This is a genomic window from Rhodanobacter sp. B05 (genome assembly GCF_002001085.1).
Classification (GTDB): domain Bacteria; phylum Pseudomonadota; class Gammaproteobacteria; order Xanthomonadales; family Rhodanobacteraceae; genus Rhodanobacter.
Genome location: NZ_MUNU01000006.1, coordinates 56,232 through 113,902, shown reverse-complemented (window position 1 = coordinate 113,902; position 57,671 = coordinate 56,232). Strand labels below are relative to the sequence as shown.

The following is a 57,671-nucleotide window of genomic DNA, read 5'->3' as shown; positions in this document are numbered from 1 at the left end:
GCGCGCCACTGGCGATGCGCTGGTACAGATCCTGGATCGCGCCCTCGGCCAGCGTTTCGCCCGCGACCACGATCTTGAAGCCGTTGTAGTCCGGGGGATTGTGGCTGCCGGTCACCGCCACGCCGCAACCGGTGTTGAAACGGTACGCGGCGAAGTACACCACCGGGGTGGGCACCGCACCCAGGTCGATCACGTCGACGCCGGCCTCGCGCAGGCCGTCGGCGAGTGCGCCGGCCAGTTCGGGACCGGACACACGACCGTCGCGGCCGACCACGATCTCGCGCAAGCCCTTCTCGCCCATCACGGTGCCGATCGCGCGCCCCAGCATCCGTGCGACGTTCTTATCCAGGGTCTTGCCTACGATTCCGCGCACGTCGTATGCCCGGAAAATGCTCGGGTCCACCTTCACGCCGACAGGTGCCGGTGCAGGAGCCGCTACCGGCGCGGTCACGGGAGCACGTGCAGGCGGCGGCGCAAGCGGAGCGGTGTCGACCGGGGAGTCCGGTTCATCGAGATCCGCCCGCGCAGGGTTCCGCCCGCGTTGGCGCAGCCACAACAGGTAGCCGGCACCGGCCAACCCGAACAGGCTCAGCAAGCCGCTCAACAGCCACGAATCCGGCAACACGATGAAGGCATCCGGCAGTCCCGCACCCACGCTGAATGCCGTGCCGGGTACCGGCGTGCCGGTGGCCGCGGTCTGTGCCGAGGCACTGCCGTTGGAGAACAACTGCACGCTGCCCGGATCGTCGCCCTGGCGCAGATCCAGACGGCCACTGCCCGGCGAAATGGCGTCGAAGCGCTGCTTGATGGGTGCGAACGGCAACTCGACCCACACCCAGGCCCTGGCCTGCTCGGGTGGTCCCATGGGAATCACCAGGCTCAGCCGGCGATCCCCGTTGCCGTAATAGACGCTTTGCGCCGGCGGCATCCCTTCGGCCGTCTGCGCGGCCATCAGCTGGGCCGCCTTGGCATAGCCGAACTCGCGGTAGTTGGCGCGCAGCACTTCCTTCAGGTCGCCGCTGTAGAGCTCCAGCTGCCGGGCGCCGGGCAATCGCAGGCGCAGCGCCGCGGCCGATTGCGCGGGATCGTTCATCACGGTCGCCGGATCGACCATGACCAGGGCCTTCTCGACCACGCTGCGCTGCCGCGCCACTTCGTCCGCCACGGCCTTCACCGCCTGCACCTGCGCCGCCTGCACGCGCTCGATGGCATGACCCTTGTCGGCAATCAACCAGGTTTGCCAGGCGCAGAACAGGCCCAGCAGCAGGAGCAGCGTGCAGCCGGCCAGCGGCAAGGTCGCCGACCAGTCGATCCGCAACTGCAGTCGTGGCTGCTTCTCTTTTTTGGATGCCATGTCCCGCCCCCGCGGCTGAACCTGCGAATCGACCCGATCCGCGCGGGCCCGAACCTGTTGCGTTGGAATACCCAATCCTATCGGATACCGGTGGAGCCGAAACCGCCGCTGCCGCGTTCACTTGGCGCAAACTCGCTGACGATGTCCAGTCGCGTCTGCGCCACCGGCACCAGCAGCAACTGGGCGATGCGGTCGCCGACCTCGATGGTGTACGACTGGCTGCCACGATTCCAGCACGAAATCATCAACGGGCCCTGGTAATCGGCATCGATCACGCCGACCAGGTTGCCCATCACCAGCCCGTGCTTGTGACCCAGGCCCGAGCGCGGCACGATCAGTGCGCACCAGCCGGGATCGCCGATATGGATCGCGATGCCGCTGGGAACCAGCGCGCTTTCGCCGGGCGCCAGGGTCAGCGGCTGCTCCAGCGCCGCGCGCAAATCCATGCCGGCGCTGCCGGCGGTGGCCGCCTGCGGCAGCGGGATGCTGGCGCCCAGGCGCGGGTCGAGGATCTTGAGCTGGATGCCGAGCCGAGGCTGATCGCTCATCGGCGCGTCGCCCGGTAGCGCGCGGCGACCTGGGCGACCAGCTGGCGTGCCAACTCGCTCTTGCCGGCGCGGGGCAGCGCCAGTTCGCCACCCGCCCAGTAAAGCGTCAATGCATTGTCGGCGGCCTCGAAACCGAGCCCTTCGCCCACCTGGTTCGCCGCGATCATGTCCAGTCCCTTGTTGCGCAGCTTGCCCTGCGCATAGCTGGCCACATCATGCGTCTCCGCGGCGAATCCGACCAGGAACGGATGCGCGGTTTGCGCCGACAGACTGGCAAGGATGTCCGGATTCTCGTCCAGTTGCAGCGACAGCGGGGTGCCGGCGCGCTTCTTCAGTTTCAGGGCGGACACTTCCGCCGGACGGTAGTCACCCACTGCCGCGGCGCCGATATAGATGTCCGCCTGTCCGGCAGCGGCAAGCACCGCCGCATGCATCTGCGCCGCGCTGCGCACATCGACGCGTTGGGCCACCCCAGGCGGCGTGGCCAGGCTCACCGGGCCGGCGACCAGGCTCACCGAGGCACCGGCGCGAGCGGCAGCCTCGGCCACCGCGAATCCCATCCGGCCGGAACTGCGGTTGCCGATGAAGCGCACCGGATCGATGTCTTCGTAGGTGGGACCGGCGCTGACCACCACCTTCAGCCCTGCCAGTGCGCCGCTATCGTCGGTAAACGAATCGCGCAGCGCGTCGCGCAACTGCAACGCTTCCAGCATGCGGCCGCTGCCGACGTCGCCGCAGGCCTGTTCGCCCGCCGCCGGGCCGAGCAGGTGCGCGCCGTGCCGCCGCAGCAGGTCGACATTCGCCTGCACCGCCGGATGCGCCCACATCTGTTGGTTCATTGCCGGCGCCAGGTACAGCGGTGCGGCGCTGGCCAGGCACAGCGTGGTCAGCAGGTCGTCGGCAAGGCCGTGTGCCAGCCGCGCCAGCAGGTCGGCGCTGGCTGGCGCGACGAGGATGCGTTCGGCCCAGCGCGCCAGTTCGATATGGCCCATCGCCGCTTCAGCCTGCGCATCCCACAGGCTCACCCGCACGGGCTGGCCGGAGAGCGCCTGGAAAGTGGTGGGACTGACGAAATGGGTGGCGCCTTCCGTCATCACCACGCGCACCTCGGCGCCCTGCTCGCGCAGGCGGCGAACCAGTTCGCAGCTCTTGTAGGCGGCGATGCCGCCGGACACTCCCAGCAGGATGCGGCGTTGGGCAAGACTCATGTAAGGCGGGCCTGACAGTCGGGCAGAGGCTTAGCTTACCGGATTCATTCCGCGCCACCGCTGCCCGCAGCTGGCCCGCTTCGCCACGCTGGAAGGCATGAGCATCCGCGACTGGCCCGAAGGCGAACGTCCCCGCGAAAAACTGCTGGCCCGGGGCAGCGGTGCGCTGTCGGACGCCGAGCTGCTGGCCGTGCTGTTGGGCAGCGGCAGCCGTGGCAAGGATGCGATTGCGTTGGGCCGCGAACTGCTTGCCAACGCCGGCGGGCTGGGCGCGCTGCTGGGCCGGCCCGAGCAGCAGATCCGTGCCGGCGGGCTGGGCCCGGCCAAGCGCGCGCGCATCGCTGCTGCGCTGGAGCTGGCGCGGCGCAGCCTGGCCGAGCAGCTCAAGGAGAAGCCCAGCCTGGGCAATCCCCGCGACAGCGGCGACTACCTGCGGGCGCGCCTGCGCCACCTGCCGTACGAGGTGTTCGGCTGCCTGTATCTGGACAACCGCCATCGCGTGCTGGCGTTCGAGGAGCTGTTCCGCGGCACCGTCGACGGCGCCAGCGTGCATCCGCGCGAGGTGGTGCGAGCCTGCCTGCAGCACAATGCCTGCGCGGTGATCTTCGCGCACAACCACCCTTCTGGCGTGGCCGAACCCAGCGCCGCCGACCGGGCGATCACCCACGAACTGCGCGACGCCCTGCAACTGGTCGGCGTGCGCGTGCTCGATCACCTGGTGATCGGCAGCGGCGAACCGGTATCCATGGCTTCACGCGGCCTGCTCTGAGTATCGACACGCCAGCCGGCAGGGACAAACGGCGTCCGTCTTCCCGAGGTCGGGAACCGAGCCATGCCGGCAGGCGGCCAGTGCCGCGACGCAACATGGTATGAAGAGCTGGCGGCCCCTCATGCCGCATGTAAAAGCCGCGGCCAAGTGGCCGGAACTTATGCACAAAGCAGCACTATCGACACTTGCCGGGTCGATCGCCTGTTTAACGCTAAGTTCGCGCATCAAATGATTGATATATAATGATAATTTCTTGCGAACTGCCTTGAGCTTCGCGCCGACGAGCACGATCCGACGGCCGCTGGTGATTTTCCCCACAGAGTTATCCACAAGACGGCTCGCCGCGGTGCACCAAGATCAGCGCCACCGCCACGGTCCTCCGGCCCCACCTCGGCCCACGTCGCCAACACAGCGTTGGCGCACGGCGGTCTGTTAGGATTGTGGGTTCCATCACGAAATCGACTCCACCCGTGAAAGTACAGCTGCGCGAACTGGTGCTGCAGGCCATCCATGCCCTGCAAAACGACGCCACCCTGCCGCCCGACGTGGCCATGCCCGGTTTCGTGATCGAGCGGGCGCGCAGCCGCGAGCATGGCGATTTCGCTTGCAACGTGGCGATGTTGCTGGCCAAACCGGCCCGTGCCAAGCCGCGCGAGCTGGCCGAAAAGCTGGTGGCGGCGCTGCCGGCCAATACACTCGTGGAGCGGGTCGAGATCGCCGGCCCCGGCTTCATCAACTTCTTCCTCGCCGCCGACGCTGGTCGCGCCGAAGTGCGCCGCATCCTGGAGCAGGGCGATACCTACGGCCGCAACACCCGCGGCGCCGGCAAGACCGTGGGCGTGGAGTTTGTCTCGGCCAACCCGACCGGACCGCTGCATGTCGGCCACGGGCGCAACGCCGTGATCGGCGATTGCCTGAGCCGGCTGTTCGACGCCAGCGGCTGGAACGTGAAGCGCGAGTTCTACTACAACGACGCAGGCGTGCAGATCGCCAACCTGGCGATCTCGGTGCAGGCGCGCGCGCGCGGGATCACCCCGGAGGACAGCAACTGGCCGGAGGCCGGCTACCGCGGCGACTACATCGCCGACGTGGCACGCGCCTACCTCGACCGCGCGTCGGTGGTCGCCGACGGCGAAACCGTGGTCGGCACCGGCGATGTCGACGATCTCGACGCGATCCGCCATTTCGCCGTGGCCAGCCTGCGCCACGAGCAGGACCTCGACCTGCAGGCGTTCGGCGTCGGCTTCGACACCTATTTCCTGGAGTCCTCGCTGTACACCGACGGCAAGGTCGAGGAAACCGTGCGCGAGCTGGTCGCCCACGGCCACACCTACGAGGAAGGCGGCGCGCTGTGGCTGCGTACCACCGATTTCGGTGACGACAAGGACCGCGTGATGCGCAAGTCCGACGGCACCTATACCTATTTCGTGCCCGACGTCGCCTATCACCTCAGCAAGTGGCAGCGCGGCTACCAGAGCGCGGTGACCGTGCTGGGCTCGGATCACCACGGCTCGCTGGCGCGGGTGAAGGCCGGCCTGCAGGCGCTCGACTGCGGCATTCCCCAGGGCTGGCCGGACTACATGCTGTACCAGATGGTGACCGTGATGCGTGGCGGCGAGGAAGTGAAGATCTCCAAGCGCGCCGGCAGCTACGTCACCCTGCGCGACCTGATCGACGAAGTCGGCCGTGACGCCACGCGCTACTTCCTGATCGCGCGCAAGAGCGACTCGCAGCTGGTGTTCGATGTCGACCTGGCCCGTTCGCAGTCGAACGACAACCCGGTCTACTACATCCAGTACGCGCACGCCCGCGTGTGCAGCGTGCTGCGCCAGGCGCCGGAGAAGGGCTTCACGTTCGATCTCGCCGATGGCCTGGCCCATCTCGACCGGCTGGACAACGAGCACGAACAGAACCTGCTCACCGAACTGTCGAAGTATCCCGAACAAGTCGAGGCGGCGACGGCCAGCCTGGAGCCGCATCTGATCGCCAACTGGCTGCGCGAACTGGCCAACGCGTTTCATACCTACTACAACTCGCACCAGTTCCTGGTCGAGGATGCCGCGCTGCGCAACGCGCGGCTGGCGCTGGTGGTGGCAACGCGGCAAGTGTTGAAGAATGGGCTGGATTTGCTGGGCCTGAGCGCCCCGGAGAAGATGTGATGGCAGCACGCAAGGGCAAGGGCCGGCAGGCGGTACGCAACGGCGGCAACGGCTTCCCGGGCTGGGGCTATGCGGTGATCGGCTTGCTGATCGGCGCCATCCTGATGGCGCTGGTGCTGCGTGGCAGCCTGTTCACCAGCCTGCGCAAGCCGGCCGGACCGCAAGCCAACCCGCAGGCCACCGCCCAGCGCGGCAGCGAGCCGGGCGTGCTTGAACCGGCGGCCAGCGACAGCGCTCCGAAGAAGCCGCAATACGATTTCTATTCGGTGCTGTCGGAAAAGGAAGTGCGCATCCCGGATGCCGAAATAAGCGCACAGGCCAAGGCCGAGCAGCAGCAGACCGCCGCCCCGGCACAAGCACAGCCAGCACCAGCACCCGCAAGTGCGCCCGGCGTGGCCGTGCAGAACGTCACCGCGGCACCGGCCGAGTCGATGGCGCCAGCCTCCGGCGGCAGCGGCTACCTGCTGCAGGTCGGCGCGTTCCCCAATGCCTCGGCGGCCGAAACGCAGAAGGCGAAACTGGCCATGCAGGGCTTCGTTGCGAATGTGCAAACGGTGGATGTCGGCGGCCAGACCTATCATCGCGTTCGGCTCGGCCCGTTCCGCTCGGCGACCGAGTTGGAAGCGACCAAGCAGAAGCTGGCCGCCGCCGGTATCCCGGCCATCGCCCTCAAGGAAGGGAAGTAACGGCATGAGCGGCAAGACCGTCTGGATCACCGGCGCCACCGCCGGGTTCGGCGCCGCCAGCGTGGAGCGCTTCGTGGCCGGCGGTTGGCGGGTGATCGCCAGCGGCCGGCGTGCCCAGCGGTTGCAGCAGCTCGTGGACAGGCATGGTGGCGGACGCGTGCATGCGACTGCCTTCGACATGCGCGATGAGGCGGCCATGCGCGCGGCACACGCCTCGCTGCCGGCGGACTTCGCCGGTATCGACCTGCTGGTCAACAACGCCGGCCTGGCGCTGGGCACCGCGCCGGCGCAGCAGGCGGATCTGGCACAGTGGAAGCAGATGATCGACGTCAACGTGACCGCGTTGGTATCGCTGACCCATCTGCTGCTGCCACAACTGATCGAGCGCCGCGGCGCGATCGTCAACATCAGCTCGATCTCGGGCAGCTACGCCTACCGTGGCGGCAACGTGTACGGCGGCACCAAGGCGTTCGTCACCCAGTTCTCGCAGAACCTGCGCACCGACCTGCACGGCAGCGGCGTACGGGTGAGCTCGATTGAGCCGGGCATGGCCGAGACCGAGTTCACCGTGGTGCGCACCGGCGGCGACCAGGCCGCCTCGGACAAGCTCTACGCCGGCGCCCATCCGATCACCGCCGGCGACATCGCCGACACGATCTGGTGGATCGCCAACCTGCCGCCGCACCTGAACATCAACCGCGTGGAAGTGATGCCGGTCAGCCAGTCGGCGGCCGGGCTGCAGGTGGCGCGGGACGGCTGAGCCGCTCAGCCGGCATCGGCGCGATGCACGTCGTGCGTCACGAAGGGATGTTCGGGGTCGGGGGCGGCCAACCAGTGCGGATGCGCCAGCGTGTGGCGCATGTCGTCGAGTCCGCTGCGCCAGTGGCCGTGCATGCTGGCGGCACTGAACTCGTAGTCCTTGAAATGGTCCTCGTGCGGCCGGTCCCGATAGATCAGGTGGATCACGTTGGTCAGTGCCTCGGCCGCGCGCGCCTCGGCATGGCGGTAGACCGGATCGTTGCGCCGGTCCGCCGGCACCAGTGCCATCACGTCGTGCAGCAGGCGGCGTTGCTCCTGCGTGCGGCGCATGAATTCGGTGACCAGCCGGGTGCGGCTGGAATACTGGATCGCCTTGCTGCGCTCGGCCACCCCGGCGAGGTCATGCGGCAATGGGCCGTGGGCACTCCACAGATCGACCTGGAACACCAGCGCGTCGCAACCGGGACGTTCGCTCAGCACTTCGTACAGCGGTGTATTGGAAACCATGCCGCCGTCCCAGTAGAACTCGCCATCGATCTCCACCGCGGGAAACCCCGGCGGCAGCGCGCCGGAGGCCATGAAGTGCTCGGGCCGCAGGCGCTGCCGGCGATTGTCGAAATACGCGAAGTTGCCGCTGCGCACGTTCACCGCGCCCACCGCCACCCGCATCGCACGCGGATCGTTGAGGCGGTCGAAATCAACCAGCCGCTCCAGCGTGGTGCGCAACGGCGCAGTGTCGTACCAGCTCACGCTGCCGGGCGTGGCATGCGCGCCCATGAACGGCGGCGGCTGGCGCGGACGGAAGAAGCCGGCCTGGCCCTCGATCATCGCGCGCCAGGCGGCCAGGCCGCTGAGCCCGTTGAGCCAGGCCGTGGGCCACGCCACGGCGTCGAACCATGGCAGTGTCGGCGTGCCCGGCCACAGCGGCGAGCGGCAGATCGTCTCCCAGAATTCGCGCAATCGTTCCACCCGCCGCTCGGGTGCATTGCCGGCGATGATCGCCGCGTTCAGCGCACCGATCGAGATGCCGGCCAGCCGGGTCGGCTGCAGGCCGGCTTCGTCCAGCGCCTCGAACACGCCGGCCTGATACGCACCGAGCGCGCCGCCGCCCTGCAATACCAGGGCGACGGTGCGGTAATCGCGGGCCACCGCCGTGGCCAGTGCCGTCGCCGGAGCAGGCTCCGCCGCCATCACTGCATGTACCAGCCGTGGCTGACCACGATCGACTGACCGGTCAGCGCAGCGGACGGGAAGGTGGCCAGATACAACGCGGTCTGCGCGATGTCCTCGACCGTGGTGAAGGTGGCGTCGACGGTGTCCTTCAGCATCACGTTCCTGATCACGTCCGCTTCGCTGATGCCCAGCTCCTTCGCCTGCTCGGGAATTTGCCGTTCGACCAGTGGCGTGCGCACGAAGCCTGGACAGATCACGTGCGAGCGCACGTTGTGCGGCGCACCCTCCTTGGCCAGCGTGCGGGCGAGGCCGAGCAGGCCGTGCTTGGCAGTAACGTAGGCCGACTTCAGCTTCGAAGCCTCGTGCGAATGCACCGAGCCCATGTAGATCACGATGCCGCCGCGGTCGCCCTGGTACATGTGCTGCAATGCGGCCTTGGTGGTGAGGAAGCCGCCGTCGAGATGGATCGCCAGCATCTTCTTCCAGTCGGCGAACGCGAACTGCTCGATCGGGTTGATGATCTGCACGCCGGCATTGGAGATCAGGATGTCCAGCGCACCGAACGCAGCGACCACCTTGTCGGTGCCGGCGTTGACGGCGTCCTCGCTGGTGACGTCCATCGCGATGCCGATCGCCTTGCCACCGACCGCGTTGATCGCCGCCGCCGTCGCATCGGCCGCCTGCTGGTTGATATCGGCGATCGCCACGCTAGCGCCGTGCTTCGCATACAGCTCGGCAATCGCCTTGCCGAGGCCGCTGGCCGCACCGGTGATCAGGGCGACCTTGCCGTTGAGACTTGTCATGAGCTGCTCCTTCACGAATTCAGAGGATCGGGGTTTCCTTCTCCCTGCGGGAGAAGGTGGCGCGAAGCGACGGATGAGGGTGCGTGGCCGAGGCAAAGCTTGCGCTCCGGCCGTACCCTCACCCCCACCCCTCTCCCAAAGGGAGAGGGGCTTTCCATCAATGCGACTCTTCGGCGAGGTAGGTGTACGCGGTGAGGCCGCCGTCGAGCGCGTCGTACAACTGCCCGGCCTCGTCGCCGCTCACGCCGGCACTGGCGATGCGTTCGCGATAGCTCGTCCGCAACACCTCCAGGTCGTAGCCCACGTAATCGAGCATCAGGTCGGTGGTGTCGCCGTAGCGCTTGTGGGCGAACACGTAGCCGTCGCCATCCACGCGCACGTTCACCGCATCGGTATCGCCGAACAGGTTGTGGATGTCGCCCAGCGTCTCCTGATACGCGCCGACCATGAAGATGCCGAGCCGGTAGCTCTCGCCTTCCTTCAGCGCGTGCAGCGGCAGGCTCACGTCGACACCCTCGGCATCGACGTAGTGATCGATGCGGCCGTCCGAATCGCAGGTGAGGTCGACGATCACGCCGCGCCGGGTCGGCTCCTCGTCGAGCCGGGCGATCGGCGTGATCGGGAAGATCTGCTTGATCGCCCAGATGTCCGGCACCGACTCGAACACCGAGAAATTGACGAAATACTTGTCGACCAGCTTCTCGTCCAGCTCGTCCAACGCCGGCCGGTGCGAGCGCTCGGCTGGCAACAGGCGCGCACGCACCGCGTTGGCGATCGCGTAGTACATCTCGTCCAGCCGCGCGCGATCGGCCAGCGCGAGCTGGCCCAGCGCGTACAGCGTCTGGCCTTCCTGCAGGTGGTGCTGGGCTTCGTGGAACAGTTCGAGGGCAGGGCGACGATCCAGTTCTTCCCAGGTTTCGCGCAGTCGGCGCAGCACGGCGGGCTCGTCCGCGCGCGACGGCGGTATCGCACCGGCCGGCACCGGCTCCACCTCGGTCACATTGACCACCATCACCGCGTGATGCGCGGTCATCGCGCGACCGGCCTCGGTGAGGATATGCGGTGCGGGCAGGCCTTCGGCCTCCACCGCCTCGGCCAGCGACTGCACGATCGTGGCGGCGTACTGCTCGATCGAGTAGTTGATCGAGTTGTGGCTGCGCGAACGGGTGCCTTCGTAGTCCACGCCGAGACCGCCGCCGACGTCGACGATCTCCAGCGGCACGCCCATCCGCTTCAGCTCGACGAAATAACGCGTCGCCTCGCGCATGCCGTTGGCGATGTCGCGCACGTTGGAGATCTGCGAGCCCATGTGGAAGTGCTGCAGCTTCAGCGTGTGCTTGAGCCCGGCCTTATCGAGCCGCTCGATCAGGGTCAGCACCTGGTTCGGCGACAGCCCGAACTTGCCCTTGTCGCCACCGGTGTTCTGCCATTTGCCGGCACCGATCGAGGCGAGCCGCACGCGCACGCCGAGCAGCGGTTCGATACCAAGCGCCTTCGCTTCGGTGAAAACATGGTCAAGCTCGGACAGCTTCTCGATCACGATGTGCACGCGCAGGCCGAGCTTCAGCCCGATCAATGCCAGGCGGATGTACTCGCGATCCTTGTAACCATTGCAGATCACGATGGAGCCGGGCCGCGCCATCGCCAGCACCGCCATCAGTTCGGGTTTCGAGCCCGCTTCCAGGCCGAAGCCATGCGTGCCTGCGGCGACCAGTTCGCCGGCCACGCCACGCTGCTGGTTCACCTTGATCGGATAGATGGCCGTATAGCCGCCTGCGTAGTTCCATTCGCCGATCGCCCTGGCGAACGCGCCCTGCAACCGCGCGAGGCGATCGGCCAGGATGTCCGGGAAGCGCACCAGCAGCGGCAGCCGCAGTCCTTCGCCGCGAGCGCGTTCGACAATGCCCGGCAGCGACAGGGCCGGACCGCTGGCGCCGCGCGGGCGCATCACGATCTCGCCGGCCGCGTTCACGTCCACGTAGCCGTCGCCCCAGTGCGGCACGGCGTAGGTGTGGCGGGCGGAGTCGGTGTTCCAGAGATTCGACATCAACGTAACTCCATTGTGTAAACGGATGATGTCGTCGCAGCGGCGAGCCTTGACGGTGTTGCTTGACGAAGGAGCACGAGTCCGCGCGACCGGAAGCCTCGCACGCCGCGGGGTCGATCGGACTTGTCGGCGGTTCGACGCGCTGCGCCGGCCCTGCCAGAACGCCATTGTAATGGGCGCCTGTGACGATATGCGCATGGGCCGCCGACGCGCGCTCTCGGGACGTTCACCCCGGTTATCGCTACAATTGGCAGTCTTTGTCCTTCCATCCGGTTCGTCAGGAACACCCGCCATGTCGCAGCAACCCACGTCGAACGAAGCCAGCTGGTTCACCGAAGCCCACCAGGCCTCCGGCTCCTCCATCGGTTTCCGCACCGAGCAGTTGCTGCACTCGGAGAAGACCCCGTTCCAGACCATCGAGATCCACAAGACCACCGACTGGGGCAACCTGATGGTGATCGATGGCTGCGTGATGCTGACCACGCGTGACAATTTCTTCTACCACGAGATGATGACCCACCCGGCACTGTTCACCCATGCGCGCGCCAAGCGCGTGGTGATCATCGGTGGCGGCGACTGCGGCACGCTGCGCGAGGTGCTCCGGCATGAGGAAGTCGAGCACGCCGTGCAGGTGGAGATCGACGAGCGCGTGACGCGCCTGGCCGAGGAATATTTCCCCGAGCTGTGCGAGTCCAACAACGACCCGCGCGCCGAACTGCTGTTCATCGACGGCATCAAGTACATGGCCGAGGCCGAGCCCGACTCGCTGGACCTGGTGATCGTCGACTCGACCGATCCGGTCGGCCCCGCCGAAGGCCTGTTCAACGCCGCGTTCTACGCCAGCTGCTACAAGGCACTGCGCCACGGCGGCCTGCTGGTGCAGCAGAGCGAGTCGCCGCTGGCCCATCTGGACCTGATCAAGTCGATGCGTTCGGCGATGCGCACCACCGGCTTCGCGGCAGTGAAGACGCTGCCGTTCCCGCAGCCGTGCTACCCCACCGGCTGGTGGAGCTGCACGATGGCACGCAAGGGCGGCGACCTGTCCGGCTTCCGCGAGCGCGGCGCTTCAGCCAAGAACTTTCCGACCCGCTATTACAACGCCGACATCCACAAGGCCGCGCTGGCGCAGCCGGAATTCATGCGCGAAGCGCTGGGCGAATAAGCCGGGATTTGATATACGGGATTCGTCAAAGGCGCGGCTCGTGGCTCTTTCGAATCCCGGCCCTCAAAACATCTTCGAGCGCACCTTCGGCAACAGCACCAGCAGCAAGGTGGCCAGCGGTCCGAGCACCAGCGACAGCAGGAACCACAGCAGGCCGCTGCGGTTCTTGCCCTGTGCCAGCGCCGCATTGATCAGCGCCAGCGTGCCCCAGCCGGCAAACCAGGGGGCACCATTGGCCCACATCGAGAAATGATTCACCAGCCTCTCCCGTGTGATGAGGGGCATCGTCCTGCGCCCAAACCATCATCCTAGCAAGGCTCGCCACGAATGCCATATAGCGCGACCCGCCAATCAGGCGCGCTTAATCCTGGAAGGATATGCTGGCGCTTTGCTCGCCAAGGATGTTCCCGATGCGTGGAGTGCGTTGTCTCGCCCTGAGTTTTGCCTGGTTCGTGCTCGCCACGCCCGCGTGGGCGGGCAAGGTCCCGACCGGTCAGCCGGTTCACACCACACCGAGCAAGGCCGCCAAGGCACGCGATGCGGCGCAACTGGCCTTCCAGCGCGACCTCGTCAGCGTGCTGGCACCGCGCGCCGATGCCATGCCGCTGCTTGGCGCGGCCCTGCTGGCACGGCCGCTGTTCAACCAGCCGCCGAGCAACAGCTTCCACGCCTTGATCGAACGTGCGGCGCAAGCCGAGGGCAACGGTCCGGCGGTCAGCTGGGTGCGCCTGGCCGATTGCGACGCCAAGGCGGATGCCTGCCCGAACCCCGACGCGCTGGCTGCGCTGTTGAAGCAGGCCCCGGACAACGCAGCGGTGTGGCTGGTCAAACTCGGCGTGGATGCGCGCGACCGGAAGGAAGATGCCGCGCGCGAGGATCTCCACAACGCCGCCACCGCCAAGATCTATGACGACTACGCCGGTACCAGCCTGAAGGCGCTGGCCGATTCGGTGGGCGTGCTGCCGCCGCCGGCCGACACCTTCGACCCCACCCATGCCGCCGGCGCCGTCGGCATGCAGACGGTGCTGATCTTCGGTCTCGCCAGCACGCAACCGCAGCCGAGCATGCAACTGGTGGCCAAACTGTGCGAAAACGCTGGCAAGGACGACTCGATCAAGGCCGACTGCCTGAGCCTGGGCAAGCTGCTCGAATGGGGCTCCAGCCCGCTGGCCCGCTCGTTGGGCCTGCACCTGCGCGAAGTGCTGAGCGACGATCCGGCCGGGCAACAGGAGGCGAAAGACGCCCGCCGCACCCTGATCTGGCAGGTGCAGAACTTCAACCAGTTGCTGGCCCGCATCCAGAACGACTCCGCCCTGGCCCGGCACCTGCTGTCGCTGGCCCGCAACGGCGGCACCGAAATGAGCCTGCAACTGGCGGCGCTGCGCGACGACAACATCGCCGTCGATCCACCCGTCGACTGGCAGCCACGCAAGGCCGAGTAGCCTGACAGCCGGAAATGGGGAATAGGGAATGGTCAAGAGCGGGCATTCCAGGACGGCGCGGGGAATCAGCTTTTCCGATTTCCCATTTCCCATTCCCGGCTCTTCGCCCATTCCCCTTTCGCGCCGCCCCCGCTAGGCTTGGGTCACCTTCCGTGGCAGGGACGATCCGATGCTTACGACGCTGGTGGCAAGCAGCAAGGGTGGTTGTGGCAAGAGCACGCTGGTGACGCAACTGGCGTCGCACTGGGCCCAGGCGGGCCAGCACACGGCAATCGTCGATGCCGACCGGCAGGGTTCCAGCTTCCGCTGGGCCGCACTGCGGCCGGACAACGTGCCCGGCGTGCTGGCCTTCGAAGGGGGTCGTCGATCGCTGCAGAAACTGCCGCCGGACACCGGCCAGGTGCTGATCGACACCGCCGCCGGCTCGCGCGAGCGCGACCTGGAACCCTACCTCGACCAGGCCAACGTGCTGCTGGTACCGGTGCTGCCTTCCTCGTTCGACCTGCATGCCACGCTGGCCTTCGCCGACGAGCTGCGCTCGATCAACCGCATCCATCGCGGCAAGCTGCCGGTGGCGCTGGTGGCCAACCGGCTCAAGCCATGGACCCACGCCAGCCAGGACGCACTCACCCAGCTCGCCGAGCAGTCACCGTTCCCGATCGTGGCCGAGCTGCGTGACAGCCAGGCGTATGTCCTGCTCGCCTCGCTCGGCAAAGGCATCTTCGATTACCACTCCGAACAGGTGCGCAGCCATCAGCAGGACTGGAAACCCTTGCTGCGCTGGATCAAGCGCCACGCGTGACCCGCACGGCCTGCTGCCGCCAACGCATGCGCCGCACCATCCACCAGCCGGAGTCCACCATGCACGAACTGATCCTGTTGCGGCACGCCGAAGCGGTGCCCATAGAACCCCACGACGGCGACCGGCAACGCGCCTTGAGCCCGCGTGGCGAGCAGGAGGCGCAGGCAGCCGGGTTGTGGCTGGCCACGCACGGCCTCCGGCCCGAGCGCGTACTCAGTTCGCCGACGCGCCGCACCGACGAAACCACGCGGCTGGCGCTGGCCGCGATCGACAATGCCCCGGTGCCGCAACTGGTCGAGGAAATCTACGACGCCACGCCCGGTGAACTGCTGGTCCTGCTCGACCAGCATGCCGATGCCGGCACGGTGATGCTGGTCGGTCACAATCCCGGCATCGAGCGCCTGGTCGCGCTGCTGGTCGAGGGCCGCTCGGACGAATTCCGCGGCATGCCGCCCGGCGGCATGGCCGTGCTGCATCTGGATGGCGCGCTGGAGCCCGGCAATGCCCGACTGGATGCGTTCTGGTCGCCGTGAGGCGATAGTTACCGCCTGCCTGCTGGCCGGTCTGGCGCTCACCACACCGGCCGCACGATCCGCCGACTACCGTATCGCTGCTGACCATTCCCACGCGGATTTCACCGTGCGCCTGCTCTGGCTGCACACGATCAACGGGCGCTTCACGCAGATCGCCGGCCAGTTGCGAACTGACCCGCGCGGCTTGGCGACCGTCGATGCGCGCATCGCCGTGAACAGTGTCGTGACCGATTCCGCGCGTTTCCGCCGCTGGATGCTGGCGCCGGAATTCTTCGATGCCACGCACTATCGGACCATCCATTTTGTGTCCGCCCCGGTCGCGCTGAGCGTGCTGAGCAGCGGCGGCACGCTGGATGGCCAGCTCAGCATGCGGGGGGTAACCCGTCCGATCCGCTTCGAATTGATGCCCTCCGCCTGCGGTGCAATCGCGGCAGGTGGCTGCGTGATCGAGGCACATGGCACGCTGGCGCGTGGCGAGTTCGGCATGAACAGCCACCGCACCGTGCTTTCCGACCAGGTACAGCTGGGTCTGCGGATCACGTTCAACCCTGCGGCGGGATGAGCCTGTCCCCGTATCATGGGCACATGACTCAGCCGTACCGGACCGCCCTGTTCAGCCTGCTCGCCGCAGTCCTGCTGCTGCAAGGCTGCACGCTGTCACGCGCGCAGATCCGCCGTGCCGATGCGGTGGTGGCAGCCACCACCGATCGCCAGCTTTCGTGCCACCAGGCCGACCACTGCGCGGTGCCGTCGCCCTTGCTCGAAGCGGCCGACCAGGCGCTGGCCGAATCCACGCCGGAACATCCGGTGCACGTGGTCACCCTGCTCGGCGACAGCGAACCGGCGCTGGCCGCGCGCGTCAACCTGATCCGCGCCGCACGCGAGACGATCGACGTGCAGACCTACATCTGGGACCAGGACGACGTCGGGCAACTGGTGTTGAACGAACTGGTGCAGGCGGCGCGACGCGGCGTGCAGGTGCGCATCCTGGCCGACCAGCTGTTTTCCTTCGACAGCCCGGACGTGCTCGACGAACTGGCGCACGCCAGCCCCAACCTCAAGGTGCGGCTGTACAACCCCACCTTCCACAAGGCACACACGCCGCCGCTGGATTTCGCCGCCGGCATCCTGTGCTGCTTCATGCAATTCAACCAGCGCATGCACAACAAGTTGCTGCTGGTGGACGACAGCATCGGCATCACCGGCGGGCGCAACTACCAGGACCGCTATTTCAACTGGGACGACACGTTCGACTACGTCGACCGCGACGTGATGATCGGCGGCCCCGCCGCGAAACAGATGGCGGCCAGTTTCGCGCTGTTCTGGCAGCACAAGCGCGCGGTGCCGCTGACCCACCTGCGCGACGTCAACCAGCGCATCCTGTCCGACCGCGCCGTTCCCGCGTGGCCGACGCCGCACTATCGCCGGCCCCTGCGCGTGGCGCAACTGCTGCAGTCCGCCGAGGATCCGGCCTGGCTGCATGCATGGCTGGTGGCGCCGACCCTGCATGTGGGCAAGGTCGAATACTTCAGCGACCTGCCGGCCAAGACCGACAAGCCGGACAAGAAGCTGGCGCTGGATTTCACCCGCCACATCATGCGCCTGGTGCAGGGCGCGAAGCGCGAGGTGTTGTTGCAGACGCCCTACCTGGTGATGAGCCGACGCGCCCAGCACATCTTCCGCGTGCTGCACCGGGGTGACGATCCGCCGCGGATCATCGTCTCCACCAACTCGCTGGCCTCGACCGATGCGTTCGCGGTGTATGCGATGTCCTACAAGCACCGCAAACGCTACCTGACCAAGTTCGGCTTCGAGATCCACGAGCTCAAGCCGCACGCCCCCGGGCCAGCCGTGGATTACGAACTGGCCAATCTCGATGCGGACCAGGCGACCCCGCCGCTGGCGACCTCCAGCCCGGCCAATGCCTCGCGCGCGCGCCTGCACCTGCTCGGGCACAGTCGTGCCAGCAACCGGCCCGCACCGTTGTTGACCGAGGGTCGCCGCTTCGGCCTGCATGCCAAGTCGATCGTCGTCGACGACGATTTAGGCATGGTCGGTTCGCACAATTTCGACCCGCGTTCGGACCACTACAACACCGAGTCCGGGGTGATCGTCTACGACCACGCCTTCGCCGACCAGTTGCGCACCACCATCCTGCGCGACATCGAACCGCAGAACGCGTGGGTGATCGGGCCGCGCCAGGCGGTGGTGCCGGTGCTCACCGACATCAACCAGGCGATCGGCACCGTCTCGGAGAATTTGCCGCTGTTCGACCTGTGGCCTTTCCGCTACGCCACCAGCTATGACCTGAAGCCGGGCTGCCAGCCGATGCGCATCACCAACCCCCACTTCCACGACTGCTATACCCCGGTCGGCGACTTCCCCGACGTCGACCTGTCGCCGAAGCTGATCATCACGCGACTGGTCACCGCTTTCGGGGTCGGGGCGAAGGGCATCCTCTGAGATGCGTATCCCGGGAATCAGGTGAACATCTCCTGCCGTGCTCACTGCATCCGCAGCGACCACCATGCCGCCGTTCCAGCGAAAACGGGAACGACGACATCGGAGCGCTTTCGCAGTGCTTCTACGGCGTGGCTTGCCGCACCGGCTTCACATACGTATCGAACAGCTCGTCGATGCGGCGGTACTCGTCGTACCAGGAATCGGCATGTTCGAAGCCGTGGCGTTCCAGCGGGTACAGCGAGATCCAGAAGTTCTTCTTGTGCAGCTCGATGAAGCGCTGGTACAGGCGGATCGAGTCGCTGGCCATCACGTTGTTGTCGATCAGGCCGTGCTGGATCAGCAGCGGATCGCGCAGGTTGGCGGCGTACTCGATCGGCGAGCTGGTCTTGTAGGCCTCCGGATCGAGCTGCGGGTCGTTGAGGATGTTGGAGGTGTATTCGTGGTTGTAGCTGGTCCAGTCGCTGACCGGGCGCAGGGCAGCCCCGGCGGCGAATTCACCCGGTGCGCGCAGCAAGGCCATCTCGGTCATGAAACCGCCGTAGCTGCCGCCGTAGATGCCCACGCGCTTCGGGTCGACGCCGTGGTGCTTGACCAGCCAGGCCTTGCCGTCGAGCAGGTCCTCCAGTTCCGGGTGGCCCATCTGCCGGTAGATCGCGTCGCGCCAGTCGCGGCCGTAGCCGGCCGAGCCGCGGTAGTCCATGTCCAGCACCACGTAACCCTGCTGCACCAGCAAGTTGTGGAACATCTGTTCGCGGAAGTAATAGGTCTCCTGCAGCGACACATCCTGCAGGTAGCCCGCGCCGTGCACGAAGATCACCGCCGGACGCGAGGCGGGCGCGTCGGCCTCGTCGGCCGGGCCGTAGTATTTCGCGTAGATCGCGCCGGCACCGTGCGAGGACGGCACCTCGACGATCTTCGGCGCGATCCAGTCGCGCGAGGTGTAGGCGCTCTTCATGGTGCTGGTGAGTTCTTTCGGCGTGCCGCCGGCCGAGCCCTGCACCGCCAGCTGGTCGAACATATACGGCGCCGAATGCAACACCGCCAGTTGCGCGCCATCCGGCGACAGGACAAACGCATCGGTACCCTGGTACTGCGTCAGTCGGCTGAGTTCGCCGCCACTCGAAGGCACCCGGTAGACGTCGTAGCTGTACGGCGCCACCTTGTTCGCCAGCAGGTAGAACCATTTGCCGTCGGCGCTGAGCCGCGGTGCGCTGACCTCGAACTTGCCGGCGCCGGTAAGCTGCCGTGCAGCGCCATCCAGCGGCTTGGCGTACAAGCGCGAGTAACCGCTCTGCTCGCTGAGATACCACAGCGTATGCCCGTCCTTGAGCCACCCGAAATCATTGAAGCTCCAGTTGATCCAGGCCGGGTCGGTCAGGCGCTGCTGGTTGACCAGGGCGTGCGTGCCGAAATCGACGCTGGCGATCCAGCGATCCTTGTTGTCGATCGCGCGCAACTGGATCGCCAGCTGGCTGCCATCGTCGCTCCATGCGATGCCGCCGCCACCGCCGTCCTCGCCACCGGCGACGATGCGCACCGGGCGCACCTCGGGTGCCTTCAGTGCCTTCGCCTCGTCGCTCTTGCCGGCCTTCTCCAGCGCAGCCACGGCCTGCTTGCGCAGCGTCGCCAGCGGATCGGTCTTGATGCCGGGCAGGCCATCCGTCTTCAGCGGCCACGTCTTGTGCTGGGCCAGGTCGAGCAAGAGCAGCGATTGCGGCGCCGGGTCGTTGTGGCCGACGTAGGTGCGCGCGTCCTCCGGCTCGGTATAACCGCTGTCGGTGACGTAATGGTTGACCTGCGGCGCGCGGCCCTTGCCGTAGCCCTTCGGCGCCGTCACCAGCAGCAGCCAGCGGCCATCCGGCGACAGCTCGGTATCGACCAGGCGGATCTTGTCGCCCAGCCAGAACGGCCGCGGCGCACGACCGGGATCGGCCGCTTCCAGCGCCTCGCTGTGGTCGCGCACGGCCTGCTTGTCGGCCTTGATCTCGCGCAGCGTCTTGAACAGGCTCAATTGCAGCTCGCCCAGCTCGTCGGGCTGTTTCGCCTGCGGGTCGTCGGCAAGCTTCAGCTCGGCCACCGGCGCGGTCACCGCGCTGGCCAGGTCGTAACGGAACCAGTCGTTGCCGGCACGGAACTGCAACGCACGGCCGTCGGCGGAGAACTGCGGCGATGATTCATGCTGCGGCGTCAGCGTCACCTGGCGGCGCTGCCCGCTGGCCAGGTCCACCACGAACACGTCGCCATGCAGGATGTAGGCGGCATGCCGGTGTGCCCGGTCGAACACCGCCGGGCCGTCGGCCCTGGCCATCGCCGCCGGGTCCAGCTTCACGCTGTTGCCGCTGGCCGGATCGACCCGGTACAGATCGCGCACCGGGCTGCCATCGCGCTGCACCGAGTAATACAGGTTGCGCCCGTCCGCACTCCAGTAGGGGTTTTCCACCGCATGCCCGATCCAGTCCGGATTGGCCATGATGGTTTCCATGTCAAGCGGCGCCGAAGCCGCCGCGGTGGACGCCGCCATGCTGGCAGCGGGCATCAGACAGAACGCAACCAGACCGGCAAGCAACAGTCGACGCATGATCACATCCCCGGACCCAAATTGGCGAGGATAACCGGCGTGGCCTCGATCGCAAGCGCCACCAGTCCCGTTCCGTTCGCGGCGCTGGCGCGTTACGATCGGGGAGGTTGCGTCGCGCACCTTTGCTGCCCGATGCACAAATCGCCGACGCGCTGCGTCGCACGGGGGAAGCTCATGAGAACAGCGACCGGCGTGATCGCCGCGCTAACCTGGTTTCTGGTGGCTGTGCCGGGGTTGTGCGCAGCTGGCGCAAAGCCGCTGATGCATTTGTACACCGTAGCGATCGATGTCGACGCGCAAGGCCACGTGGTGGAAACCAAGCCCGCTGCCGACACTCCCGCACCCATTGCCGTGGTGCTGGACCAGGCGCTGAAGCAATGGCGTTTCGCACCCGTGATGCAAGACGGCCATGCCGCGTCCGTGCACAGCTACCTGGTGGCTGACGTGCAGGCGTTGCCGGCGGGAGCCGGCAAGTACAGCGTCCGCGTCGGCTATGTCGGTGCGGGCCCCAGTTACCAGAAGCCAGCGGGCGGGAAGGGACCGGATTATCCGCAGCAGGTAGTACAGGCACTCTTCGATAGTGGCCAATCGCAGGGCGGCGCCACGATTGCCGTCGATCTCACACTGCCGCCCGGGGGCAAACTGGCAACCACGGATGCCCACGTCACGACCCGCGCCGAATTGAACATGCGCGAGAAACTGACCTTGATCGCTGCGGTAAAACGCTACCTTCTGCAAGGCTCGGTGCAACCGGAACTGGTCGATGGCAGAGCCGTCACGGCGCACCTGCAAACGTCCATCGTCGTCTCGCTGTTTCCAGTCGAGTCGGCCACGACCGGGCTGAGCCAAGACCAGGCGACGTCCGATCAGGCGGCAAACTCGGCGGCGGCCCGTCAGGATGCTGCGCAAAGCCAGAGCGTGCTCAAACCCAGCATGGTCGACACGGTGTCACTACAGCCCTGACCTGGGCAGCAGCATCCTGATCGTGGTCCGAATCCCCGGCTGCTACGATGCGGCGTTCACCACATCGCGATGAAGCCATGACCCTGCCCGCCGTCGAATTCGAAACCGCCGCCAACCCGCAGCACAGCATCATCTGGCTGCACGGTCTGGGCGCCGACGGCAACGACTTCGCGCCGATCGTGCCCGAGCTGGTGGACCGGGCGTGGCCGGCGCTGCGCTTCGTGTTTCCGCATGCGCCGGTGCGGCCGGTGACGATCAACAACGGCATGTCGATGCGCGCCTGGTACGACATCGCCGGCTTCGACCTGCAGGCACGACAGGATGAAGCCGGCGTGCGCGCCTCGGTGCGCGAGGTGGAAGCCCTGATCGCGCGCGAGCACGAGCGCGGCGTGCCAAGCGAGCGGATCGTGCTCGCCGGTTTCTCGCAGGGCGGCGCGATCGCGCTGGCCGCCGGGTTGTGCCACGTGCAGGCGCTGGCCGGCATCGTCGCCCTGTCCACCTACCTGCCGATCGCCGAGGTGGTGGCGCGCGAGCGCCATGCGGCCAACGCCGCCACGCCGATCTTCTGGGGCCACGGCAGTGCCGATCCGGTGGTGGTGATGCAACGTGGTGTCGACTCGCGCGACCTGCTGCAGTCGCTTGGCTACACGGTGGAGTGGCACACTTACCCGATGGCCCACGCGGTCTGCGCCGAGGAAATCGCCGACCTGCGGCGCTGGCTGGGTGAGCGGCTGGCTTTCTGAGCGGCGCGCATGCGGCATACTTGCCGCATGCGCGCACCCTCGCCTTCCAGCGGCCCGCGCGGCCGCACCGAACACAGCCCGCTGCCGGACTTCTGCCAGTTGCCGGCGCTGTTCGCGCTGTTCGTGGTCGGCGCACTGACCGTCACCGTGATGTGGCTGGCGCGCGACAACCGTTACGACTGGCCTGCCTACAGTGTCAGCATGTTCTTCGTGACGTGGCTGGCGCTGGTGGTGGCGGTGACGCTGTGCAAGCTGCGCCACCTGTTGCAACGCCTGCCCGGGCATGCGCCGTATGTCGGCGTATGGCTGCTGATCGTGCTGATCGTGCTGGTCGCCAGCGTGGTCGCACGCTGGCTCGACGGCGCGTTGCAGACGCGCCTGATCGACAGCGGCATGGGCGTGTTCGTGCGCGACAACGCGGTGATCGCGGCCCTGCTCGGCGCAGCGATGCTGCGCTATTTCTACGTGCTGGCGCAGTGGCAGGCGCGGCTGGCGGCGGTCACCCGCGCCCAGGTCGAGGCCTTGCAGGCGCGCATCCGTCCGCACTTCCTGTTCAACAGCATGAACACCGTGGCCGCGCTGATCCGGGTCGACCCGGCCGCGGCCGAGCGCACGGTGGAGGACCTGTCCGAACTGTTCCGCGCCGCGCTGGGCCAGCATGACATCGGCGACGGCACGCTGGGCGAGGAACTGGCGCTGGTCGAGCGCTACCTGGCGATCGAACAGCTGCGGCTTGGATCACGCCTGCGCATCCGGCGCGAGTTGCACGATCTGCCGGCCGAGTTCCCGCTGCCGCGCCTGCTGCTGCAGCCGCTGGTGGAAAACGCGGTGCGTCACGGCATCCAGCCGCTGCGCGAGGGTGGCGAGGTGATCCTGCGCGGCGAGCGCCAGGGGCAGGGCATCCGCATCGAGATCATCAACCCGCTGCCGGCCACCCCACCCACCGCGGGCAACGGCCATGGTCTGGACAGCGTGCGCCAGCGTGTCGCCTGGCGCTATGGACCGCAGGCGCGCGTCGAGGCCGGTCCGCATGGCGACTGCTTCGTGGTGCTGTTGCAACTGCCGGGGGCAGCCACCTGATGCGCGCGCTGATCGTCGACGACGAACCGCTGGCGCGCGCACGCATGACCGCCCTGCTCGGCGAGTGCGCCGCCGTCGAGATCGTGGGCAGCGTCGACGACGGCGAAGCGGCGCTGGCCGCCTTGCACGAACTGCAACCGGACGTGCTGCTGCTCGACATCAACATGCCCGGCCTCGACGGCGTGACGCTGGCCCAGCGCCTGGCCGGGCGCGCGCGACCCCAGGTGATCTTCTGCACCGCCTACGAAGCCCACGCGCTGAAGGCTTTCGAGCTCGGCGCCGCCGACTACCTGCTCAAGCCGGTACGACTGGAGCGACTGCGCGACGCCCTGCAACGCGCGCAGCGCCGCCTCGACGATGGCCCGCGCGAACCCGCCGCCTGGCTGCATGGCCGCCTGCGTGGCGAACAGGTGCGCATCGCGCTGGACGAAGTGCTGTGCCTGCTCGCCGAAGAGAAGTATGTGGTGGTGCAACACCGCGGCGGCGAATTGCTGATCGAGGACTCGCTGCGCCAGTTGGAAGACGCCTATCCCGACCAGCTGATCCGCCTGCATCGCAACTGCCTGGTGCCACCAGCGCGCCTGCTCGGCATCAAGACCCTGGCCGACGGCCGCGTGCTCGCCCGCCTCGACGGCACCGACAGCAGCCCCGAAATCAGCCGCCGGAATCTTCCCGCCATACGCAAGCTGCTGCGGCTGAGCTAAGGCGCGCAGCGCCCACTGATGCGCAGAAATCCGGATCGATCACGGCCAAGGAGTTGAACCATGAGCGATTTCGCATCCTTGACGACCCGTCGGTTGAAAGCTGACCATCCAGTGCATATGCCCCGATTTGGGGTTTACTAAGCGTTAGACCGCCCAACATTTTTGCAATTGTGTGGTTCAAGAAGCCAGAGGCCCCCATGCTCAAGACGCTGTGTTTTGCCTGCTCGTTGGCCATATCGACCCTAGCGTTCGCTGGTCAAGCCCAGCCTGCGGTGGCAAAACAAATGCGCATGGGTGTGGCCGAAACAGCCATTCGGTCGGCCCGATCTGCACTTAATGCTGCGCTCACCAATAGAGATTTGGAGGTAACCACCAGATATTGGCTTCCGGATGTCAGTACCACCGGGGGAGACGGAAGTCTGTGGGTTGGCCGAGATCAGAACGTCAAGGGCTTCACCAAAATTTTCAACGGCAACAGTTTCGTATCTGGCCGTCGCACGCCGGACAAAATTGAGGTTGCCACGGGCGGCCCAAGGGAAGCGGCGGAAACAGGAATTTGGAAGTGGCGCGAGCGCGTCAAGGGCCAAGTTCTCACATATGGCGGGCGATACCTCGTGATGTGGCAGCTTGTGAATGGGAAGTGGCGCATTCGCTCCGAGCTTTATGTAACGACGAGCTGTAGCGGCGGCACCGCCTGTCTATGAGTCTGCAACGCCCAGCAGTCTAACTAGTCGTCCAAGCGGACGGGCTTCGCCGTCGCTCAATTCCAGCGTTAGGCTCGCAAGGAGTCTCAGCGTGAATCACACATTATCGACATGCAATGTCCTGCCGCGCAGACTGATGCTGTGCCTGATTTTCTTGTGCGCATGCATTATCGGCCAAACGTCTTACGCCACACAGCCGGTTGCTGCTAACGACAGTCCACACTTTATCGGAACCTGGGAGCTCGTCTCGGTTGAGGCACACTGGCCGGATGGTCATGTAACAAGTCCTTGGGGTGCGCACCCGCCTGGCCGCCTCATCTACACCAAAGAAGGCCGTATGCTCGTGCTGTGCATGCACGAACTGCGCAATGAGGCAACGCGCAAAGTTATCCCTCCCGCGCTGCAAAATGAAGCCGCAGGATATTTCGGCACATACAAGATCGACGCCACGCGACATATCGTGAGTCACACAGTAACTGCAACTCTTCGTTCGGCAGAATCCAGCACCATCGACCGCTCATACGAGTTCAAGGATGGGCGGCTTTACCTCATTGCAAAAGCTACACGCAACGGACTTCCAGTAACGTATGTTCTCGTATGGCAGCGAGCCTAACATCTCAATCCAGCGGACGCGCTGCGCGCGCCGCTGATTTCGGGCGTCAGGTGGAAACTAGCGAGTGAGGCGCAAGAGTGAATCGAAGAGCAACCGGGCAGATGCAGGCGTTCGTATTGAAGGCCTATGGCGGCCCCGAATCCACGGGCCTGACGCAAGTACTGCTGCCTGAGCCTGCCCCGCGGCAGTTGCTCGTCAGGGTGCGTGCTGCGGGCCTGAACCCGGTGGACTTCAAGACTCGCCGGGGTGACTTGCGGCTTGTGCAGCGCTATCGACTGCCCGTAGTTCTTGGCAACGAACTGGCGGGCGAGGTGGTCGCGTGTGGCGGCCAGGTGCAGCGCTTTCGCGTCGGCGACCGGGTGTTCGCACGCGTTGCCAAAAGCACCATGGGCGCCTTCGCCCGGTTCGCGGTCGTCGAGGACGATCATGCGGCCGTGATGCCCGCGAGTCTCGACTTCGCGACGGCCGCCGCCATGCCCCTCGCCGGGCTCACCGCGCTGCAGGCCCTGCGCGACGAGCTGCGCGTCACGAACGGACAACGCATCTTCATTTCCGGCGGTGCCGGCGGTGTGGGCACCTTCGCCATACAGATCGCCAAGCACCTTGGTGCCCAGGTTGCGACGACCGCGTCGCCTCAAGGGGAAGCACTGGTGCGACAGCTTGGCGCCGACACGGTCGTGGATTACACGAAAGAATCGCCCGACAAGGTTCTCTCGGGATTCGACGGCGCGTTTGATCTTGTCGGCGGCCACGCGCTTGAGCAGGCGTTTGCCATGGTGCGCCCGGGCGCCACCGTCCTCAGCATCGCCGGCATGCCCGAGCCACAGACGGCATCGAAGGACCTGGGACGCGGGATGGGGCTGCAGGCGTTGTTCTGGGTGGCGAGCTTCCCGCTAAGGCGCCGCGCCCGCCAGCACGGGGTGCACTACCGCTACCTTTTCATGCACCCGAGCGGCAAGGACTTGTCCGAGCTTGGCCGCCTTGTCGATGCTGGTGCACTCAAGGTGATTGTCGACAGCGTGTACCCCTTCGAGCGCATCGCCGAAGCGATGTCCAGGCTTGAAGCGGGGCATGCCAAGGGCAAGATTGTCGTCACCATGCCCGATGGCTCCGAATGAGCGTGAAGAGCTGGTGGCACGCAGCACGCTGGCTATCGGGGTCAGGTTGCTCAACCCGATTGGCGAGCGTTGTTTTCTCGAAGCCGGGCTGTCTCGGCTGGCGGCATGGGCTACGATCGTCCAGGCGGATTCATGCGGTCGTTGTGCACGCCACGACGTTTTCACCTGATCGGACGCCAGGGTGGACGCTTTCGTGTGGCGCCAGGTTTCATCAGTGAGGGAATCGCCATGACCCATCCAAGCGCCATTGCACTGACCGGGTTCATTGCCTGGGCTCTTCTGCTTCTTGTACTCATGGAAATCATCCGGACGCAGCTTGTCCTGCGCGGAAAGATTCCCGCCAACGGGTTCGTTCCGGACAATGCGAACCTCTCGTCTTTCATGCAGCGGCTGGCCAGGGCTCATGCCAATTGCGTCGAAGGCCTTCCTGTGTTTGGCGGGCTGTTGCTGGTCGCCATCATCACCGGACACACCTCCATTACCGATTCGGCGGCCTATCTGTTTCTTGCCTGCCGCGTGTTCCAGTCGCTGGTGCATCTGGCGTCGGTGAGCGCGGCCGCGGTTACTGTTCGTTTCTCCGCCTTTGCCGTGCAGATGGCGATCGGCGTGTACTGGGCCGCTGGCCTTCTTGCATCGGTGTGGCCATCGGGGCCAGGTTGAGTTCCAGAACCGCCGTTACTCGACTTTGCCCGGCATGAAGCCTCTTCGGCCCAACCGGCTCCACCTGAACTGAACGGACGACCTGCTTCAATCGCCTCTGGATCTGCGATCACTGGAGCCATCATGAGCCATCCCTTCAAAGTCGGCGATCACGTGCGCTGGAATTCCGAAGCCGGGTACGTGAGTGGAACGATCACCAAGGTGCACACGCGCGACACCGACTACAAGGGCCACACCCGCCGTTGCAGCGAGGCCGATCCGCAGTACGAGATCCAGAGCGACAAGACCGACCACATCGCGATGCACAAGGGCGCGGCGCTGCACCGGATCGACTGAGCGATGCCCGGCGATCCGGCCACGATCTGGACGATCGGCCACTCCACCCGCACGCTGGAGGAGTTCCTCGGCCTGCTCGGCGAATGCCGGATCGAGGCGATCGCCGACGTGCGCCGCTTCCCCGGCTCGCGTCGTTATCCGTATTTCGCCAGCGAGGCGCTGGCCGCCACGCTGCCTGCGCATGGCATCGCCTATCAATGGATGCCGAAGCTGGGCGGGCGACGCCAGGTGCAGTCGGATTCGCCGAACGCCGCATGGCGCAACGCCTCGTTCCAGGGCTACGCCGATTACACCGCCAGCGCCGAGTTTGCCGCAGGGCTCGCCGAACTGCTGAAGCTTGCCGCCAGCAAGCGCACCGCGATGATGTGCGCGGAAGCGGTGTGGTGGCGCTGCCACCGCTCGATCATTTCGGATGTGCTGAAGCTGCGCGGGATCGAGGTGATCCACATCATCGACGCCAGGCACACGACGCTGCATCCGTATACGTCGCCGGCGCGGATCGTCGGCGGACAATTGAGTTACGCACCGGTGCAGAAGACGCTGCTGTAGACCCGAATACCCGTCTTCCACTCACCTGACTTCAGCACGTACGCATGGCCTGAGCAGCTCACCATCCTCGTCAGCCGGATTGGAAGCGGCGCCTACCTCATAGATTGACGTCTCGCGTAGGAGCCCGCTGGCGGGCGATGCTTCACCCCTATACCTCGCGCCAGCACGCATCGTGGACGGGCGGCTGAGTCATGCGGGCGCGCAGGGGGATTTGTTGTAGCGTCTTTCGCCGCGACACTCGCGCGGTCGAACCGGGAGATTCAGGGAACCCTCGAACGGTGCCCCTCCGTCATTGATACAGATGCGCCTGGATCGCGATAAAGGCCTCGCGGATCGCGGGAACCGGGCCCAGCAGACGCTTGGCATCATTGGTACCGCCATAACGGATGCGCAGGAAATCGGTGATCTTGCGTGAAGCCAGCTCGTCGACCCCGTGCCTTTCGTAGGCACCCAGCACGTACTCAAGGAAGTTGCGCATCTCACGCTGGTAACCGCCCAGTCCCTTGGCGCGCGCGGCGCCGGCACGTTCCGCGCGCGACAACGGCGCCAGGGTGAATCGCACATAGGCCAGCACGTCGAAGATGTCGCTGTTCGGTGCATCGATCAGGCGACGCATGTCGTCCAGCCGGTCAGCGTCGTAACCCAGTTCGGCCAGCCGCTGCTGGAATGCCTCACGCCGGTCCGGATCGCTCCATACCGCACGCAGCTCATCCTCCGACGCGACGAGGTTGCCGAGGTCGCCGAACAGTTGTTCCATGAACTCCTGCGCGGTGATCGGCCGGCCATCGTGCGACCAGTAGCTGGTCGCCGCGAGGTAGCGGATGCGGCGCTCTTTGCCATCAGCCAGCTTCACGACGATCTTCGCGACCGGCTCAGGTATGTCCTTCACACCGCCGGACGTGCCGGGCGGCTCATCCGGATTGTCCGGCCCGCGCGGTGGCCGAGGCTCGCCAGGTTCTTCCGGCGGCAGTGGCTCGCCATCCCATTCCGGATCGTTGAAGTGCGCGTACGCCTTCACGAAATCGTAGATCGTGAAGAAGTCCTTGCCGTCGAAGGTGCGGGTGCCGCGGCCGATGATCTGCTTGAACTCGATCATCGACTTGATCGGCCGCAGCAGCACGATGTTGCGCACGTTGCGCGCATCCACGCCGGTGGAGAGTTTCTGCGAGGTGGTGAGTATGGTCGGCAGCGTCTTCTCGTTGTCCTGGAACTCGCGCAGGTGCAGTTCGCCGAGCTTGCCGTCGTCGGCGGTCACGCGCTCGCAGTAGTGCGGGTCCGGGTTGTCCTTGATCTGGTTGATGACGTTGCGCACGCGCGCGGCGTGGTCCTGCGTGGCGCAGAACACCAGTGTCTTCTGGCGCTGGTCGATCTGGTCCATGAACTCCTGCACGCGACTCTCCTCGCGTGCATCGATGATCAGCCTGGTATTGAAGTCCGCCTCGGTGTATTCCCGCTCCGGGTCGATCTCGCCGCTGACCACTTCGTCCTCGTCGGAGAAGGTATAGGTGTCCAGCGTGCTGGCCATCTGGCGCACCTTGAACGGGGTCAGGAAGCCGTCGCCAATACCTTCCTTCAACGCATAGGTATAAACCGGATCGCCGAAGTAGCGGTAGGTGTCGGCGTTGGTGTCGCGCTTGGGCGTGGCGGTCATGCCCAACTGCACGGCGGGCGCAAAGTATTCGAGAATGCCGCGCCAGGTGCTTTCGTCCTTCGCCCCACCGCGATGGCATTCGTCGATGATGATGAAGTCGAAGAAGTCCGGCGCGTAGCCCTCGAAGGTGAACTGCGGCTCTTCCGAGGCGCTGCCATCGGTCATGAAGGTCTGGAAGATGGTGAAGAACACATTGGCGTTCTTGGGAATCTTGCCCTGCTTGCGGATCTCGTCCGGGCTGATGCGGCACAGCGCGTCGGGCGGAAACGCGCTGAACGCGTTGTAGGCCTGGTCGGCGAGGATGTTGCGATCGGCCAGGAACAGGATGCGTGGCCGGCGCACGGGATCGCGGCTCAGGCTCCAGCGCGCATGGAACAACTTCCACGCGATCTGGAAGGCGATCGACGTCTTGCCGGTGCCGGTCGCCAGCGTCAGCAGGATGCGCTGCTCACCCTTGGCGATGGCTTCCAGCACGGCCGTGATCGCGTTGTGCTGGTAATAACGCGGATGCCACTTGCCGCCATCCGTCTCGAACGGCACCGCACCGAAGCGATCGCGCCAGTCATTGCCTTCGGGAAAGCAGCGCTGCCACAGCTCCTGCGGCGTGGGAAACGGCAGCGCGATATCGCCTTCCGCGCCGCTCTGCATGTCGATGCCGTACCAGCCCAGCCCGTTGGTGGCGTAGGCAAAGCGCGCCTGCAGCCGCCCGGCGTAATCCTTGGCCTGGCCCACGCCCGCCGTATGTCCCAGCCCCGCGCGCTTGGCCTCGATCACCGCCAGCTTGCGGTCGCGATAGCTCAGCACGTAATCGGCCGACAATGGATTGACCCGCCCGCCGCCGGTGATGCGGCCGGGGCAGATCATCTCGCGATTGACCTTCGCGCCCTCGACCACGCCCCAGCCGGCGTCGCGCAGCACCGGGTCGATGCGATTGGCGCGCGTGTCCGCTTCGGTCTCGTTCATGCTTGTGCGTAGCCCCCCTCGCGTTGCGCACGAATGGCCAGTATCAAGGCTGTATCGATCAATGGCAGATGGCAATACAGCGCCATGTATCCGCGTGAGCCATGGCCAATGACCAATTCGCGTTTGTCGTCGCCTGCCGGGCGGCCGATCAAGGGGTTGTTTGCGAGTACATCGAGGGCGCTGATGATTTCACCCGCGCGTACCTCGGCAGCATCGCTTTCATGCCGACGCAAATGGTCGACGATTCGTTCGAGATCCTCGATGACTCCGGGCGTCAGTCTGACGCGCGTCACCTTATCGATCCAGCTTGCGGGCCACCGGCCGCTTCACGGTTTTTCCGGCGAGTCGATCCTTGAGGTAGACGCGCGCTTCCTCCCACGGAATGCTCTTTCCAGACTCCAGGAATTGCGCGTAGCGTTGATCCGCCAGAGCGTGAAACGCGGCACGCTGCTCGGCCTGATCGGCCTTCTCGGCGATCGCCTCCAGAATGAAATTATGCGCGGTCGTGCCGGCATGTTCCGCCGCCTCGGCAACGCGGGCTTTCAGTTCGTCGGGCAGACGGATGGTGGTGGTGCTCATGCAGCGCTCCGGGGCTGGCTCAGCTTGCGGGAATGTAGCACGTTTGTGTTACATGAAGTCGGCGACGCGCGAGCGTTCGAAGAAAACCTTGGCGTGCTTGCATGCTCTGGGCTTTGAGACGCAAACTTGCTGCAAGTGGGTTGGGGGTTCCCGGCCGGCGTCAGGGCCTCGGTGCGTTCACCGGGGCCTTTCGCTTTCATGAGCGGCGGGATAGTGCCCGTCAGACGGCGCGAACCGCGATATCCACTTTCAAATTCCGGCGCAGCACGTCGAAGATGGCAGCGAGGTTGTCCATGCTGGGGTTGCCGGCGACGGACAGCATGCGGTGCAGGCTCTTGCTCGGCCGCGCCGTGGCCGAAGCCAAGCCCTCGAAGCCGACCGTGGCGTTGACCAGATCGCGCAGGATCACGCGCGCGGTGGCCGGATCGCCGTTGAGGAACAGCGATGCGGCTTCGTCCAGCAGTGCCCGCGCAAAGGCCGGCTCGCGTCGCACGCGCTCCGTCACGGTCTGCTTGAAGTCTCTTGTCAGTGGCATGCCATCACCTCGATTTGTCGAGCCGCGCTTTGCGCGTCCGGTATTCGTCCTTCAACTGCATTGCCCGCTTGATGTCGCCTTTCTGGCTGGCCTTGGTGCCGCCGGTAAACAGCAGGATCAGCTTGTCGCCATCGCGCGCCAGATAGATGCGGTAGCCCGGTCCCCAGTCGATGCGGTACTCGCCGATACCGTCGAACCACTTCACGCTGGAGGTATTGCCCATCTCCATCCGCAACACGGCGGTCGCCACCTTGGCCGCCGCCTGCACGTGCAGGCCATCAAACCAGTCACGCCAGAGGCTGGAGCCATCCTCGGCGATGTATTCCTCGACTTTCCATGTCATGGCGTATGGTAACCTTTATGTTACTTATGTCAAGTTGGCGATCCGGGTTTGTCGCTGGTCAGGCCAGTTGACCGGAGAAGGCTTTTTGCAGGAGGGATTGGCAGAGGTTGGCGATGTCCTCAAGAGTGCGCGAATAATTCAAGCACAGCGCCGCAACCTCTGCGGCGAGGCTGTCGAGCTTCTCAACAACAGCCATTTGTCGTTCGAGTGGCGGGAACGGAAATTTGGCATGCTCGAACGTGGCGAGGTTGATGTTGTCTTGCGCGCTGCCCTTTCCCTGAAGCTTAAGCTCCTTCGCAAAATATCGAAGCATGTACTCGACGTAGTAGGGCGTTGATTCGCCTGGTGTCGGCACCATTCCGATCACGCTATCTGGAAAGCATCCCTCGAACTCAAGCACACCGGTTTCAGCAATGTTCGCCGCGATCGTGATGCAAACAGTACCGACAGGCCACAGCATGCTCTGCGCCAATCCGACGTCGTTGTAGGTTTGGGAATATTCCCGGATGCTGCCCTGGCTCCTGCGAATATCGCCTGTCTGGATAAAGGGATAGGCGCCGCCGTAGAGCGCCGGATCGTTCCGAGGGCGATGCCTGGACTTGCCTCGAGAGAAGTCACTCGCGGCCTCGGCGAGCGTCCTCATGCCAGCGGAGGAGACAAGCTCGTCGAAGGTGGCTAGCAGCACGTTCTCGAACAGTTCGTCCGCATCCGCCAGATTGGCCTCGGCATGGGCGCGGGCGCGGTCGAGGGCGGCGAAGGCCTGATCGAGCACCGCAACGATCCGCTTCTGCTCATCCAGTGGAGGCAGTGGTATGTGGAAGTTTTGAAGCTGCTCCTTGGTGAGTGCTTGTCTCGTTGCACCGGCCTTCTCGCCAATATTGAGCAGTTGCTCCTTGGTTTCCTTAGCAACCAAAAGGTAGGAAAGAAACCGACTATCCAAGATGTTACTTTTCGGGCGAAGAATCGCAACGTGTTGATTAACTCGAGCGGGAAGGACGTCCAGAGGGACTTGTGCGCACCTGGCTATGGAAGCTCCGGTGATATTGAGCAAGACATCCCGTGCTTCGACATCTACGTTCGCAAGCGCGGCTGCTTGCGTATCGTCAATTTTTGCCAAATTGGCATAGCGAAATTCAAGGTCGTGAATATTTAAACTTCGTATTAAGGAAACTCCAATTTCCTTGTAGGACTCCTTACCTCCACGCGGAGTTGCGCCGCTTCCGATCTTATCTGTCAGTTCGCCGAGGCGCTTGTAACCCCACGTCGTTGCCAAGACACCGTTCACAGCATCCCCCGAATCTCTTCCAGAATCCGCGCCGTCTCTTCATCCCGCGCCAACATATCGGCAATGATCTGCTCAGGACTGCGCAACGCCTCCGCCTCCGGCGCGTTCGGATTTTTCACCGACAAATCCCACGTCGCCTTGTCCACGTCCTTGACCGCCACCGTCCAGCTCTTGTCGCTGTCGGCCTTGTCCACCTGCAAGGCCACGAACTCGGCCAGGTCCTCGTCATTGAGCGGATTGGTCTTGCCCATGCTGCGGCCGGGATCGAGCTGGTAGTACCAGGTCTTGTGCGTCTTCGACCCCTTCTCGAAGAACAGCACCACGGTCTTCACGCCCGCGCCCTGGAACGTGCCGCTCGGACAATCGAGTACGGTGTGCAAATTGCAGCTTTCCAGCAGCTCCTTGCGCAGCGCCACGCTGGCGTTGTCGGTGTTGCTGAGGAAGGTGTTCTTGATGACGATGGCACCACGACCGCCGGCCTTGAGTTTGCGCATGAAGTGCTGCAGGAACAGGTAGGCGGTTTCGCCGGACTTGATCGGGAAGTTCTGCTGCACCTCCTTGCGCTCGCCGCCGCCGAACGGCGGATTGGCCAGCACGATGTCATGGCGATCCTTCTGCTGGATGTCCATCACGTTATCGGCGAGCGTGTTGGTGTGGCGGATGTTCGGCGCGTCCACGCCATGCAGGATCAGGTTCATCACGCCGAGCACGTAGGCCAGCGATTTCTTCTCCTGGCCGTGGAAGGTCTTGCGCTGCAGGGTGTCCCACTCGGCAGCGGAGAGGTTGTCGCGGCGCAGGTAGTCCCATGCTTCGCACAGGAAGCCCGCCGATCCGCAGGCGCCGTCGTAGATGGTTTCGCCGATCTGCGGTTTGACCACCTGAATCATGGCGCGGATCAGCGGGCGCGGCGTGTAGTACTCGCCGCCGTTGCGGCCGGCGTTGCCCATGCGCTTGATGCGGGTTTCGTACAGGTCCGACAGCTCGTGCTTGGCTTCCTGGCTGCCGAAGCTGAGCTGGTCGATGATTTCCAGCGCGTCGCGCAGCGAGTAGCCGGAGCGAAAGCGGTTGGCGATTTCGGAGAAGATCTCGCCGATCTTGTAATCCAGCGAGTCGGGATCATCGGTGGTTTCGCGAAACGTCTTGAGGTACGGAAACAGCTTGCCGTTGACGAACTCGATCAGGTCAGCGCCGGTGCGCGCGGCGTTGAGGTCGGGCGTGCCGTCTTTCTTCTTCGGCGCGGCCCACGACTGCCAGCGGTACGGTTCATCAAGGATCGGCGTGTAGTCGCGGCCTTCCAGCGTGGCCTCGTCCGCCCACTCGTGCTCCATGTCGTCGAGATACTTGAGAAACAGCAGCCACGAGGTCTGCTCGGCGTAATCCAGCTCGGAGGCCAGACCCTCGTCATTGCGCATGACGCGGTCCATGTTGTTGAAGGCGTTTTCGAACATGCGGCAGGGTGTTCCCATGGGATTTCAATTCGGCCTGGCAGCCATGCGTACTCTCGATGAAACGTATCCAGCGGGAGAGTCCGGGCCAGCGCGCTACTTTACAGCGCGTTCGATGGCCGGGCGCGAACACGATGGGCTTCATGCTTCGGTTGCGCCAACCCCGGGTACTGTCGTACCTGGCGAAACATGCGGCGGCAGCATTGGCGCTTTCGGGTCAGGGGGATGCGGTGGCGTCCGGATGCAGTGAGCCCGCCGATGCTGAAGTGCGAAGTGCGATGCCTGCCTTCGCAGGCATGACGGGCTGGAGGGATATTTGTCGCGCGGGCGTGACGGTCGGGGTCTTTGTCGCGAGGGCATGGCACGGGGCACAAGCGAGTGCGACCGTGCTGCTCCCTGGCGAATGCGGCTGCGCTACTCCTTCTTGATCGCATGCCCGCCAAATTCGTTGCGCATCGACGACAGCAGCTTGTCGGCGAAGGAGTCGTTGTCGCGAGAGCGGAAGCGTTCCATCAGCGACAGGGTGATCACCGGGGCGGAGACGTTGAGTTCAAGCGCGGCGTCGACGGTCCAGCGGCCTTCGCCGGAATCGACGACGTAGGGCGCGATGCCGTCCATGTTCGGATTCTTGCCCAAGGCGTCGGTGGTGAGGTCGAGCAGCCACGAGCGCACCACGCTGCCGTAGCGCCAGATCTCGCCGACCTGGTGCAGGTCGAGGCCGAATTCCTGCTTGTGCTTGAGGATCGAGAAGCCTTCGGCATAGGCCTGCATCATGCCGTACTCGATGCCGTTGTGGACCATCTTGGTGTAGTGGCCGGAACCGACCGGGCCGACGCGGCCCCAGCCCTGGTCCTTCGCCGGCGCCAGCGTCTCGAAGATCGGCTTCAGGCCATCGACGACCTTTTCGTCGCCGCCGACCATCATGCTGTAACCCTCGGCCAAACCCCACACGCCACCGCTGGTGCCGCAGTCGACATAGTTGATGCCGTGGCCGGCGCACTTTGCTGCATGACCGAGCGAGTCCTTGTAGTTGGAATTGCCGCCGTCGATCATCGTGTCGCCCTTTTCCAGCAGCGCCAGCAGGGCATCGACGGTGTCGTCGGTGACCTTGCCCGATGGCACCATCAGCCACACCACGCGCGGCGCGGGCAGCGCCTGCACCAGCGCCTTGAGCGAGTCGGCCGAGCCGCCGCCGTTGCTCTCCAGTTTCTTGCGCGCGTCGGCCGCCGGGTCGAAGCCGGTGACCTTGTGGCCGCCGTTGAGCAGGCGCTGCGCCATGTTGGCACCCATCTTGCCCAGTCCGATCATGCCGAGTTGCATAGGTTTTCCTTGCGTGAGGTGGGGGTGACCCTGGTGGGAACGACGAAGTCTAGGAGCGTGGGCGATAAGCGGACGTGACAGGACTCAACGCCTGTGAAGAAAACCACTTCCTGTGGTTTTCTTCTATCGCGAGTCCGGCACATGTATGCATGCCATCCTTGGCATTCACCCTGCGGGCCAGCCTGCGGCTGTTCAAATCCGCTCCCAGCGGATTTGTCCGGACTCGCTCACGCGAATCAGACACTTGCGTGCCCGATCCGCGACCGGCCATCGGCCAACTGCTCCTGCGTTGCCTCAACTCGGGCATCCATGCCCTCGCCATGGCCGGGCTGAGAGGTTGAATAGCCACAACCTCTCAACGACCCAGCCAGCGGCGCAGCCGCGCGATGACGCGCGGGGTCAGCCGCGTGCGGTTATAGGCGATCGCCGCCTCGCGGATCGCCTCGGTCTTGGTCGGGTAGGCGTGGATCACCCGTGCCAGCATGCGCATGCCCACGCCCGCGACCATCGCCAGGGTGATCTCGTTGATCATGTCGTCGGCGTCGCGCGAGACGATGGTGGCACCGAGGATCGTGTCGCTGCCATCGCGGACATGGATCTTGACGAAGCCATCCTCCTCGCTGTCGGTGATGGCGCGATCGATCTGGTGCATGGGGACGGTGAAGGTCTTCACCGGGATGCCGCGGGCATTCGCCTCGCGCACATACAGGCCGACGTGGGCGATCTCCGGATCGGTATAGGTGCACCAGGGAATGACCAGCTTGCTCAGGCGCTCGCTGCCGCCGAGCAGGGCGTTGCGCACCGCGATGCGGGCGGACTCTTCGGCGATGTTGGTGTAGCGGGCTTCGAGACAGACGTCGCCGGCGGCGTAGATGCGCGGGTTGCTGCTGCGCAGCTGGTCGTCGACCGCGATGCCGGCGGTTTCGCCGTAGTCGACACCGGCCGCCTCCAGCGTCAGCCCCTGCACATTCGGACGCCGGCCGACGCCGGTGAGAATCGCATCGACCGACACCGTGCTGTGGTAGTCATCGCTGACCAGGTCGACCAGCTTGACGCCCTGCTCCACCCGCACCGCGACGGCCTGGGTGTTGAGCCGGACCTCGATGCCGTCGCGCGCAAACGCGTCGGACAACGTTTGTGCCGCGTCGCGTTCCTCGTGTTCGAGGAACAGCGGCAGGTCCTGCACGATGATGACCCGGGAGCCGAGGCGCTGGAATGCCTGGGCCAGTTCGCAGCCCAACGGGCCGCCACCGATCACCAGCAGCCGCGGCGGCAGTTCAGTGAGATCGAACACGCTGGCGTTGGTGAGGAAGCCGGCCTGCTTGAGCCCGGGAATGTCGGGAATGTGCGGCCGCGCGCCGGTGGCGATCAGCGCCTTGTCGAACTGCAGTGGCTGGCCATTCACGCTCAAGCGGTCGCTGCCGTCGAAACGCGTGTTGCCGAAGAACACATCGACGCCGCTGGCCGCCAGCAGCCGCACCGAGGTGGTGCTGGTGAGATGGCTGCGGATGCGCCGCATGCGCGTCATCACGGCGGCGAAATCCACCTTGATTTCGTCCGGCATCTGCGCGCCGTACCGCGTGGCGTGGCGCATTTCGCCATACAGACTGGCGGTGCGGATCAAGGCCTTGGACGGCACGCAGCCGGTGTTGAAGCAGGTACCGCCGAGCAGATGCCGCTCGATCAGCGCCACCCTGGCACCGAGTGCCGCCGCCTCGCGGGCGGCGACCAGCCCGGCGGCACCGCCGCCCACGACCACCAGCTGATAGGGGCCGCCCGGCGCGGGATTGTTCCAGGAGTCGGGATGAACCGCAGCAAGGCGCTTGCGCTCATACGCATCGTCGGGGGTGCGGATGCCGGCATCGAAGTTCGCGCTCATCGGCTGGTTGCTCCGGCGGCCTGATCCAGGGTGGCCTGATCCAGCCAGCCACCCGCGAATCCCGCGTGGCGCAAACCGTCGCGCAGCCAGGAACAGCCGCGCAGCAGTTGCCAGATCCAGCCGGAGCGATGGTTCTCGATCATCATGAAGATGATGCCCTGGTCCAGCCCGTAGTGGCCTGGCGACACCCACGGCTGGCCGTCGCTGTCGCTCAAGGTGGCATTGAAGCTGGTGGTCAGGCGATCGGCGCTGAGCAGTTGCGGATAACGCAGCAACATGTTGCGCAGGGCAGCCAGCGCGAGCTCCGGTGCGAACGGCACGGAGGCCAGCACCGACGGGGGGGACAAGGTGCCGTCATCCGGACCGTACGGAACGCCGCGCGCGGCATAGCCGAACACGCGCAACTGCGGATTTCGTGGCCCGACCTGGTCGCCGTTGGGGCCGTCGCAGGCCGACAGGCCCCAGCAGTTTCGATCGTAGCCGACGAATTCGTGCGGGTTGAGCTGGGTGTATCTGCGCTGTACGAAAACCGCGCGCCGGCCATTCTCGAAATAGTCCGATTGCTTCTGCTGCATGAAGGGATCACGGATCCCGCGCAGGTCGATCCACGCCTGCGAGAAGTGATGGATGAACAGCGGGCCGGCATACAGAAAATCCTGGTCGTACAGGTTCTCCCACTGATAGGTGGCGGTCCACGCCGGATAGCAGTCGGCGGAAATCGGATGGGTCGGCGAGCCCAGCGCCAGCGCATACAGCAGCAAGGCCTCGCTGTAACCCTCCCAGCCGTAATGCAAATAGCCGCATTCGGGCTTCCAGCCCTGCCGGATGGTGCCCTGGCCGTCCTGCGACCAGCGCCAGTCGACCCGCCGATACAGCAGCTCGGCCAGCTCGCGCAGCTCGGTCTCGGCCGGCGTATCGGCGGTGAAATAGGCGGCCGCGGTGAGCATGCCGGCGATCAGCATCGCGCTGTCGATCATCGACAGCTCCGATTGCCACACCCGCGTGCCGGAGTGGATATCGAGGAAGTGGTAGTAGAAACCCTTGTAACCGGTCGCGGTCGGGCTGCCGCTCTGGTCGCTGTCGCGAAAGAAGTGCAGCGCCAGCAAACTGCGCCGCACCGCCTCGGCACGCTCCATCCAGCCGCGCTCGACCGCCGCGGGATAGGCCGACAACGCAAAGCCGACCACCGCGATGCTGACCGGCGAGTTGTCGCGGGAGGTGTCGGGGATCAAGCCGTTGGCGGGGTTCATGGTGTCGACGAAGTAGTCGAAGGCGCCACGCTGCAAGCGATCGAGGAAGTCGTCGTCGGGAAGGGTGCAGAGCTGGGGCATCAGGTACGTCCGGACTCCTAAGCAGGTAAATGCATCGGCTGGCGTCGACCGGTAACGGTAACCCAGCATCTCACGATGCGCAGCACCATCGAGCTGCATGCCCCACCCGGCGCATGCAGCGCGGCGCATGCCGATCGTCGTTGAGACAAGCATCGCGGGCATTCGTGCGAGTGGCTGATGGCGACGAACGTGCCGCCCAGTGTGCCGGGGTACGTGCATGCAACCCGTGCAGATGGCAGCTTCACGCGCCATTACCCCGCGCTGGCCGTAGGCTTGGCGGATATCCCGGCGGCGCCCGCGCGCCGCGCACCTGCAGGAGTCGGCTCGCCCATGTCCTTCCCCCCATCCGGTTCACGGTCTTCCCCGGCCGCCATGCAACTGCTCGGCAATCGGCGCTACACCGTCATGCTCAGCGGCAGCGGTACCGGCTTCGACCACTGGCATGGGCTGGCGGTGACGCGCTGGCGCGAGGATCCGGTGGCCGATCCCTGGGGCAACTTCCTGTTGCTGCGCGACGAGACCAGCGGCGCGGTGTGGTCACCCACCGCGCAGCCATTCGGCGTCGCCAGGCCCGATGACGCGGTGGATTTCAGCCCGGGCCGGGCCTGCTTCAGTGGCCGCCACCACAGCCTGCACCACGAGCTGGACGTGGCCGTGTCGCCTACCGACGATGTCGCCTTGCGCCGGCTGACCCTGAGCAACCACGGTGATCGCCAGCGCACGCTGTCGTTGACCAGTTATGCCGAACTGGTGCTGGGTCCCAGCGGCGACGATGACGGGCATCCCGCGTTTTCCAAGATGTTCGTGCAGACCGAGTGGGATGCGGTACACGGCTTGTTGCTGGCGACGCGGCGGCGGCGCAGCGACAGCCAGGCCGAGGTCTGGGCCGCGCAGGCGCTGCAGATCGAAGGCCGGTCGGCCGACGGCAGCAGCCATGAAACCGACCGCGCCCGTTTCCTCGGCCGCGGCCGCACCCTGCGTCATGCGCAGGCGATGCAGCCGGGCGCGGCACTGTCGAATACCAACGGCTGCGTGCTCGATCCGGTGTTCAGCCTGCGCCGCGAATTCAGCCTGGCACCGGGCACCAGCATTCGCCTGCTGCTGTGGACCCAGCTGGCCGACACCCGCGCGGGCGCGATCGCCTTGAGCGCGCGGCTGCAGGATCCGGAGGCGGCCGCCCAGCTGTTTGCGGCCGCCACGCGAGATGCCGAGACCGAGCTGCAGCAGCTCGGCATCGACCCCGCGCAGGCGGCGCGCTTCGCGCACTGGATGAGTGGCTTGCTGTACAGCGATTCCAGCCAGCGCGCCGCCGCCAGCACGCGCATGCGCGGGCATGGCGGTGCACCCACCTTGTGGGGCGCGAGTATTTCCGGCGACCGGCCGATCGCCCTTTTGTGCCTGCGCGAGCGCGCCGGACTGGATCGTCTGGACGAGCTGCTACTGGCCCAGCGCTGGTGGCGCGCGCGGCAACTGGCCGTCGACGTGGTGGTGCTCGATCAGCTCACCGACGACGCCACCGACCTGCGGCAAGCGCTGCAGCAGCGCGTGGACGCGCAGAAAAAGGCGCTGGCTGCCGACACCGATGCGCCCAGGGCAGAGCTGTTTTGCCTGCGTGATTCCAACATCGGCGAGCAACTGCGCGATGGTCTGCTGAGCGTGGCGCGGCTGGTGCTGGCGCATGCCGGCGACGACGAGGCCGCCATCCCCGCTGCCACCGCGGCAACGAGCGCGCCGATCCGCGCCAGCACGCCGGCGGCACCCGGCGTTGCCACCGCTGCGCTGGAGTTCGCCAACGGTTACGGCGGCTTCTGCCAGGACGGCCGCGCGTATCGGATCGCGCTGGATGCCGCGCGACCCACGCCGGCGCCGTGGACCAACGTGATTGCCAACCCCGACTTCGGCTGCCTGGTCACCGCCGAGGGCGGCGGCTACGCGTGGTCGATCAACAGCCAGCAGAATCCGCTGACGCCGTGGCCGAACGATCCGGTCAGCGACATGCCGCACGAGGCGATCTACCTGCGCGACAGTGACAATGGCGACCTGTGGAGTGCCACCGCACTGCCGATCCACGTGCCGGGCGCGAACTATGTGACCACCCACGGCAAGGGCTGGACGCGCTTTCAGCACGACGCCCACGGCATCGAGCTGGAGCTGACCGTATGCGTGCCGACCGGCGACCCGGTCAAGCTGTCGCGCTTGCGCCTGTGCAACCGCTCGAACCGCGCGCGCCGGTTGTCGATCACCGGCTACGTCGAATGGGCGCTGGGCCCGAATGGCAGCACGCCGGCACCGTTCGTGATCACCGCGCGTGATGAAGCGAGCGGCGCGCTGTTCGCGCGCAATCGCTGGCGCGCGGATTTCGGCGAACGGATCGCGTTCTTCGATCTGTGCGGCGCGCAGCAGTCGATCAGCGGTGATCGCGCAAGCTTCCTCGGCGGGCTCGGCAGCATCGCCCAACCCGCTGCCCTGCATGACGGCGGCGCACTCAACGGCCGGCTCGGTGCCGGGCTGGATCCGTGCGCGGCCTTGCAGACCCACGTCGAACTGCCGCCGGATACGCAGCTGGACCTGCTGTTCCTGCTCGGCGATGGCACCGACGAAGCCGCCGCCCAGGCGTTGATCGCGAAGTACCGTGCCGGCGACTTCGACGCCGCCATGGCCGAGGTCACCGCACAATGGAACGACCTGCTCGACACCGTGCAGGTGCGCACGCCCGATCGCGCCATGGATCTGCTGCTCAACGACTGGCTGTTGTACCAGGTCACCGCCTGCCGCCTGTGGGCACGCACGGCGTATTACCAGGCCAGCGGCGCGTGGGGCTACCGCGACCAGCTGCAGGACGTGATGGCGCTGTGCGTAAGCCGACCCGACCTGGCCCGCGGACATTTGTTGCGCGCCGCCGGCCGACAGTTCGCCGAGGGCGATGTGCAGCACTGGTGGCTGCCACCCAGCGGCCAGGGTATTCGCACCAGGATCCGCGACGACCGCGTCTGGCTGGCCCATGTGGCGATGCACTACGTCGAGGTGAGCGGCGACCGCGCGGTGCTGGACGAGATGCTGCCTTTCCTCAAGGGCCAGCCGATTCCCGATGACGCCACCGACGCGTTCTTCCAGCCCGAAGCCTCGGACGACAAGGTGTCGCTGTACGAGCACTGCGCGCTGGCGATCGACTCCAGCCTCACCCGCGGCGCGCATGGCCTGCCGCTGATCGGCACCGGCGACTGGAACGACGGCATGAACCTGGTCGGTGCGAACGGCCGTGGCGAAAGCAGCTGGCTCGGATGGTTCCTGCTGTGCGCGATCGATGCGCTGGCAGAGGAAGCGGACCGGCGCGACGACAAGCGCGCGGTGAACTGGCGCGACTACGCCAACACCTTGCGCGAGGCGCTGGAGCAGGCGTGGGACGGCGCATGGTATCGCCGCGGCTACTACGACGATGGCACGCCGCTCGGCTCGAAGGACAGCGAGCAATGCCGGATCGACACGATTGCCCAGTCGTGGAGCGTGATCGCCGGCAGCGGCAACCGCGCCCACGCGGTGCAGGCGATGGCCTCGGTCGACGATTTGCTGATCGACCACGAGCACAAGGTGGCCCGTTTGTTCACGCCGCCGTTCGACCAGGACGGCAAGGAGGATCCCGGTTACATCAAGGGCTATCCGCCCGGCGTGCGCGAAAACGGCGGGCAGTACACGCATGGCGCGATCTGGTCGATCTTCGCCTGGGCCGGCCTCGGCGACGGCGACCGGGCCGGCGCGCTGTTCGACCTGCTCAACCCGATCCATCACAGCGACAGCGCCGAGGCGGTCGCACGCTACAAGGTGGAACCCTACGTCGCCTGCGCGGACGTCTATTCGGTGGCGCCGCACATCGGCCGCGGCGGCTGGACCTGGTACACCGGTTCCGCCGCGTGGCTGTACCGCGCCGGGCTGGAGGCCGTGCTCGGGTTCCGGTTGCAGGGCGATCGGCTGCGCGTGACTCCATGCCTGCCAAAGGCATGGCCGGGATTCCAGATCACGTATCGCCATGGCGCCAAACGCGCAACCCGCTACGAGATCAGCGTCGAGAATCCCGATCGGGTTTGCGCCCGCGTGAAGAGCATCCAACTGGACGGCCAGACGCTGGACTCCACGGCGTCGATCGCGCTGATCGACGACGGGCAAATCCATCACCTGCGCATCACCCTCGGCCCAGCGCAAACGTAGGAGCCTGCTTGCAGGCGATGCCCTTGCTCTGATCTTCCACCGCATCTTCAAAGCAACAGCATCGCCCGCGAGCGGGCTCCTGCCGAAGAGGCGGAAGGGATCCGGGCACGCCTTCAGCTGCGCCGTTTGCGCGAGGCGCCGAGTTTGCGGGTCAGCGTGTTGCGCCCGACACCAAGCGCCGCGGCCGCATGCTGCCGATGACCTTCGTGCGCTTGCAGCGCGACTTGCAACAAGGTCTGGTCGAGCGCCGCGCGGGCGCGTGCATGGATGTCCGCCTCGCCGCTGGCCAGCGCCGCGGACGCCCAGTCACGCAGCGCATCGGTCCATTCGCCGCTGGCGGAACCCACGTGTTCGTCACCGAGGTCCGCCGGCAGGATCTCGCTGCCGGGAGCAATCACTGCCAGCCGCCGGCACAGGTTCTCCAGCTCGCGCACGTTGCCGGGGAAATCACGCTGGGCGATCAGCTTCAGCGCCGCCTTGGAGAAACGTTTCGGCGGCAGTTTCAGTTCCTGCGCGGTGGCGGCGAGGAAATGCCGCGCCAGCAGCGGGATGTCGCTGCGCCGGCTGCGCAACGGCGGCAGCGCGATGCGCACCACGTCGAGGCGGTGCATCAGGTCGGCACGGAACTGGCCGGTCGCCACGCGCGCGGCCAGGTCCTGGTGGGTGGCGGCGACGACGCGCACGTTGCAGCGGATCAACTCGCGGCCGCCGACGCGGTAGAACTCGCCACCGGCGAGCACGCGCAGCAGGCGGGTCTGCAGGATCAGCGGCATGTCGCCGATCTCGTCGAGGAACAACGTACCGCCTTCGGCCTGTTCGAAGCGTCCGGCCACGCGACGGGTGGCGCCGGTGAAGGCGCCGGCCTCGTGGCCGAACAATTCGCTTTCCAGCAGTTCGCTGGGGATCGCCGCCGTGTTCAGCGCCACGAAGGTCTTGTCGCGGCGTGCGCTTTCCTCGTGCAGCGCGCGCGCCACCAGCTCCTTGCCGGTGCCGGTCTCGCCGGTGACCAGCACGTTGAGATCGCTGGCGGCGACGCGGCCGATCAGGCGAAACACTTCGCGCATCGGCGCGCTTTCACCGAGCAGGGCATGGTTCGACACCAACGGCTGGCCGGCCGCCGGTGTCGGCGAGGCCACGCTGGCCAAGGCGCGCCGCACCGCCTCGACCGCGTGGTCGAGATCGAACGGCTTGGCCAGATAATCGACCGCACCCGCGCGGTATGCCGCCGCGGTGGTCGCCACGTCGGTGAACGCACTCATCACGATCACCGGACCGATGCCTTGTTGCTGCAGGTCGACCAGCAGGCTCAGGCCATCCTCGCCAGGCATGCGCACGTCGGTCAGCAGCAAGCCCGGGCGACCGACTTGCAGCGCGGCGCGCAGCGCCCCCGCCTCGCCGAATTCGCGCACCGTCAGCCCCGCGTCGCGCAAGGCCTCGACCAGCACGAAGCGCACGCCACGGTCGTCGTCGACGACCCAGATTTCATCGCCCATGCGCTTTCTCCAGTGGCAGGTACAGCGAGAACACCGTCTCGCCCGGATAGCTGGTGTAGCGCAGGTCGCCGCCATGTTCCTGCGCGATCTCGCGCGACAACGCCAGGCCGAGGCCGGTGCCGTCGACGCGGCCGGAAACCAGCGGCTCGAACAGCGTCTCGCGCAAGGCCGCGGGCACGCCCGCGCCGTCATCGATCACATCCACGCGCAGCGCCATGCGCAACACCCGCTCGCCCAGGCGCACACCATGCTCGACGCGGGTCCGGAAGGTCAGCTGTTTCGCACCGGCCTCCAGTGCATTGCGCGCGAGATTGAGCAGCACCTGCTGCAAACGATCGGCGTCGCCGAACAGCTCCGGCGCACTGGGGTCGTAGTCGTGCCGCAATCGCGGCGCCGCCGGCTCGGCCTGCAGCAGATCGCCCAGCCGTTCGAGCAGGTGATGGATATTGAGTGGGCCAAGCCGGGCCGCGCCATCGTGAAACAGCAGGCGGTTGGCCAGCGCGCCCAGCCGATCCGCCTCATCGATGATCATCCCGGCCAGCGCCTGCAGATCCTCGCCATCGACCCGTCGCTGCAGCAACTGGGCCGCGCCGCGCAACCCGGCCAGCGGGTTCTTCACCTCGTGCGCGAAGCCGCGCAGGGTCGCCGAGAGTGGCGAGCGTGCCGCCACCGGCTCGGCCAGTGCATGCACCTCCAGCAGCAGGCCGTCGTCGAACGGCTGAACGGCGATATCGGCATTGATCGTGCGGTCGCCCGGCGTGCTCAGCGCCATCCCGCGCCATTGCAGCGGACGCTGCTCCGCCAGCACACGCCCGGCCTGCGCCACCGCATCGACGTCGGCGAGCAACACGCCCAACGGCTGCCCGACCACGCTGCGGGCACCCAGCGCCAGAGTTTCAGCCAGGGCAGGATTGAGCCAGCGCACGCGCAGATCGGCATCGACCAGGGCCATCCCGGTCGCCACCTGCCCCGCCCATTGCCGCCACGTCAGCTCGCTCATTGCACCATCATGGGCAATGACTCGATTTGGTGCAAATAGCTCCTCTCGGGCCGGCGCCCGTCGAGATGCATCCAGACACCAACAACGCAACAGCGCTTCTTTAACCAGCGCTGTGATTCATTCGCCCCTCACCCACGAGTTCAGGGGATGTTTATGTACGACGCCATCAAAAGCTGCAGCGCCGTCTGGACTCATCGGGTATTGACCGTCTCCGCCGGATGCGTCAGCGATGACCGTCCCGGGAAGATCGCAAACCGGGCGCAGCACTTCTACAGCGGTGCATTGGCGCGCTCTCGCGCTTGCGACCAGGACGCCAGGGGACGCCGGGAGAGCACCCCGCGGCGCGCCGCGCTGGAGCTCGCGAACCACTGACTTCAATCAGGGACGAGGCGGGCGACTCATCACATGGATGGGCCGCCGGGCAAGGTGTCCCCGTAACGCAGGAACTTCACATGGCTGACATCGCAATCATCGGTGGCGGGGCCGCAGGGGCGGCGATTTTCGGTGAACTGCTGCGAAGACAGGATCGCCGCGGGACCGTGCACTGGATCACCGGATGCGTCGCTCCGGGGCGTGGCGTAGCCTACGCCACGGACGACGACCGGCACCTCCTGAATGTGCGCGCCGCGGGCATGGGGTTGTTCGTCGACCAGAAGGACGACTTCCTGCAACACGCGGGCCGCTGTCTTGGTCCGGCGCAGGGTGCCGACTTCCTGCCGCGCCGGATCTTCGGCGAATTCATCGAAGCCCAGATGCGTGCGCGGATGAGCGAAGCCCACGCCTACGGCATCCGTTTCCAGGTGAATCATGCGAAGGCCGCGGCAATCCATCGCGAGGCGGACGGCGGCTATCGCATCGACCTGGAGCAAGGTGGCACGCTCGCGGTCGACGCGGCTGTCTTGGCGATCGGCGCACTGGCACCACGGCCCTTGAAGACCGTCTCGGTGGAAGCGCTGGCCAGCGGCGCCTACGAGCTCGATCCGTGGAACCGGACCGAACTCGATCATCCTCCGCGCCGCGTGTTGGTCATCGGTACGGGACTGACCGCGGTCGACACGCTGATCTCCGCGGCCACGCGCTGGCCGCGGGCCGAGCTGGTTGTCGTCTCACGCCACGGCCTGCTGCCGTTCCGCCATCCGGCCGCGCCGCTGGCGCCCTATCCGTACCAGGACGATCTCAACGCCGCCCTGCTGGCATGCAGCGGCGTGGCTCCCATGCTGCGCCTGGTCCGTGAGGCGCTGGCCGACCCGTCGGGCGCGGACTGGCGCGCCGTGATCGACGGCATGCGGCCGGTCAATGCCAGGCTGTGGCAAGGACTCACGCTGGCACAACGCCGCCAGTTCCTGCGGCATCTGCGCTGGGTCTGGGAAGCCTCACGCCACCGCACCGCACCGGCATCGTTCGAGGCCGTGCAGGCGCTCATCGAATCGGAGCGGCTGCAGATCCAAGCGGGCCGCGTGCTCGCTGTCGATGGGCATGGCCCGTTGGCGGTCACCGTGCGCAGCCGGGCGACCCAGCTGACCAGCACGTTCGAGGCGGACCGGGTGATCCAGGCCACGGGCCTGGATACTGCCGTCGCCTATGCGCGCGATCCCCTGCTGGCCCAGCTCCTGCGTGAGGGGCTGGCAACGCCGGACCCGTTGCAGCTGGGGGTCGCAGCCAGGCCGGACGGGCAACTGCTGGATGCCGAGGGCCACGCACAACCGGGGCTCTACGGCATCGGCTCGCTGCTGCGCGGCAGTCTGTGGGAGTGCACGGCCATGCCTGAAATCCGCACTGCCGCCAGCCGGCTGGCGCAAACGCTCACTCCCTCCGATGACCTGGGAGACGAAGAAACCGCCACGAAGCAATAGCTGTATGGACGTCCAAACCACAACTCGTTCCGGCATATCCACATGCCAACTGGGGATTTCACACGACGCTCGACGCACCACTAGCCTGACCGTTCATGCCGATACGGGAGACCAGGACGATGAAGATTCGCAGCACGCTGTTTGCCATCACCGGCACCCTGCTGGCCGCTTCCGCCATGGCCAGGGACGTTACGCTGCTCAACGCGTCCTACGACCCCACCCGCGAGCTGTACAGAGCGGTGAACACCGCCTTCGCGGCCCAGTGGAAGGCGCAGCATGGCGACACCGTCACCATCCAGATGTCGCACGGCGGTTCCGGCAAGCAGGCGCGTGCCGTCGTCGACGGCCTGCCGGCCGATGTGATTACGCTGGCCCTGGCCTACGACATCGACGCGGTGGCCGATCACGGTCTGCTGGACAAGAGCTGGCAGCAGCGCCTGCCCGACAACTCCTCGCCCTACACCTCGACCATTGTGTTCCTGGTCCGCAAGGGCAATCCCAAGGGCATCCACGACTGGAACGACCTGATCAAACCCGGCGTCCAGGTCATCACGCCCAATCCGAAGACCTCGGGCGGTGCCCGCTGGAATTTCCTGGCCGCCTGGGGCTACGCGCTCAAGCAGCCCGGCGGCAATGATGCCAAGGCGAAAGCGTTCGTGAAGACGCTCTTTCAGCACGTGCCCGTGCTGGACACCGGCGCACGCGGTGCCACCAACACCTTCGCCCAGCGTGGCATCGGCGATGTGCTGCTGGCCTGGGAGAATGAAGCACTGCTGGCCAGGCACGAGCCGGACGGGGACAAGTTCGAGATCGTCGTACCCTCGATCAGCATCCTGGCCGAACCGCCGGTCGCCGTGGTGGACAAGAACGTGGATGCACGCGGCACGCGGCAGATCGCCGAGGCCTATCTGAAGTTCCTGTACACGCCACAGGCGCAAGAGATCGAGGCGCGCAACTTTTACCGGCCACGCTCACCGACGGTCGCCGCCGAATACGCCGCGCAATTTCCGAAGGTGAACACCTTCACCTTGGCGGAGCTGTTCGGTACGTGGCGCCAGACGCAGGCGAAGTTCTTCGCCGATGGCGGCGTGTTCGACCAGGTCGGACCGGGCAACTGAGCGTGCGCAAACGGGTCCTGCCCGGGTTCGGCATCAGCCTCGGCTACGCGCTCGCGTACCTGGGGCTGATCGTCCTGCTGCCGCTGGCGGCGTTGGCATGGAAGGCCAGCGGGATCGGGCTTCACGGCCTGTTCCGCCTGCTGGAGTCGCCGCGCACGCTGGCGGCGTTGAAGCTGAGCTTCGGTGGCGCGCTGCTGGCCGCACTGCTCAATGTCTTCATCGGCCTGCTGGTGGCCTGGGCCCTCGTACGCTATCGCTTCCCCGGGCGTCGTCTGCTCGACGCATTGATCGACCTGCCGTTCGCGCTGCCGACCGCCGTGGCCGGCATCGCGCTGACCGCGCTCTACGCCCCGAACGGCTGGCTCGGCCGCTGGGTGGTGCCGATGGGCATCCAGGTGGCCTACGCGCCGCTGGGCGTACTGCTGGCGATGGTCTTCGTCGGCTTCCCGTTCGTGGTGCGCACTCTGCAGCCGGTGCTGCAATCGCTGGAACGCGACGTGGAGGAAGCCGCCGAAAGCCTGGGTGCGACGCGCCGGCAGACCTTCCTTCGGGTGATCCTGCCGCTGCTGGTGCCGACCCTGCTCACCGGCTTCGCGCTGGCACTGGCGCGCGCGGTAGGTGAATACGGTTCGGTCATTTTCATCGCCGGCAACATTCCCATGCGCTCGGAAATTGCGCCCTTGCTGATCGTGCAGAAGCTGGAGGAGTTCAACTATGCCGGCGCCGCCGCGCTGGGCGTGGTCATGCTCGCCTTCTCGTTCATCCTGCTGCTGCTGATCGCTGTCCTGCAGCGCTGGAGCCGACGCTGGGCGGAGCGCGCCGCGTGAGCGCCGTCCGAACGTCGCGCGATGCCAGCCCGGGAAGGCGGCTCGGCCATGCCGTGATCATCGTGCTGGCCAGCGTGTTTCTGGGCGTGTTCCTGCTGCTGCCGCTGGCCTCGGTGTTCGTGGAAGCCTTCCGCCAGGGCGTACACGCCTACCTGGTGAGCCTGCACCAGCCCGAGGCGCTGGCCGCGATCCGGCTGACCCTGCTGGTGGCGGCCATCGCCGTGCCGCTCAACCTGGTCTTCGGCATCGCGGCTGCATGGGCGATGACGCGCTTCGAGTTCCGTGGCAAGGCCGCGCTCGGTGCACTGATCGACCTGCCATTCTCGGTATCGCCGGTGATCTCGGGTCTCGTCTACGTGCTGCTGTTCGGCGCGCAGGGCTGGTTTGGCCCGTGGCTGGCCGCGCATGGAGTGAAGATCATCTTCGCCGTGCCGGGTCTGGTTCTGGCGACGATCTTCATCACCCTGCCCTTCGTCGCGCGTGAGCTGATTCCGCTGATGCAGGCGCAAGGCAGCGAAGAGGAGGAAGCCGCGCGTGTCCTCGGTGCCAATGGCTGGCAGATGTTCTTGCGCGTGACGCTGCCGAACATCCGTTGGGCGCTGCTGTACGGCGTGCTGCTGTGCAATGCCCGCGCGATGGGCGAGTTCGGCGCGGTATCCGTCGTGTCCGGTCACATCCGCGGGCTGACCACCACCATGCCGCTGGAAGTGGAGATGCGCTACAACGAGTACGACTACGTCGGTGCGTTTGCCATCGCCTCGCTGCTGGCCTTGCTGGCCCTCCTCACCCTGGCAGTGAAGACCTTCCTCGAATGGCGCTACAGCGACGAGATCGCTGCGCATGCGCCCGGCGGCCACTGAGATCCCCATGACGCTAGTACTTGACCGGCTCACCCGCCGCTTTGCCGACTTCGCCGCACTGGACGACGTCAGCCTGCAGATGGCGCCGGGCGAGTTCCTTGCATTGCTCGGACCGTCCGGATCGGGCAAGACCACCTTGCTGCGCATCCTCGCCGGACTGGACTACCCGGACGGGGGAGTCGTCATGCAGGGGGATCAGGACTTCCTCGCCGCCAGCGCACGCGAGCGCAATGTCGGACTGGTGTTCCAGCATTACGCCTTGTTCCGTCATCTGACGGTTCGCGAGAACGTGGCGTTCGGACTGCGCGTGCGGCCGCGCCGCCGCCGCCCGTCGCGCGCGCAGATCCGCGAGCAGGTGGAGCGTCTGTTGAAGCGCGTGCAACTGGAAGAACTGGGTGATCGCTATCCCAGCCAGCTCTCCGGCGGCCAGCGTCAGCGCGTCGCCCTCGCGCGAGCCCTGGCGGTCGAACCGGAGTTGCTGCTGCTGGACGAGCCGTTCGGCGCACTGGATGCGCAGGTACGTATCACCCTGCGCCGCTGGCTGCGCGAACTGCACGAGGAACTGCAGCTCACCACCGTGTTCGTGACCCACGACCAAGAGGAGGCGCTGGAGCTCGCCGACCGCATCGCCGTCATGAACCGCGGCCGCATCGAGCAGGTCGGCACGCCGCAGGCCGTCTATCAGGATCCGGCCACACCGTTTGTGTGCGAGTTCATCGGCCGCACCAACCGGATCCCGCTGGCCCGCCATGCGCAGGGATGGGGCGCCGGTGCCTGGCCGCTCATGACTGACCCGTGGGACGGGCGTTATCGCCATGGTGTCGCCTATGTACGCCCGGAGCACCTCACCTTGTCGGTACCCGATGGCCAGCCTGCGTGGGAGGCGCGTCTGCGGCACGTGTATCTGGCCGGCAGCGTGGCGCACCTGGACCTGTACGTCGGCGACATCGACCTGGCGTTGGAGGCCGATGTCGCGAGCGAGGATCTCGGTCGCCTGGGACTGCAACCGGGTGCCGTGCTGCGCGTCGCGCCAAACCGGCTCGTCGCGTTTCCATTCGATGACGACCACGGCAACCGCGCCGTGATCCGCGATCGCTGGACCTGGCGCCCACCCGACCGGCGGTAACCGGAGTTCCTTCCTTTCTCTCCCGTGGTTGGCCTGTCGGCCGACCGCGTCGGGGCGGTCTGCGCCTGCGCCGCCCCGGTCATCTCCGACGGCAACGCAGGTGCACCATGAAAAGGGAAAACACCCATGAAGAAGACGACGCTGATGGCCGCCTTGCTGGTGGCGATCCCGACCATGGCAAGCGCAGGCGAAAGCAGGTCCGACACGTACAATTTCGTCGACAACTGGCCCACACATTACGTGTTCGACGACGGAACCGACCTGGGCCTGGTGCTCAAGTATCAGTATGACGTCGACCGGTTCTCGAACGACGAGGGCCGGCTTGCCGATGCACAGACCAACCGGCGCAAGGAGTTCGGCTTCTACGTGAAGAAGAAAGGCGTCTACGACGCCACCGTGGGCTACGACTTCCAGGCCAGGACATGGCTGGACACCTACCTGCGCGTGCAGAGCAAGGCGCTCCTGGGCAAGGACGTCGGCGCTTTCCGGATCGGATTCAGCAAGACACCGGTGGGCTTCGAGGGCAACACCAGCACCGGTGCCACCACCTTCCTCGAGTCCGCGTTGCCGACTCAGGCGATCTACGCCAACCGGCGTCTCGGCGTGGACTGGGCATGGGAGCGTCCGCACTACCTCGTCAACGCGGGCTACTACGCCGGCGGTGACCTCAATGGCGGCAGCGACGGCCGCATGCTGGCCGCCCGCTTCGCGTGGGTGCCGCACAATCAGCCCGGCGACGTGATCCACCTGGGCGTTTCCGCCTCGGAAGAATCGCCCGACGGCACCACCGACGGACGCGGCATCTACACGCCACCGAGCGCGCGGCTGCGCGCGAACCCCGAGGCCGGACTGGCGGCGAGGCTGGTGGACTCGGGGAATCTCGCCCCAACCGACCATATCGATCGGACCGGCTTCGAAGGCCTGTGGATCCGCGGCCCGTGGTCCATCCAGGGCGAATACCTGCATGCCGTGGTCGCGCCGGACGGAGCGCGCCCGAACTACGACGCCAGCGGCTACTACGCGTTCGCCAGCTGGGTCGTCACCGGCGAGTCACGCCCGTACTCCAGCGGCAACGTCGGCAACATCAAACCCGAGGGCCCGTATGGCGCACTGGAGCTCGCGCTCCGTTACAGCGAACTCGACCTCGACGACAGTCCGATACCGGGTGGTCGCGAGCGCGACTGGACGCTGGGAGCGAACTGGTACATCAACCGCTACCTGAAACTTCAGGTCAACTACGTGCACGTCCAGAGCGACCGACGTGGTTTGTCAGTCGACCCCAAGGTGGTGGAGGTCAGGGCGCAAATCCAGTTCTAGTCAGAGCTGGATCAGCCTGGTAGATCACGGACCCGTCAGTTCGATCATGCGATCCGCAACTGATCGTCGGGCCCGGTTGCAGGGCGCCTGCAGGGGCAGAAAAGAGCACGGGCGCCGATGCGCCCGTGCTCTTCAAGCCTGCACCCTCGTCGCGGTCAGAGCGAGTAGTACATCTGGAATTCCAGCGGATGCGTGCTGGCGCGGTACCTGGTGACTTCCTTCATCTTCACTTCGATGTAGGCATCGATGAAGTCGTCGGTGAACACGCCGCCGGCTTTCAGGAACTCGCGGTCCTTGTCCAGCGCTTCCAGCGCGGCGTCGAGGCTGGAGCAGACTTGCGGGATGTTCTTCTCCTCTTCCGGCGGCAGGTCGTACAGGTCCTTGTCGGCCGGCGCGCCCGGGTCGATCTTGTTCAAGATGCCGTCGAGGCCGGCCATCATCAGCGCGGTGAACACCAGGTAGCCGGAGTTCATCGGGTCGGGAAAGCGCACCTCGATGCGGCGGCCCTTGGGGCTGGCCACGTACGGGATGCGGCAGCTCGCGGAACGATTCCGCGCGGAGTACGCCAGCATCACCGGCGCCTCGAAGCCCGGCACCAGGCGCTTGTAGCTGTTGGTGGTGGAGTTGGCGAACGCGTTGATCGCGCGGGCATGCTTGAAGATGCCGCCGATGTACCACAGCGCGGTCTGGCTCAGGCCGCCGTACAGGTCGCCGGCGAACAGGTTCTCGCCGTTCTTCGCCAGCGACTGGTGCACGTGCATGCCGCTACCGTTGTCACCGACCAGCGGCTTGGGCATGAAGGTGGCGGTCTTGCCGTTCTGGTGCGCCACGTTCTTGATGACGTACTTCATCGTCAACAGTTCGTCGGCCTTCTTCACCAGCGTGTTGAACTTCACGCCGATCTCGCACTGGCCGGCGTTCGCCACTTCGTGGTGATGCACTTCGACGGTCTGGCCCAGCGACTCCAGCACCTTGCACATGTCCGCGCGCAGGTCGCCCAGCGAATCGACCGGGCTGACCGGGAAGTAGCCGCCCTTCACGCCCGGGCGGTGGCCGCTGTTGCTGCCGTCGTACTTGTAGCGCGACGACCACGCCGCTTCCTCGGAACCGATCTCGTAGAACACGCGGCCCGGGTCGTTCTGCCAACGCACCGAATCGAAGATGAAGAATTCCGGCTCCGGACCGAAGAACGCGGTGTCGGCGATGCCGGTGGATTTCAGGTACGCTTCGCCGCGCTTGGCGATCGAGCGCGGGTCGCGGCCGTAGGCCTGCATGGTGCTCGGTTCCAGCACGTCGCAATGCAGGATCAGCTGCACGTGCGAGCTGAACGGGTCGAGGTGCGCGGTGTCCGGATCGGGCAGCAGCACCATGTCGGATTCGTTGATGCCCTTCCAGCCGGTGATCGAGGAACCGTCGAACATCTTGCCGTCCTCGAACGTCGACTCGTCGATCGCGTGGGCCGGGAAGGTGACGTGGTGATGCACGCCGAGCATGTCGGCGAAACGGAAGTCGACGAACTCGACCTCGTGTTCCTGGATCAGGTCGAGCACTTTCTGGGCAGTCATGGGGAAACCTCGGCAATGGATGGCGCAGCAGGGGGAACAATACTGCGTCTGTGAGCAATACCTGTGCCACGAAGCAAAGTCATTCAAGAACAGGCATCTGCACTATCACAGGGCCGCCGAATCCGGCAGTTCTGCGCCAAGTGCAAGCAAACCATCAAGGCACTTGCACCAACTTGGTGATGTCACTTGAACCCGCACCGCCCATCGCCGGCGCGGAGCCGCGTCAGCCGCCACCTGCCTCCACCGGCGGCATAGTCGGGTGATAGTCCGGATAGGCCGGGTCGGGATAGCTCGGCGCCGGGTGCGCCTTGAGTTGCTGCATCAGCACCTCGACTGCCTTTTCCAATTGCGGATCATGGCCCTGGCGGATCAGCTCCGGGTCCTGCCAGACCTCGATATCCGGCGCGATGCCGTGGTTCTCCACTTCCCACTGGCCATGCAGGCCGAAGATCGCCCAGCGTGGCGCGGTGACGCGGCCGCCATCGAGCAGGGGTGGATAGCCGCCGATGCCGACCAGGCCACCCCAGGTGCGCTCGCCGATCAACGGGCCGACCTCGCTGCGCTTGAAGTACCACGGCAATGCGTCGCCACCGGAGCCGGAGAACTGGTTGATCAGCATCGCCTTGGGACCATAGATCGCCTGGGTCGGCTCGGTATAGGTCTCGCCCTCGCGGGTCATCACCCGGCTCATCGGCTTGCGCTGCAGCGCGTCGACAATGTAATCGGCAAGCTGGCCGCCATGGTTGTAGCGCTCGTCGATGAGTGCGCCGTGCTTGTCGGTCTGCGCGAAGTAGTAGCGGTTGAAGTTGCGGAAGCCACCCTCGGCGGTGTCCGGCAGATACACGTAGGCCAGCTGGCCATCGCTGAGTCGATCGACCTCCCTGCGGTTGTGTTCGATCCAGTCGAGATGACGCAAGCCGAACTCGCTCTTGACCGGCACCACGGTGACATTGCGCGCCCCGCTGCCGTCGGCATGCGGGCCGACCCGCAACACCACCTGCTTGCCGACGGTCTGCTGGAAGAAGCCATAGAGGTTGTCGCCGGCATGCAGGAGCTGGCCATTGACCGCGAGCAGGTATTCGCCGGCCTGCACGTTCACGCCGGGCTGGGTCAGCGGCGCATGCAGGTCCGGATTCCAGTTCTCGCCGCTGTACACATGGCTGAAGCGATAGCGGTCGTGATCCACACTGTAGTCGGCGCCGAGCAGACCGACATCGATTTTCGCGATCTCGGGCATGGCGCCGCCACGCACGAACATGTGCCCGACCGACATGTAAGCCAGCATGCGCCGGAACAGCACGTTGAGATCCTCGCGGCTGCCGACGCCGGCCAGGTAGGGGCGGAAGCGCTGTTCGGCAGCGAGCAGATCCAGGCCGTGATGATGCGGGTCGTAGAAGAAGTCGCGCTCGATCCGCCAGACCTCGTTGTACATCTGCGCCCACTCCTGGCGCGGCACCACCTGCACTTCCATCCCGCCGGTCTTGAGCTCGCCGTCGCCCTTCTTGACCGGCTTGCCGGCGTCGGTGATGAACCAGTCATCGCCGCTCTGGTAGAGCAGCTTGTTGCCATCATCGGACAGCGCGAACTGCTTGACGTCCTCGGCCAGTTTGTCGGTCTTGCGCTGGTCCAGCTCGAAACGCTGCAGGGTGCTGGCGGCGTCCTCGCCCGGCACCTGCGGCGCCTGCAGCAGGTACAGCACGCCGCTCTTGCCGGCGACCATGCCGACATAATTGGCCGCCTCGATCGGCAGCGCCAGGGTGCGCTGGGCCAGGCCGTCGAAGTCGATGTCGACCATCGACTTGTCCGGCGCTGGCGGCTTGCCCTCGTTCTTGTGGCTGTCTTCCGCGGCCGGGCCCTTGTCCTCGTCGCTTTGCGGTTGCAGTGGCGACGGCAGATCCTTGCGCAGCACCGCCACGTAGACACTGCGGGTGACCGGATGCGCCTCGCTGGTCATGTCCAGCCAGCCCGGGCTGAGGCCCTCGTCGGTGCTCGCGGTGTAATACAGGTACTTGCCGTTGCGATCGAACACCGGATACAGGCAATCGCTCATGCCGTCGGTGACCTGTGTGGCCTGGTGCGTGGCCAGCGCATACACGAACACCGCACGCAGATGGTTCGGTAGCTGCTTGGTATAGGTCAGCCAGCGGCCGTCCGGCGACCAGCTGACGTCGAACTCGTGCAGCGGCGTGTCGAAGCGATCGGTGTCGACCTTCACCGGCGTCGGATGCTCGAGATCGACATACCAGAGGTTCAGCCGCTTGTCGCTGTAGGCAATGCGCTTGCCGTCGGGCGACCATACCGGGCTGTAGAAGAACGATGGCGGCTGGCCCAGGTTGATCCGGCGTGGCTGGCCCAGGCCATCCTGGCTGCGGATGGTGAGCGCGTATTCGCCACCGGCGTCGGAGAAATAGGCGATCGACTTGCCGTCCGGCGACCATGCCGGATCCCGCTCGGCGGCATTGGAGGTGTTGGTGATGTTGCGGATGTCACCCTTGTCGGCGGGTACGGTGAGGATCTCGCCATGTGCCTCGAACACGGCGCGGGCGCCGGTTGGCGAGATGCCGGCATGCTGGATCTGTTTGGCCACCTTCTCGAAGTGCGGCACCGTCTGCGGCAGCGGCCCGTCGACGCGCACCGGCACGCGCTGGTCATGTCCGCTGGCCACGTCGTACAGGTGCAGCACGCCCATCTGGCTGTAGACGATCGTGCCATCGGCCGCCGCCGCGCCGTCGATCGGAAAGCCGTGGTTGTCGATCAGCCGGGTCAGCTTGCCGCTGCCGACTGCGTAGGCATACAGCGTGGCCGGACCATCGCGATCGGACAGGAAATAGACCGTATCGCCCATCCACATCGGGTCGCTGTCGTTGGCGTTCGCGTGCGGCAGCTTGACGATGCTGGAATCGGACAAGCGCGCAATCCAGATCCGGGTGGTCTGGCCGCCGTGATAGTCGCGCCAGTCCGGCTCCCACTGGCCGATCGGGTTGTAGGCGATGTGCGATCCATCCGGCGAGAACGAACCCTG

Annotated in this window: 49 protein-coding genes (2 of these 49 cut by a window edge); 27 read left to right on the top strand and 22 right to left on the bottom strand. The window is 66.0% G+C overall.

Features of this window, described 5'->3' with window-relative positions; genetic code table 11:
- From B0E47_RS17175 to coaBC, 3 genes are all read right to left on the bottom strand, one after another.
- Positions 1-1,354: the 5' portion of a phosphomannomutase/phosphoglucomutase gene (locus tag B0E47_RS17175; RefSeq protein ID WP_077511949.1), read on the bottom strand. It extends 974 nt beyond the left edge of the window; 1,354 of the gene's 2,328 nt are visible here — the first part of the coding sequence; it begins with the start codon at positions 1,352-1,354; the stop codon falls past the left edge of the window.
- 77 nt (positions 1,355-1,431) lie between these two features.
- Positions 1,432-1,902 carry a dUTP diphosphatase gene (gene dut, locus B0E47_RS01935; protein ID WP_077511947.1) on the bottom strand — a complete coding sequence of 157 codons (471 nt, stop codon included), beginning with the start codon at positions 1,900-1,902 and terminating at the stop codon, positions 1,432-1,434.
- Positions 1,899-3,110: a bifunctional phosphopantothenoylcysteine decarboxylase/phosphopantothenate--cysteine ligase CoaBC gene (gene coaBC / locus B0E47_RS01930; RefSeq protein ID WP_077511945.1), complete on the bottom strand. Its 1,212-nt coding sequence runs from the start codon at positions 3,108-3,110 to the stop codon at positions 1,899-1,901. The genes dut and coaBC overlap by 4 nt, the downstream gene beginning before the upstream one ends.
- Positions 3,111-3,207: 97 nt before the next feature.
- Here coaBC and radC point away from each other — a divergent pair, with 97 nt between their 5' ends.
- From radC to B0E47_RS01910, 4 genes are all read left to right on the top strand, one after another.
- Positions 3,208-3,879: a DNA repair protein RadC gene (radC, locus tag B0E47_RS01925; RefSeq protein WP_077511943.1), complete on the top strand. Its 672-nt coding sequence runs from the start codon at positions 3,208-3,210 to the stop codon at positions 3,877-3,879.
- Between the two features lie 470 nt (positions 3,880-4,349).
- Positions 4,350-6,038 carry an arginine--tRNA ligase gene (argS, locus tag B0E47_RS01920; protein ID WP_077511941.1) on the top strand — a complete coding sequence of 563 codons (1,689 nt, stop codon included), beginning with the start codon at positions 4,350-4,352 and terminating at the stop codon, positions 6,036-6,038.
- Positions 6,038-6,724, top strand: a complete 687-nt coding sequence (locus B0E47_RS01915; protein ID WP_077511939.1) for an SPOR domain-containing protein — start codon at positions 6,038-6,040, stop codon at positions 6,722-6,724. The genes argS and B0E47_RS01915 overlap by 1 nt, the downstream gene beginning before the upstream one ends.
- A 4-nt stretch (positions 6,725-6,728) precedes the next feature.
- Positions 6,729-7,484 carry an SDR family NAD(P)-dependent oxidoreductase gene (locus tag B0E47_RS01910; RefSeq protein WP_077511937.1) on the top strand — a complete coding sequence of 252 codons (756 nt, stop codon included), beginning with the start codon at positions 6,729-6,731 and terminating at the stop codon, positions 7,482-7,484.
- Positions 7,485-7,489: 5 nt separating this feature from the next.
- Here B0E47_RS01910 and B0E47_RS01905 read toward each other — a convergent pair whose 3' ends face one another.
- The 3 genes from B0E47_RS01905 to speA all read right to left on the bottom strand — a co-directional run bounded on the left by B0E47_RS01905 (position 7,490) and on the right by speA (position 11,506).
- Positions 7,490-8,674 (bottom strand): patatin-like phospholipase family protein, encoded by a 1,185-nt coding sequence (locus B0E47_RS01905; RefSeq protein WP_077511935.1) that lies wholly within the window; start codon positions 8,672-8,674, stop codon positions 7,490-7,492.
- Positions 8,674-9,459: a 3-hydroxybutyrate dehydrogenase gene (locus B0E47_RS01900; RefSeq protein ID WP_077511933.1), complete on the bottom strand. Its 786-nt coding sequence runs from the start codon at positions 9,457-9,459 to the stop codon at positions 8,674-8,676. Before B0E47_RS01900 ends, B0E47_RS01905 begins: the two co-directional genes overlap by 1 nt.
- A gap of 157 nt (positions 9,460-9,616) precedes the next feature.
- Positions 9,617-11,506, bottom strand: coding sequence for an arginine decarboxylase (gene speA / locus B0E47_RS01895; protein WP_077511931.1), 1,890 nt, complete (start codon positions 11,504-11,506; stop codon positions 9,617-9,619).
- A 292-nt stretch (positions 11,507-11,798) separates the two neighbouring features.
- Between speA and speE the strand changes: the two genes are divergently transcribed.
- Positions 11,799-12,668, top strand: a complete 870-nt coding sequence (speE, locus tag B0E47_RS01890) for a polyamine aminopropyltransferase (protein ID WP_077511929.1) — start codon at positions 11,799-11,801, stop codon at positions 12,666-12,668.
- A 63-nt stretch (positions 12,669-12,731) separates the two neighbouring features.
- On the opposite strand, the gene B0E47_RS01885 is transcribed toward speE, so the two are convergent.
- A complete protein-coding gene (locus tag B0E47_RS01885; RefSeq protein ID WP_077511927.1) occupies positions 12,732-12,926 on the bottom strand; it encodes an antitermination protein NusB in 195 nt (64 codons plus the stop codon).
- A 152-nt stretch (positions 12,927-13,078) separates the two neighbouring features.
- Here B0E47_RS01885 and B0E47_RS01880 point away from each other — a divergent pair, with 152 nt between their 5' ends.
- The 5 genes from B0E47_RS01880 (at position 13,079) to B0E47_RS01860 (ending at position 17,908) form a co-directional block, all read left to right on the top strand.
- Positions 13,079-14,110, top strand: coding sequence for a hypothetical protein (locus B0E47_RS01880; protein WP_077511993.1), 1,032 nt, complete (start codon positions 13,079-13,081; stop codon positions 14,108-14,110).
- A 169-nt stretch (positions 14,111-14,279) separates the two neighbouring features.
- A complete protein-coding gene (locus tag B0E47_RS01875; RefSeq protein WP_077511925.1) occupies positions 14,280-14,912 on the top strand; it encodes a ParA family protein in 633 nt (210 codons plus the stop codon).
- A 59-nt stretch (positions 14,913-14,971) separates the two neighbouring features.
- Positions 14,972-15,445, top strand: a complete 474-nt coding sequence (locus B0E47_RS01870) for a histidine phosphatase family protein (protein ID WP_077511991.1) — start codon at positions 14,972-14,974, stop codon at positions 15,443-15,445.
- Positions 15,414-16,007 carry a YceI family protein gene (locus B0E47_RS01865; protein ID WP_254422763.1) on the top strand — a complete coding sequence of 198 codons (594 nt, stop codon included), beginning with the start codon at positions 15,414-15,416 and terminating at the stop codon, positions 16,005-16,007. Before B0E47_RS01870 ends, B0E47_RS01865 begins: the two co-directional genes overlap by 32 nt.
- A 23-nt stretch (positions 16,008-16,030) precedes the next feature.
- A complete protein-coding gene (locus B0E47_RS01860) occupies positions 16,031-17,908 on the top strand; it encodes a phospholipase D family protein (protein WP_077511923.1) in 1,878 nt (625 codons plus the stop codon).
- Positions 17,909-18,029: 121 nt separating this feature from the next.
- On the opposite strand, the gene B0E47_RS01855 is transcribed toward B0E47_RS01860, so the two are convergent.
- Positions 18,030-20,486: a prolyl oligopeptidase family serine peptidase gene (locus B0E47_RS01855; RefSeq protein WP_077511987.1), complete on the bottom strand. Its 2,457-nt coding sequence runs from the start codon at positions 20,484-20,486 to the stop codon at positions 18,030-18,032.
- A 192-nt stretch (positions 20,487-20,678) separates the two neighbouring features.
- Here B0E47_RS01855 and B0E47_RS01850 point away from each other — a divergent pair, with 192 nt between their 5' ends.
- The 10 genes from B0E47_RS01850 (at position 20,679) to B0E47_RS01805 (ending at position 27,956) form a co-directional block, all read left to right on the top strand.
- The gene (locus B0E47_RS01850) at positions 20,679-21,449 is read left to right on the top strand and encodes an energy transducer TonB (protein ID WP_217318881.1); all 771 of its coding nucleotides are present in this window, start codon (positions 20,679-20,681) and stop codon (positions 21,447-21,449) included.
- Positions 21,450-21,526: 77 nt separating this feature from the next.
- Complete coding sequence (locus B0E47_RS01845) at positions 21,527-22,192, top strand: dienelactone hydrolase family protein (protein WP_077511919.1); 666 nt, start codon at positions 21,527-21,529, stop codon at positions 22,190-22,192.
- 27 nt (positions 22,193-22,219) lie between these two features.
- Positions 22,220-23,272, top strand: coding sequence for a histidine kinase (locus B0E47_RS01840; protein WP_077511917.1), 1,053 nt, complete (start codon positions 22,220-22,222; stop codon positions 23,270-23,272).
- Positions 23,272-23,976 (top strand): LytTR family DNA-binding domain-containing protein, encoded by a 705-nt coding sequence (locus B0E47_RS01835; protein WP_077511915.1) that lies wholly within the window; start codon positions 23,272-23,274, stop codon positions 23,974-23,976. The genes B0E47_RS01840 and B0E47_RS01835 overlap by 1 nt, the downstream gene beginning before the upstream one ends.
- 197 nt (positions 23,977-24,173) lie before the next feature.
- Positions 24,174-24,680: a nuclear transport factor 2 family protein gene (locus B0E47_RS01830; RefSeq protein ID WP_077511913.1), complete on the top strand. Its 507-nt coding sequence runs from the start codon at positions 24,174-24,176 to the stop codon at positions 24,678-24,680.
- A gap of 91 nt (positions 24,681-24,771) precedes the next feature.
- The gene (locus B0E47_RS01825; protein ID WP_139351296.1) at positions 24,772-25,293 is read left to right on the top strand and encodes a lipocalin-like domain-containing protein; all 522 of its coding nucleotides are present in this window, start codon (positions 24,772-24,774) and stop codon (positions 25,291-25,293) included.
- Positions 25,294-25,394: 101 nt separating this feature from the next.
- Complete coding sequence (locus B0E47_RS01820) at positions 25,395-26,411, top strand: NADP-dependent oxidoreductase (protein ID WP_077511909.1); 1,017 nt, start codon at positions 25,395-25,397, stop codon at positions 26,409-26,411.
- Positions 26,412-26,639: 228 nt separating this feature from the next.
- Positions 26,640-27,071 carry an MAPEG family protein gene (locus B0E47_RS01815; protein ID WP_077511907.1) on the top strand — a complete coding sequence of 144 codons (432 nt, stop codon included), beginning with the start codon at positions 26,640-26,642 and terminating at the stop codon, positions 27,069-27,071.
- 123 nt (positions 27,072-27,194) lie between these two features.
- Positions 27,195-27,407: a DUF2945 domain-containing protein gene (locus tag B0E47_RS01810; RefSeq protein WP_077511905.1), complete on the top strand. Its 213-nt coding sequence runs from the start codon at positions 27,195-27,197 to the stop codon at positions 27,405-27,407.
- Between the two features lie 3 nt (positions 27,408-27,410).
- Entirely contained in the window at positions 27,411-27,956 is a 546-nt protein-coding gene (locus tag B0E47_RS01805; protein WP_077511903.1) for a DUF488 domain-containing protein, read from the top strand.
- 289 nt (positions 27,957-28,245) lie between these two features.
- On the opposite strand, the gene B0E47_RS01800 is transcribed toward B0E47_RS01805, so the two are convergent.
- The 10 genes from B0E47_RS01800 to B0E47_RS01755 form a co-directional block, all read right to left on the bottom strand.
- Positions 28,246-30,570, bottom strand: coding sequence for a type I restriction endonuclease subunit R (locus B0E47_RS01800; RefSeq protein WP_077511901.1), 2,325 nt, complete (start codon positions 30,568-30,570; stop codon positions 28,246-28,248).
- Positions 30,567-30,863 carry a type II toxin-antitoxin system RelE/ParE family toxin gene (locus B0E47_RS01795; RefSeq protein ID WP_077511899.1) on the bottom strand — a complete coding sequence of 99 codons (297 nt, stop codon included), beginning with the start codon at positions 30,861-30,863 and terminating at the stop codon, positions 30,567-30,569. Before B0E47_RS01795 ends, B0E47_RS01800 begins: the two co-directional genes overlap by 4 nt.
- Before the next feature lies 1 nt (position 30,864).
- Complete coding sequence (locus B0E47_RS01790) at positions 30,865-31,149, bottom strand: DUF1778 domain-containing protein (RefSeq protein ID WP_077511897.1); 285 nt, start codon at positions 31,147-31,149, stop codon at positions 30,865-30,867.
- A 220-nt stretch (positions 31,150-31,369) separates the two neighbouring features.
- On the bottom strand, positions 31,370-31,684 hold the full coding sequence (locus tag B0E47_RS01785) for a transcriptional regulator (RefSeq protein WP_077511895.1): 315 nt from the start codon (positions 31,682-31,684) through the stop codon (positions 31,370-31,372).
- Positions 31,685-31,688: 4 nt separating this feature from the next.
- Complete coding sequence (locus tag B0E47_RS01780) at positions 31,689-32,027, bottom strand: type II toxin-antitoxin system RelE/ParE family toxin (protein ID WP_077511893.1); 339 nt, start codon at positions 32,025-32,027, stop codon at positions 31,689-31,691.
- A gap of 58 nt (positions 32,028-32,085) precedes the next feature.
- A complete protein-coding gene (locus B0E47_RS01775) occupies positions 32,086-33,312 on the bottom strand; it encodes a restriction endonuclease subunit S (RefSeq protein WP_077511891.1) in 1,227 nt (408 codons plus the stop codon).
- On the bottom strand, positions 33,309-34,760 hold the full coding sequence (locus B0E47_RS01770) for an N-6 DNA methylase (RefSeq protein WP_077511889.1): 1,452 nt from the start codon (positions 34,758-34,760) through the stop codon (positions 33,309-33,311). The genes B0E47_RS01775 and B0E47_RS01770 overlap by 4 nt, the downstream gene beginning before the upstream one ends.
- A 411-nt stretch (positions 34,761-35,171) precedes the next feature.
- The gene (gnd, locus tag B0E47_RS01765) at positions 35,172-36,143 is read right to left on the bottom strand and encodes a phosphogluconate dehydrogenase (NAD(+)-dependent, decarboxylating) (protein WP_256363528.1); all 972 of its coding nucleotides are present in this window, start codon (positions 36,141-36,143) and stop codon (positions 35,172-35,174) included.
- 289 nt (positions 36,144-36,432) lie between these two features.
- On the bottom strand, positions 36,433-37,956 hold the full coding sequence (locus B0E47_RS01760) for a mercuric reductase (protein WP_077511885.1): 1,524 nt from the start codon (positions 37,954-37,956) through the stop codon (positions 36,433-36,435).
- On the bottom strand, positions 37,953-39,287 hold the full coding sequence (locus tag B0E47_RS01755) for a glucoamylase family protein (protein ID WP_077511883.1): 1,335 nt from the start codon (positions 39,285-39,287) through the stop codon (positions 37,953-37,955). Before B0E47_RS01755 ends, B0E47_RS01760 begins: the two co-directional genes overlap by 4 nt.
- A gap of 330 nt (positions 39,288-39,617) precedes the next feature.
- Between B0E47_RS01755 and B0E47_RS01750 the strand changes: the two genes are divergently transcribed.
- Positions 39,618-43,490, top strand: coding sequence for a glycosyl transferase family 36 (locus B0E47_RS01750; protein ID WP_077511985.1), 3,873 nt, complete (start codon positions 39,618-39,620; stop codon positions 43,488-43,490).
- Positions 43,491-43,603: 113 nt separating this feature from the next.
- Here B0E47_RS01750 and ntrC read toward each other — a convergent pair whose 3' ends face one another.
- Both ntrC and B0E47_RS01740 read right to left on the bottom strand, forming a co-directional pair.
- Entirely contained in the window at positions 43,604-44,983 is a 1,380-nt protein-coding gene (gene ntrC / locus B0E47_RS01745; RefSeq protein WP_077511881.1) for a nitrogen regulation protein NR(I), read from the bottom strand.
- Complete coding sequence (locus B0E47_RS01740) at positions 44,973-45,983, bottom strand: ATP-binding protein (RefSeq protein ID WP_077511879.1); 1,011 nt, start codon at positions 45,981-45,983, stop codon at positions 44,973-44,975. Before B0E47_RS01740 ends, ntrC begins: the two co-directional genes overlap by 11 nt.
- Before the next feature lie 452 nt (positions 45,984-46,435).
- Here B0E47_RS01740 and B0E47_RS01730 point away from each other — a divergent pair, with 452 nt between their 5' ends.
- The 6 genes from B0E47_RS01730 to B0E47_RS01705 all read left to right on the top strand — a co-directional run bounded on the left by B0E47_RS01730 (position 46,436) and on the right by B0E47_RS01705 (position 53,084).
- Entirely contained in the window at positions 46,436-47,836 is a 1,401-nt protein-coding gene (locus B0E47_RS01730; protein ID WP_077511875.1) for an FAD/NAD(P)-binding protein, read from the top strand.
- Between the two features lie 119 nt (positions 47,837-47,955).
- The gene (locus tag B0E47_RS01725; protein ID WP_077511873.1) at positions 47,956-48,954 is read left to right on the top strand and encodes a sulfate ABC transporter substrate-binding protein; all 999 of its coding nucleotides are present in this window, start codon (positions 47,956-47,958) and stop codon (positions 48,952-48,954) included.
- A complete protein-coding gene (gene cysT, locus B0E47_RS01720) occupies positions 48,951-49,781 on the top strand; it encodes a sulfate ABC transporter permease subunit CysT (RefSeq protein WP_077511983.1) in 831 nt (276 codons plus the stop codon). The genes B0E47_RS01725 and cysT overlap by 4 nt, the downstream gene beginning before the upstream one ends.
- 53 nt (positions 49,782-49,834) lie before the next feature.
- A complete protein-coding gene (gene cysW / locus B0E47_RS01715; RefSeq protein WP_305775349.1) occupies positions 49,835-50,641 on the top strand; it encodes a sulfate ABC transporter permease subunit CysW in 807 nt (268 codons plus the stop codon).
- 7 nt (positions 50,642-50,648) lie between these two features.
- The gene (locus B0E47_RS01710; RefSeq protein ID WP_077511981.1) at positions 50,649-51,767 is read left to right on the top strand and encodes a TOBE-like domain-containing protein; all 1,119 of its coding nucleotides are present in this window, start codon (positions 50,649-50,651) and stop codon (positions 51,765-51,767) included.
- Positions 51,768-51,893: 126 nt separating this feature from the next.
- Positions 51,894-53,084, top strand: a complete 1,191-nt coding sequence (locus B0E47_RS01705; RefSeq protein WP_077511869.1) for a porin — start codon at positions 51,894-51,896, stop codon at positions 53,082-53,084.
- Between the two features lie 155 nt (positions 53,085-53,239).
- On the opposite strand, the gene glnA is transcribed toward B0E47_RS01705, so the two are convergent.
- Both glnA and B0E47_RS01695 read right to left on the bottom strand, forming a co-directional pair.
- Positions 53,240-54,649 carry a type I glutamate--ammonia ligase gene (glnA, locus tag B0E47_RS01700; protein ID WP_077511867.1) on the bottom strand — a complete coding sequence of 470 codons (1,410 nt, stop codon included), beginning with the start codon at positions 54,647-54,649 and terminating at the stop codon, positions 53,240-53,242.
- 223 nt (positions 54,650-54,872) lie between these two features.
- Positions 54,873-57,671, bottom strand: the 3' portion of a protein-coding gene (locus tag B0E47_RS01695; RefSeq protein ID WP_217318879.1) for a S41 family peptidase. It continues 480 nt past the right edge of the window; only the last 2,799 of its 3,279 coding nucleotides appear in the window; its start codon lies off the right edge, out of view; the stop codon is at positions 54,873-54,875.

Bases quoted from the DNA above. Each gene is read 5' to 3' on its own strand.
- B0E47_RS01805 (WP_077511903.1), top strand. From the start codon at position 27,411: ATGCCCGGCGATCCGGCCACGATCTGGACGATCGGCCACTCCACCCGC.
- B0E47_RS01910 (WP_077511937.1), top strand. From the start codon at position 6,729: ATGAGCGGCAAGACCGTCTGGATCACCGGCGCCACCGCCGGGTTCGGC.
- B0E47_RS01800 (WP_077511901.1), bottom strand. From the start codon at position 30,570: ATGAACGAGACCGAAGCGGACACGCGCGCCAATCGCATCGACCCGGTG.
- B0E47_RS01840 (WP_077511917.1), top strand. From the start codon at position 22,220: ATGCGCGCACCCTCGCCTTCCAGCGGCCCGCGCGGCCGCACCGAACAC.
- B0E47_RS01915 (WP_077511939.1), top strand. From the start codon at position 6,038: ATGGCAGCACGCAAGGGCAAGGGCCGGCAGGCGGTACGCAACGGCGGC.
- speA (WP_077511931.1), bottom strand. From the start codon at position 11,506: ATGTCGAATCTCTGGAACACCGACTCCGCCCGCCACACCTACGCCGTG.
- B0E47_RS01860 (WP_077511923.1), top strand. From the start codon at position 16,031: ATGACTCAGCCGTACCGGACCGCCCTGTTCAGCCTGCTCGCCGCAGTC.
- B0E47_RS01820 (WP_077511909.1), top strand. From the start codon at position 25,395: ATGCAGGCGTTCGTATTGAAGGCCTATGGCGGCCCCGAATCCACGGGC.
- B0E47_RS01730 (WP_077511875.1), top strand. From the start codon at position 46,436: ATGGCTGACATCGCAATCATCGGTGGCGGGGCCGCAGGGGCGGCGATT.
- B0E47_RS01785 (WP_077511895.1), bottom strand. From the start codon at position 31,684: ATGCCACTGACAAGAGACTTCAAGCAGACCGTGACGGAGCGCGTGCGA.
- B0E47_RS01830 (WP_077511913.1), top strand. From the start codon at position 24,174: ATGCTCAAGACGCTGTGTTTTGCCTGCTCGTTGGCCATATCGACCCTA.
- B0E47_RS01770 (WP_077511889.1), bottom strand. From the start codon at position 34,760: ATGTTCGAAAACGCCTTCAACAACATGGACCGCGTCATGCGCAATGAC.
- B0E47_RS01865 (WP_254422763.1), top strand. From the start codon at position 15,414: ATGCCCGACTGGATGCGTTCTGGTCGCCGTGAGGCGATAGTTACCGCC.
- B0E47_RS01780 (WP_077511893.1), bottom strand. From the start codon at position 32,027: ATGACATGGAAAGTCGAGGAATACATCGCCGAGGATGGCTCCAGCCTC.
- B0E47_RS01755 (WP_077511883.1), bottom strand. From the start codon at position 39,287: ATGCCCCAGCTCTGCACCCTTCCCGACGACGACTTCCTCGATCGCTTG.
- B0E47_RS01870 (WP_077511991.1), top strand. From the start codon at position 14,972: ATGCACGAACTGATCCTGTTGCGGCACGCCGAAGCGGTGCCCATAGAA.
- radC (WP_077511943.1), top strand. From the start codon at position 3,208: ATGAGCATCCGCGACTGGCCCGAAGGCGAACGTCCCCGCGAAAAACTG.
- B0E47_RS01705 (WP_077511869.1), top strand. From the start codon at position 51,894: ATGAAGAAGACGACGCTGATGGCCGCCTTGCTGGTGGCGATCCCGACC.
- ntrC (WP_077511881.1), bottom strand. From the start codon at position 44,983: ATGGGCGATGAAATCTGGGTCGTCGACGACGACCGTGGCGTGCGCTTC.
- dut (WP_077511947.1), bottom strand. From the start codon at position 1,902: ATGAGCGATCAGCCTCGGCTCGGCATCCAGCTCAAGATCCTCGACCCG.
- coaBC (WP_077511945.1), bottom strand. From the start codon at position 3,110: ATGAGTCTTGCCCAACGCCGCATCCTGCTGGGAGTGTCCGGCGGCATC.
- B0E47_RS01725 (WP_077511873.1), top strand. From the start codon at position 47,956: ATGAAGATTCGCAGCACGCTGTTTGCCATCACCGGCACCCTGCTGGCC.
- B0E47_RS01900 (WP_077511933.1), bottom strand. From the start codon at position 9,459: ATGACAAGTCTCAACGGCAAGGTCGCCCTGATCACCGGTGCGGCCAGC.
- glnA (WP_077511867.1), bottom strand. From the start codon at position 54,649: ATGACTGCCCAGAAAGTGCTCGACCTGATCCAGGAACACGAGGTCGAG.
- B0E47_RS01880 (WP_077511993.1), top strand. From the start codon at position 13,079: ATGCGTGGAGTGCGTTGTCTCGCCCTGAGTTTTGCCTGGTTCGTGCTC.
- B0E47_RS01845 (WP_077511919.1), top strand. From the start codon at position 21,527: ATGACCCTGCCCGCCGTCGAATTCGAAACCGCCGCCAACCCGCAGCAC.
- B0E47_RS01875 (WP_077511925.1), top strand. From the start codon at position 14,280: ATGCTTACGACGCTGGTGGCAAGCAGCAAGGGTGGTTGTGGCAAGAGC.
- B0E47_RS01810 (WP_077511905.1), top strand. From the start codon at position 27,195: ATGAGCCATCCCTTCAAAGTCGGCGATCACGTGCGCTGGAATTCCGAA.
- B0E47_RS01750 (WP_077511985.1), top strand. From the start codon at position 39,618: ATGTCCTTCCCCCCATCCGGTTCACGGTCTTCCCCGGCCGCCATGCAA.
- speE (WP_077511929.1), top strand. From the start codon at position 11,799: ATGTCGCAGCAACCCACGTCGAACGAAGCCAGCTGGTTCACCGAAGCC.
- B0E47_RS01835 (WP_077511915.1), top strand. From the start codon at position 23,272: ATGCGCGCGCTGATCGTCGACGACGAACCGCTGGCGCGCGCACGCATG.
- B0E47_RS01740 (WP_077511879.1), bottom strand. From the start codon at position 45,983: ATGAGCGAGCTGACGTGGCGGCAATGGGCGGGGCAGGTGGCGACCGGG.
- B0E47_RS01710 (WP_077511981.1), top strand. From the start codon at position 50,649: ATGACGCTAGTACTTGACCGGCTCACCCGCCGCTTTGCCGACTTCGCC.
- B0E47_RS01790 (WP_077511897.1), bottom strand. From the start codon at position 31,149: ATGAGCACCACCACCATCCGTCTGCCCGACGAACTGAAAGCCCGCGTT.
- B0E47_RS01815 (WP_077511907.1), top strand. From the start codon at position 26,640: ATGACCCATCCAAGCGCCATTGCACTGACCGGGTTCATTGCCTGGGCT.
- B0E47_RS01855 (WP_077511987.1), bottom strand. From the start codon at position 20,486: ATGCGTCGACTGTTGCTTGCCGGTCTGGTTGCGTTCTGTCTGATGCCC.
- B0E47_RS01905 (WP_077511935.1), bottom strand. From the start codon at position 8,674: ATGGCGGCGGAGCCTGCTCCGGCGACGGCACTGGCCACGGCGGTGGCC.
- B0E47_RS01760 (WP_077511885.1), bottom strand. From the start codon at position 37,956: ATGAGCGCGAACTTCGATGCCGGCATCCGCACCCCCGACGATGCGTAT.